This window comes from Shewanella seohaensis (assembly GCF_023283775.1).
Taxonomy (GTDB): Bacteria; Pseudomonadota; Gammaproteobacteria; order Enterobacterales; family Shewanellaceae; genus Shewanella; species Shewanella seohaensis.
In genome coordinates, this window is sequence record NZ_JAKILE010000003.1 from 1 (window position 1) to 57,671 (window position 57,671).

Below are 57,671 nucleotides of genomic sequence, written 5' to 3' on the forward strand. Positions count from 1 at the left end.
GCCTAATTTAAAGGCTAAGGTGTAATCTCGTTGTGTGCGCTTACGGCTTGAGTTAATTGATGTTGTCATAAAGAAATCCTCTTTATGTCAACGTATTTCAGGACGAGACAGAGATAACAAAAAAGCCTAGCGAATTCACTAGGCTTTTTGCGTTTAGGAATGAGGTGCTAATGCTCAGACTGACTGTTAATGCTTAACATCTGTAGATTGGGCCTAACCTAATTAAATATGAGTAATTAGCTGTAAGCGCATCGATTTTAAGCATTTTGTCCATATATCTTTACAGCTTATTTGACTGGTATTTAACACAAATGCGCCGCTAACCACTTCTAAGGAATAATTTTTTCCTGTTTCAGCACAGCTTTCGTAATGCTTTGACGCAACCCTAAGCCCTCAGCGGAAGGCATATCCATATTGGTCGCGAAGAACCACACATTGTCATCCAGTTCGACCCAGCCAACCCACCAACCGATTTTCGGTTCAATTCTGACCGAATAGCCAGTTTTCGCTCGGATAATATAATCGGCATTTGCCTCGGTCAGCATGGCTTGTTTGACGATGCGCTGACTACGCTCAGAAACGTGCAACTTGTTGTGGTAGAGCTTGCGTAAAAAAGCGATTTGCTGGGTAGCCGAAATGCGAATACCACCATCGAGCCAAAAACTGTCTAAATTGCCCGAGATATCCTCATTGCCATAATCGAAGGCGTGCAGCATTTTACTCATACGTGCCTCACCAATTTGGCGGGCAAATTCTTGATAAACAGGCACAACCGAGTACTTCATCGCGGTGATTAAATCATGGTCGCGATTCCATGCGGCGACATCTCGCGTCTGTCCATCCCATTTAAAGACTTGATGCTCATCCTTAACCACACCTAAGTCCAAGGCAATTAAACTGTTTGGGATCTTAAAGGTCGATGCAGGTAAAAATGCTTGGTTTGCCCGTTTAAGATCGTTAGTAAAACCCTGCTGTGTATTCTCGTTCCAAAGCACAACCACGCCTTGGGTTTTATGTTCGCTAAAGTGAGCATTCCAGCTCTTGTTCTCTTGCCACTCCTTCGCCACCGCAGGCATGCCAATCATCGTTGTCACCATCAACACAGCCGATAAGGCTAACGCACGCATAATGTCCCCTTGCCTAATGCAATAAATCCATAAAAATTAGGCGCTAAGAGTAGCACCGTCTTGGCGGGCTTTCCCTAGCAAACTGCTGACCAATTGTGGCAAAAATAAGGCAGGCACTTATCCCCGCGTTTCTAACTACTCAACACTGATTAGCGCCCGCGCACCGACCTCAATATGCAAAACAGGAATAAGATCCTCGAATCACTCTAGGTAAACTCTTATACTCAAAACAATCATTGTGACTTTTTGGCATAAGTTACCTCCTCTCTAGGATGAAGCAAACCCAAACGCCTTAGGAACATCGCCCTTTTCCAGCAAAATAAGTGATTAAAATAAAAAGGAAACGCCAATGTTAAAGCCCAGCCTCGTTTTTATCCTCGCCAGCACAGTGGCGCAAACCGCATCTGCCGTACAACTCCTTGGAGATGTGGAAGTTTCCCGCGTTCCCACTGCAGAAAAAACCATGGCAGAAGTGGTCAACCGCTATCAAGCCTTGGACGAAGGCTTGGCGACTCAGCTTTCCGCACAGAAGAATGAACGCGATGCAACCCAACTTGCAGCCCGCCAAGGGCATAGGCTGTGGCAACAGGCGGTGCGTGATGTGCAGTCAGGGCACTTTGACGACAGATCCCTCTACTGGGCTCGGCTCTCAATGTTAAATAGCATCAAGAGCAATAGCGCCAATTTCAAAATGGCCGATTGGCAACAGAACATTTTAGCCAGCGCCGTCGAAAAGGCATCACGCGGTTTTAGCGATATCCAATACGGCGACGATGTGCAGATAAAAATCTTCCTGACAGGATTCGACCCTTTCTTCCTCGATAAAGACATCAGCCAGAGCAATCCTTCAGGCTTGGTCGCCCTCGCCCTCGATGGCTTTAGGTTTGATATCAACGGCAAGAAAGCCCAAATCGAAACCGCAATGATCCCAGTGCGCTTCGAGGATTTTGACCAAGGCATTATCGAATCCTTACTCAGCCCCATTTACCGCGATCCTAAAACCCAGTTTGTCTTTACCGTCAGCATGGGCCGCAGTGACTTTGATATTGAACGCTTCCCCGGCCGTAACCGTAGCGCCGCCGCGCCGGATAACCAAAATCTGTACACAGGCGGAAGCAAAACCGCGCCTGTCGCCCCCAAACTCAATGGTAAAGACTTTATCGGCCCTGAGTTTGTTGAGTTTTCACTGCCCGTCGCCGCCATGCAGGTCAAAGACGGCCAATGGAAAGTCAACGACAACCATACAGTGACCACACTAGCTCGCGGCGAATTTAATGCCAGCTCCCTAAGCGAGCTGCAAAATGAAACCTCGGTCGAAGGTTCTGGCGGTGGCTATCTCTCAAACGAGATTTCTTATCGCGCCATTGTGTTACAGCAAAAGTTCAACAGCCCAGCCAAGGTCGGCCATATCCACACTCCAAGGGTGAAGGGCTACGACAATGCCACCGAACAAGCCATCGTCGAGCAAGTGCGTACTATGGTGATGCAGGCCGCCGCTAGCCTGTAACAGTCGCATTACTGGCATTGTCAGCAAGCGTTCGTTATGATGCGAACGCTTGCAAGTCGCCTTGAATGAGGGCTCTGAGCATGTGAGCTTTGAACTCAGCAAATCGTAATAGATGTCGTGCGATAGCTAGATGAGTTGTTTAATTGATGCTTTGCAAAATAAGAGTTAACGCCTAAGTCTATGTTTAACCCGAGATCCCTACTCAATAGCCTGCGCCGTAAAGCCACCTCATCCGCAAGTATCACCTCAGCAACGGCGGCTAACTCGACCACGCCACAACGCCAGCCCAAACCGCTGACACCCCTGCAGCAACAAATCTTGGTACGCATCGAAGACTGTTACCAGCAGGCGGAAATCTACTTTAAGCGCCCATTTGCGCGGCCGCTAACTCAATTTACCCTGCGGGGACGGAGTGCGGGCACGGCCCATTTGCAACAGAATCGCCTGCGCTTTAATCCCGTATTACTCAGGGAAAACAGCGAAGCCTTTTTAGCCGACGTGGTGCCCCACGAAATAAGCCATTTGCTCTGTTTCCAACTCTTTGGCAAAACCAAGCCCCATGGCCGCGAGTGGCAATCCATCATGCTCAAGCTGTTTAAGGTGAGCCCCAATACCACCCACAGTTTCGATACTCAGTCGGTTAAAGGGAAAGACTTTGAGTACCACTGCGCCTGCGGTCCGGTTAGGCTGAGCATCCGTCGCCATAATAAAGTGCTGCGTGGTGAAACCCGTTATTTATGCAAACGCTGCCATACCCACCTCACCTTTATCGAAGCCGCCGAATAATCCACCATACACCAAATCCTCCGCCAAAAGTACGAGCGATTTGCATAAGGCGCGGTATTTCCCTTACCATTCAGGCATAAGAGACGAGCCACAGGCTCGCGTAGTACAGATTACTTTTTGGGATAAATATTGAACAACTCCAAGATAGCCTTAAGGTCTCGGCAAGCCTTGCTGTGCCTATTCAGTTGGCTGGCGGTTTCGGCCTCAGTCCACGCCTCTCCTTCACACCCCAATAGTTTTAGTCAAGCCAAGGTCTTGTCCCAATCTTTATATCAAGGCAGTCGTCAGGGCACCTTGCCCGCGGTCAGTTTTTATTGTGGCTGTGATATCCAAATAAAGGGCAAATCCTGGAAGCCAGATCTCAACAGTTGCGGCTATCAAGTGCGTAAACAAGAGACCCGCGCCAACCGCATCGAGTGGGAACATATAGTCCCAGCATGGGAATTTGGTCACCAATTACAATGCTGGCAAAAGGGTGGCCGTAAAAACTGCGCCGATAACAGCCAAGAATTCAATAAAATGGAAGCGGACATGCACAATCTGGTGCCCGCGATTGGTGAAGTGAACGGCGATCGCAGCAACTTCCGTTTTAGCCAATGGAACGGTAAGGCCGACCAATATGGTCAATGCACTATGGTCATCGACTTTAAGAATCGCCAAGCACAGCCGCCCGTCAATGCGCGTGGCAAGATTGCCCGTACTTACCTGTATATGCAGCAAACCTACGGCCTTAAAATCGCCTCGCAACAATTAAAATTGTTCAAAGCATGGGATAAAAGCTATCCAGTTGATACTATTGAATGCAAACGCGATAACGCCATAGCGCAGATCCAAGGTAATCATAATCCCTTTGTGCAGAATGCCTGCAATGCGCCGCCACTGCGCCAACAATTAGCCGAATAAGGTCGACAATGAGAGTTCCAAGAATTTATCAACCTCAACCATTAGCCGTAAATCAACAGCTGAATTTAGATGAGGATGGCGCAGCCCATATTGGCAAAGTGTTGCGTATGGGCAGTGGCGAACACATTAGCCTGTTTAATGGCGATGGTAATGATTATCTTGCCGAAATTGTCGATGCGGGAAAAAAATCGGTCACGGTAAAAGTGCTCTCCAGTGAGGCTAATCCATCGGAATCGCCCCTCAACCTGCATTTAGGCCAAGTGATTTCCCGTGGCGATCGGATGGAGTTCACCATTCAAAAATCCGTTGAGCTAGGGGTGAATACCATTACACCACTGTTTTCTGACCGCTGCGGCGTCAAGCTCACGGGTGAGCGTCTCGAAAAGAAAATCCAGCAGTGGCAAAAGATTGTGATCAGCGCCTGTGAGCAATCTGGCCGTAGCCAAGTGCCCATCGTTCGCCCCGCCATGGAATTACAGGAATGGTGCAGCGAACCGACCAGCGCACTCAAACTCAACTTGCACCCAAGGGCGCCGCACGGTATCAATGGCTTAGACTTATCCCATACCCGTGTACGCCTGCTGATCGGCCCCGAAGGGGGATTATCGGCGGAAGAAATCGCCATGACGGAAACCTACCAGTTTACCGATGTGTTACTCGGCCCCCGAGTGCTGCGCACCGAAACCGCCTCGCTCACGGCGATTACCGCGCTGCAACTTAGATTCGGTGACTTAGGTTAAATCTAAAATGGTTAAACGCCAGCGGGTAACACACTGGCTGGCGAATCGATTACTGGCTAATCCATAAATGCTTTTTGCCTGCGACGGCAATCAATAAGGAACAGATTAATGATAAAACTCGGCATAGTGATGGACCCCATCAGTGAGATCAACATTAAGAAAGACTCCAGTTTTGCCATGCTAATGGCGGCGCAGGAAAGGGGTTACCAACTGTTTTATATGGAAATGGCCGACCTCGCTATGGTCAACGGTGTTGCCATGGGCAATATGCGTCCATTAAAGGTTATCAACGATGCCAATAAATGGTTCGAACTGGGCGACGCCCAAGATACGCCGCTGAGCGAGTTGAACGTGGTGTTAATGCGTAAAGACCCACCGTTCGATACCGAATTTATCTACGCCACTTACATGCTAGAGCGCGCCGAAGAGCAAGGCGTGCTGATTGTGAATAAACCGCAAAGCTTGCGCGATGCCAACGAGAAGCTATTCACCGCATGGTTTAGCGAATTTACGCCAGAGACCATAGTGACCCGCGATGCTAATCGCATCCGCGCGTTCCATCAAGCCAAGGGCGACATTATCCTCAAGCCATTAGACGGCATGGGCGGCACCTCGATTTTCCGCGTTAAGCAGGACGATCCTAACCTTGGGGTGATCATCGAAACCTTGACCCAATATGGCAACCAATACGCCATGGCGCAGGCCTTTATTCCTGAAATCACTAAGGGCGACAAGCGCATTCTGGTGGTGGACGGTGAGCCCGTGCCCTACGCCTTAGCGCGTATTCCGAAAAAAGGCGAAACCCGCGGTAACTTGGCCGCAGGCGGCAGCGGTGTTGCCCAGCCGTTATCGGACTCAGATTGGAAAATCGCCCGCGCCATTGGCCCAGAGCTGAAAAAACGCGGCCTGATATTTGTGGGTCTGGATGTGATTGGTGACAAGCTGACCGAGATTAACGTCACTAGCCCAACCTGTATCCGTGAAATCCAAGCGGCATTCGATGTGGACATTACTGGCATGCTGTTCGATGCCATCGAAGCCCGTCTTGCCCAGTAAGCTTGTACACCTACAAGATAATATTATTCATTGAAGGCGCCCACAGAGCGCCTACGACTTCTAGGGATCTGATATGAGTTTCACCAAAGCGCCACTGTTATTGCTTGGTATGAGTTTATGGCTCTCCACCTCCGCACTGGCAGTCGAAGCAGGAGCGAATGAGACTGGCCCAGTAAAAGCCCCCTCACGCCCGAAAAATATTGTGATCATGATTGGCGACGGCATGGGGCCTTCCTATACCAGTGCCTATCGTTATTACAAGGACAATCCAGATACCGAAGAAGTCGAACAAACCGTCTTCGACCGTTTATTGGTTGGCATGGCGAGCACTTATCCCGCCAGCGTCAGTGGTTATGTCACCGACTCGGCCGCCGCCGCGACTGCCCTCGCGACAGGAGTCAAATCCTATAACGGCGCCATTTCGGTCGATACCCAAAAACAACCACTGCCTACCATTTTTGAAAAAGCCAAAACCTTAGGCTTGAGCACGGGTGTGGCGGTCACGTCGCAAATCAACCATGCCACGCCAGCGGCCTTTTTATCCCATAACGAGAGCCGTAAAAACTACGACGCACTGGCATTAAGTTATCTCGAAACCAACGCCGATGTGTTTTTAGGTGGCGGGCAAAAGTACTTTCCTCCAGAGCTGTTAGCCCAGTTCACCGCCAAGGGTTATCAACATATTACCCGCTTTGACGATCTGGCCAGCATTACCCAGCCTAAAGTCTTGGGTCTGTTTGCCGAGGTGCAACTGCCTTGGGCTATTGATGAAAAAGATGCTAAAAAACTCAGCACCTTGACTCAAAAAGCCCTCAGTTTACTGTCGCAAAATGAGCAAGGTTTTGTGCTGCTGGTCGAAGGTAGCCTTATCGACTGGGCGGGACACAACAATGATATCGCCGCCGCCATGGGCGAAATGGATGAATTTGCCAATGCGATTGAAGTCGTCGAACAATTCGTACGCCAAAATCCCGATACCTTAATGGTGATCACCGCCGACCATAATACTGGCGGGTTATCGATTGGCGCCGATGGTAACTACAACTGGAATCCAGAGATCCTACGTAATATCTCGGCAAGCTCAGATACCTTAGCCCAAGCCGCTCTTGGTGGTGACACTTGGCAAGCCGACCTATCCCGTGGTTTAGGCTTTGAATTGACCGAAGAAGAAGTGACTAAGTTAAATGTTGCCAGAATGCAGGGCTTAGAAACCATGGCCGTTGCGATTCGCCATGTGATTGATAAACGTACCGATACGGGTTGGACTACCGGCGGCCACACGGGGACCGACGTGCAAGTCTTTGCCGCAGGCCCAGCCTCTGAGTTGTTTAACGGTCATCAAGACAACACAGATATCGCCAATAAGATTTTTAGCCTGTTACCTAAGCCTAAAAAGCCAAAAGCCACCGCACAGGTATCGACTCCAGCTCCAGCACCAGAACTAGCACCAGTGCAGTCTCAGGGCTAATTTGCAGCGATTAGCAAATAATCGCCCAAGCAAATATCGCGCTGGCTAACAGATAAAAGGCAACCGTGCTAACACAGTTGCCTTTTTTATTAGCTTTCATTCCGCACAGTTTCGAGTGAGGGCTGTTTTACGGCATCACTTCAGTCGGCGGCATGCAGGCTGGCTCGTAGCCGAATAAGGGGTATAATGCCCGCACTTATTTTTTACGGTAGCCATGCAGTGTTAACGAATCCATCGCAAGTCATTATCCGCAATCAGGAAACCCTGAGCCAACATAAAGTCTTAGTGCTAAACCATGAGGCAGACTCACTGCCCAAAGCACTGCTCGATGTCGCCCAGTCCGTCGATGCCCTCGCCTTGGATTATCACCATTACCTGCATTTAGCGCCGCAGGCTAATGCCAAACTGCGCTGCTATTTTGGCCATCAACTGCCCCACCAGGATAAGTACGACACTGTGATTGTGTACTTTCCTAAGGCTAAGCCGTTAGCGCCCTACTTGTTTAATCTGGCCGCTCAGCATTTAGTGGCAGATGGTCAACTCCTAGTCGTGGGTGAGAACAAAGGCGGGGTTAAATCCTTAGTCAAACTGTTGCCGAAATACTTTGCCACCGGCGTCAAACTCGATAACGCGCGCCATTGCCTACTCTTTGGCAGCAGCCTAATCGATACTGCGCCCGCGATTAAACTCAGCGATTGGACTAGCCAGTATCAACTCGCCACCCCGCAGGGCAATATCACTATCTGCAACTTAGTCGGTGTGTTCAGCGAGAAGCATTTAGACCAAGGCACAGAGCTATTGCTGTCGCATCTGCCAACGCTCTCTGGGCGAGTACTGGATTTTGGCTGCGGCGCTGGCGTCATTGCCGCTGCGCTGTTAAAGGCACAACCAACATTGTCGCTAGAATGTATTGATATCAATGCCATGGCGCTGGCCTCCTGCGAACTTACGCTGGCGGCAAACGGCATGACGGCCAAGATCTATCCCTCCGATGGATTAGCGCAAACCAGTGGAAAATTCGACGGTATTATCTCCAATCCCCCGTTCCACGATGGCCTTGCCAGCACGACCAGCATTGCCCAAAGTTTTGTAGCCGATAGCGCCAAGCAATTACAATCTAAAGGGATTTGGCAAATCGTCGCGAACCGCCACCTACCCTATTCGGACACCATCGCCGCCGAGTTCGGCCAATTAACCGTGCCAGCAGAGAATAACAAGTACAAACTCTATTCCTTCCAACAGGCCTAATCTTTCGCCCCGCTCGCTTGTGAGTGGGGCGCCCTTACTTAAATTCAGTGCCCATTGCCTCCGCGGCTAGGTTTAACACCCTCTTGGTTTGCCCTTGCGCGCACGCCTCTAACACAATCATATTATTTGGATTTTTGGATCGGCATCTATATGATGAAGCGCGAATATCTGTATGAATATGAGGTTAAAAGGTTTGAGCAGATTTAGCTGGTTTAACTCACTACGATACCGACTCACCTTCTTTTTCGGTGGGATCAGCCTTATTTTCTGCCTCGGTTTTACCAGTTATTTATCCTCCATCACCTCAGATAAACTACTCAATGCTTATGCCAATCAATTAACCATGATTGGCAGTTCAATCGAAACAAGTATCTCGAATAATATTGATGAGCGCGCCCGTGAGATTTCACTGTTAAGCAAACGCACGCTATTTTCAGGCACGCGTGCCGATTACCCACGGATCCGCCAAAACTTAGACCACATCAAAGCATCCTACGAATACTACTCTTGGCTCGGCTTTGCCGATATAAACGGCATCGTCCAATACGCTGCCGACGGCACACTCGAAGGCCACGACGTTTCCAAACGCCCATGGTTTATTAGCGGTAAGACGGGTGTGTTTATTGGCGATGTTCACGACGCCGTATTGCTCGCCAAGGTATTAAACATCGATAAAAATGACCCGCTGCGTTTAATTGATTTTGCCGCACCAGTGTTTGATACCGATAACAACTTGCTTGGCGTTGTTGCCACCCATTCAAACTGGAAATGGGTTAACAGTGTTATTGAATCGGCGCTAGCAAGGAGCGAGCAGCAAACAGGAATAGATGTGCAGATCCTAAGTCGTGACAATGGGATTTTATATCCGCAAGTATCGGCCAATCAGTCCATTCCTCAGGATTTGCTCCCCAAAGATAACAGCAGCCAATTGATCCTATGGCCAGATGGTCACGAGTATCTGACGGGCGTCACCCCCCTAAAATCTACCTTAATGGATCCGTTAGGTTGGCGCATTGTCGTTCGCATCCCGAAAAATATTGCCCTGCAAGAGACCACCGAACTACAACGCCAACTTCTCTGGGTGAGCGTCATTGCGGTCTTGCTGTGCCTGTGGTTTGTCTACCGCATGTCGATTTCAATGAGCTTACCGCTCGAGCGATTAATTACCGTCACCAGAGAGATCCAAGCGGGCAAAGAGCAAGTCAAATTCCCCAAATCGAATGGTTTGATTGAAATCTCATTCTTAATTGATGCCATTCAAAAGATGACCTTCTCGCTATTGAGCCATGAGAAGAGCTTAATGGAAATGAATCAGACCTTAGAAAATAAAGTCTTAGAGCGCACCAAAGAACTCGAATCGGCCAATCAAGAGCTTGAACGATTAAGCCGACGAGATCCCTTGACGGATCTTCACAATCGTCGTTCGGCCGCCGAACATATCGACAGCGAATTTACGAGACTTAAACGCTTTGGATTGGCTTATTCGATCCTGATGGTGGATATCGACCATTTCAAAAAGATTAACGATACCTATGGGCATGAGACGGGCGATATTGTGTTAGTCGAAGTCGCTAAGTTATTAGCGCAATCGGTACGTAAAGCCGACTTAGTCGCGCGCTACGGTGGTGAAGAGTTTTTAATCATACTGACAGGCACAGAAAGTGCAGACGCCCTAGTGATGGCCGAAAAAATCAGAGCCACAATCGAGATGACCGAACTGACCATGGTTAAACATGTCACAGCCAGTATTGGCGTATCCTGCGTCGAACAAACAGACCAAAGCGCCTATGACGTCGTCAGACGCGCCGATAGCGCCCTTTACCTAGCCAAAACCACTGGCAGAAATAAGGTTTGCACTTAATCAACGCAGTTAAAGCAGAAGGTAAAAGCTTATTGATTAGAATGCCGCGTTTATATGGATATAAAACGCGGCTATATTTCATGTTTCGGCTCGTTAGCTCAATCGAAAACTCCAGTTCCTGTTCCATAAAAATTCTCACCTATTTGCCTACGTTTGGCCCTGCTATAAATCGACTAACAATGTATGGGTATAGTCATATTTAAATTGAGGTATTTTTGAATAATTTGAAGACAATATCAGTGCGCATTAACTCCTACTGCAAAAAATAAAATTCTATAAAATCAACTAACTATAGAGACCGACATTTAGTTAATAGGTTTGAAAAACGCACATGCGCGTTTTTCCAGATGGATTACTTATATGAAAAGCGGCAGAAAGCTGATAAGTTCTTTGCATACAGATAGTTAACTGTACGCGTTTTCACTGATCCAACGAGGTAAACGCGCATGCGCATGAATAAAATGTTATGTGGGATCGCAGAGAAACGAGCATGGATGAATATTCCAAGATCGAAAAGTACATAGTAGCGAGTGATGTTGGTGCTGATAGGGATGGGTTCGGAATAGAGATTTATTCTGGCAACGAGATGCTTCTGGAGGTCTTTCGAGATGACACCAAAAAGACCAGAGAAGTTACCCTTTACAAAAAGGAACTCGATCTTGAGCTTGTAGAGCAAGCAATCGCATTATTCAAAAAGGAAATCCCGTGGGAATTTCAAGAATAACATCGGCTTGCAAGTCGCCACATAACAAAGCCCAGCAGTTTGCAGCCTTCGGCTGCCAGACTCGCTACGCTCGCCGCTGTGGGCGGCGTTAGGGATCCCAATTGGCTCAGGTGTATATGGACGTTAAAAAAGAGTTATCAAGAAAAGGATTTGTATTTATTCCAAAATGGAATGTAAATCAAACAATTAATGAGCTGGCAGGTAATCTTGGTAGCATTGTTAAGATTTCAGATTACTTAAATCATTCGATGATTTCAGACGCTCAACTAATAAGTCCAAAAGATAAGGATAATGCATTAAAGAATCAATATAGTGGTGAGTTTGGTTTAGATGCTTTTCCGTTACACACAGACCTTGCTCACTGGAGTCAGCCTCCTAATTATCTAATGTTAAGGTGTATTAAGGGAGATGAGAGAGTGGCAACTAAAATTCTTCCTCTTAACATTATTAAGGATATCTTGGAACAACACGGAATACGTAGGTCTGTTGTCAAGTCGAGAGGTAGAAATGGTTGTTTATTTCCGCTGCTGTTCAACGTTAATGGGGAATGTTTTATTCGTTGGGACTCTTATTTTTTAGAGCCAATTAATGAAAATGCTAGAGTAATACGTAAATTGATGTTGACTAGAGAAGTTTGGGAGCTAGCGATAGATGTGTACTTGGTAAATTTTGGTGATACTCTAATCCTTAATAATCACGCAATTCTTCATGGTCGATCGAATATTCCATCCAATTTCACTGAACGAAAAATAGAACGGATTTATTTTAATTAGAGTTATACACATGACAAATAAAACAATAGTTAATCCTTGGAGTTCTGAATCACTTTTTGCCAAATCATTAACTTATCTACAACAAATGGAAGCAAGCATCGCAGACGATTGGCAATATGGTTTGTGGTCCTCATTAAGTCTTGAATTATTAGCGAGAGCAGCGTTATCAAATATATCGCCAGTACTGCTTGCAGATTCGAAGAACTGGCGAAACATTAATTTTGCTTTAGGTAATGCACCAACAGCAAAAATGTTTAATCCAATATCGATCTCAACTAAAGAAGTTTTAGCTAGGTTAACAGAATTACTGCCAGAGTTTACTGAAGAAATGGCTGGCTTTTGTTCTAAGCATACTGATGATCGGAATGCTGAACTGCATTCAGGAGAGGTTATCTTTGGTCAAAATGGAACGTCGCGTTGGCTTCCTCGCTTTTACCAGTCTTGCGATATATTGCTTAAGTCAATGGGGAAAGCGTTGGAGGATTTCGTATCTGATGCTAACAATGCAAAATCGTTAATTAAGTCACTAACTGACGACGCATCAAAAAGTGTTAAGCAAGATATATCAGCCTACTCTAAGGTTTGGTCAAATAAATCAGATGACGAGAAACAAGCCTTGGTACTTCAGGCAACAGCTTGGGCAACAAGACAATCTGGTCACAGAGTTGAATGCCCGTCATGTAATTCTGTTGCGTTAATACATGGCTCACCTGTAGGCGCTGTATCAACTGAAATTCATGATGGGGATGATGAAGTAGTACAAAGACAGTCTATGTTGCCATCTAGTTTCGAATGCATTGCATGCGGTCTTAAGATTTCTGGTTATTCCAAGCTATCGGCATGCGGACTTGGAGATACTTTTTTAGCAAAGACGATATATACCCCTGCTGAATACTTTGGCTTATATACCGAGGACGAGTTGCAGCAAGCAAAAGATGAGGTTGAAGCATCTTATACATATGAGCCTGATTTTAACGAATATTAAGCCCTAACAAGGAAAGCACTCGGTTGTCAAAAGCTTCGCTTCTGCCACAGGTGTTTGCGGCGTTAACCTCTAGAGCAAGTATGAAGCACATTATGAGTAAAAATATCGGCATTGAAGAATTTAAAAATAGATTCTCAGAAATCAGAGAATCCTTTCTGGATTCATTAACAGCAGCTAGCGAAGGTTATGAGAACGTAAGATACCTTGCTTGTGATGAAGATGGAGCACCTATCAACTGGGTGTGGGACGACGAAACCTTCAGCCATAACAAGGAAGAAGGCTCGCTTGAAGAGGCAATTCAATTTGCCAATAACATGATAGATAGCGGCATGTGTTTCTCCTACATGGGGTGTTTATCAGGCTCCGGTGAGCTTGAAGTTTGGCTGACCACTTTTGAATCTCCCATAGAAAAGCCGACATGGCCAAGCAATAAAGCCCCCCTATTTGAACTGACTCATGGGGGGGTAACACAAGAATAGAAAGGGGTAATCAAATGTTAAACCATAGAATGTTGAATCCTGACCCTGCGATTTATGCCTAACCCCACGAATGGAAGCAAAGCACCTAGCCCACTTTACTTCTAAGTTAGATTACTCGAAGATTTTAACGCGCCGCCCCATCTGGATAGAAACCTTCCCCTTAAGAACACCACAATAAAGTCGCGCTCCCAAGCCGAGCACTAGCGGCTATCTAGGTAAGATTTTTATGGTTTTGTGAACGCTATCAAATGCAGTAAGCGCTAAATTATCGAGGGTTTTACCCCTGTGGTGTTGTCCCTAACATACGGGGCAGCGTTGTAAAGTTTAATTTTTTGTTACATGCAAACATTGCGCAGTTTTAGGCTCATGCTGGCACACAGGCAAAAAACCAAAGATAACACTAAGTTACCGCCTATAGCTCAGATAAAAATCTATTTAAAAATCAACACATAGACTATAAGCAACAAAACGCCAACATTTACATCTTTTCGTGCCGAAAAGGCTTCTTTGAGCAAAGTTTCTACTGTTATACTCAGGTTAGCTACTAAAACAAAAATAAAACAAATGGATAGGAAGTGCTCTATGTTGGCCCCTGAACTTCTTGAGCTAAGCAGCGATAAAACCAAGGCGGAATTACGCTTAATTCCGAATGAACACGGTCCCATTACCCGTGATGATGTGATGCGTTTATTGTCCGTGCCAGAGTTCGCCGCCCTATTCCCCCTCGAGCCTGCGATAGATAAAGTTATCGCGCAAACCAATTCCCTATGCCATCAAGAAGATGGTAAATACGAGCTATTTGCCGTATTGGCAGAGCGCCGCGATGGCAGCGTAAAAATTGAGCTCAGCCAAGATAAAATGCAAGCCACCATGATCTTAACCGCCCCTTGGGGAGGTAAAGCCGTCGATTTACCCGAAATCCTCACGCAGCTTAAAAAAGACAATGTTTGCATGGGCTTAAGCAAGCTTAAGATCCAAACCTTGCTGCAAAAAATGACCAAGTTAAAACCGGGTGAAAGCTGCCAGAGTGATATCGCTCAAGGTAAGGCCGCGATCAATGGTCAAAATGCGGTGCTGGAGCGTAAGGTTTCCCTCGCCCGTGAACGCCTATTGCAGCCGCAGGAGCGGGAAGACGGCACTGTGGATATGCGTAATCTCGGGGCGATGATCATGGTTAAGCCCAACGATCTGCTAATGATTAAGCATCCCGCGACCGAAGGGTCTCCCGGCTACAACATTAAAGGCGAAGTCCTTAAGCAAAAACCGGGGAAAGATCTGGTATTACAACCCGGTACTGGTACCGACTTCCACCCGAAAGACCCCAATAAACTCATCGCTACAGTGGCAGGCCAACCCGTTGAAACCCGCACGGGCATGAATGTCGACGATGTGTTGCAGCTTAAAGATGTGGATATCAGTACCGGCCATATCAACTTTAAAGGCAGTATTTTAATCACGGGCGATGTACACGAAGGCATGATGGTTAAAAGTTCAGGCGATATTACCGTGATGGGCTTTGTCGATTCGGCAACTCTCGAGGCCGATGGCGATATTACGGTGAGCAAGGGCGTGATTGGTCGCCAAGTCAGAGTGAATGAGTTCTCCACCAATATCACGGCTCAGGGGCAGATCAGCGCCCAGTTCGTGCAATATTCCCAGTTAACAGCAAAGGGTAATATTCTGATCACTAAGCAATTACTCCACAGTAATACCAAAACCGCAGGCACGCTCACAGTAAGCGATCAGAGCGGCCGCCGTGGTGACTTAGTGGGTGGTGTCGTGCATGCCGAAAAAGGCCTCACCGCCGTCGTGATTGGCGCAACAGCAGGCACCAAAACCGAAGTGTACTGCGCCATGGAACAGGGCGAACTCAAGCAGAATCTCAAGCAGCTGGAGGAGAGCGTGCATGCAATGGTGGTAGCGACGCTGGATATCGAGGCTCGCCTGAAAAAACTGCCGCCGAAATCCGAATGGCAGAGCGACCCTATCATGATCGAACAGATCAAGATGATGCTCGATGAGAAGAATCGCATCTTAGGTGAACGTTCCCGCGAAGAATTAGAGTTCGATAGCCTCAAGCAAGAAGTCGAAACCTACTACGACAAGTATCGTATCGATGTGATTAAGCACGTATTCCTCAATGCCGAGTTCCATATTGGTCAAGCCAATCACAGAACCACCCGCGAACATGGCACTTGCTCAATCACCAATCTTAATCAAGAGATTAACTTCGATTACAACGCTAAACCTAAGGCGCAAGCGGCAAGCCATTAACGGGGCAATCATCCCCCCCGCTAAGGGTTCATTCCATTGAGTGAACTCTTAGCGTGAATGCTTTGCCTGAATGCTTTGCTGCTCGCCGTGTGCCCCCATTTACGCAGACTTGCCAGAGAAAATCCCCCAACGCCTTTCATCTTCGCCTAGGTCGGTGGCATACTGACCTCAATACAGCCCTTTAGCGCAGACTCTGTCGGCTAAAAGGCTAAGCACATAACAAGCCTACGGGATTGCGCATGACTCAAGTGAAAATGGCAGACATTGAATGGCCTGCGGTAGTCAAACTCACTCAAAATGACGAACTACTCTACCTCGCCCATCAACGGGATTGGTTAGAACTTGCCTGCCTATATCAGCATCAATTTGTCGACACGGATCTGTTACTCGACAGTCTCGGTAACCAATATTTGATCCGCGCAACTCCAAGCACCATTCATGAAGATCCCATAGGCGAGCTGCCTAAACTCCTCAAACAAGAGCAAAAATTGCCACTTACTGACTTTATCAAATGGGTACAAAAGCACGCCAATGCCATAGGCCAGTGCTGCGTAGCTAAGTTAGCCTTCACCACCTTGGCCCAAGGGATGGAAATCGTTCGCAGCTTAGATGACTAACCCAGCTCAAAGAAATCGCGAGCGATCACAATAAAAATTAAGATGATCCTAAAAGCTAATATCCTCAGTCACATTTCACAGGCATAATTTGTCACACACGGCTCAGGCCGTTTTGCCCAAAGCGATTGATATTTATATGCCAAATTATCGCTGGGCATCATTCGGATACACATACAAACGGACCCTAAATTGGAACTACTTAAGATTGACTGCTTAGGCAAATCGCTGCGTTTGGAAGGCTCACTCGCAGGTTGGCAACAACTCTTTTGGGACAATACCTTAGTCTCACAAAAAGCCGCATCGGTCGAAAATGGCGGCCTCAAAGTCCATGAATTTGAACTCACCCAGCACCAGAGCCAATTGGCCAGCGATACCGGCGAAACACAGGTTTTAGAACACAAAATCCAAGTACGCCTCGAGACCGATGTGGTTTGGCAGCCGTTTCGATTCGATTACCGCCTGCTGGTCGATGAGGAAGTGATTGCCCAAGGCACTCGCACGGAGAAAGATATCGAGCGTCAAACCCCAGAAGTCCCCGTGACTAATCCACAAAAAATCAGTTTTGTCGGCTTAGCCTCCCTCGGCTTTAAGCTGCTCAAGAGTGCCAAAGTGATTAAAGTGGTGCTCGCAGGGGCGAGTGTAGCGGCCTATTCTTGGCTGTTTTCCTTCCAATTTGCCTTGGCGCTTATCGCCTGTTTGGTCTTCCACGAATACGGCCATATCCGCGCGATGAAGTATTTTGGGATGAAAACCAAAGGGATTTATCTCATCCCCTTTATGGGCGGACTCGCGCTGAGCGATGAAAAGATTAACACCCGCTGGCAGGATGTGGTCATCTCGATTATGGGGCCAACCTTCGGCCTGTTGATGTCGATAGGCTCGCTTATCGCTTACCACATGACGGACAATGTCTTCTTTGCGGGGCTTGCGGCCTTTAACGCGCTACTTAACCTGTTTAATTTATTGCCGATTTTACCCCTCGATGGCGGCCATATTTTAAAGAGCATTAGCTTCTCGATGAACAGCATCATGGGCTTAATCGCCTGTGTGATTGGCGCCGCCTTTGGGGTGTATATCAGCTATACCTTAGGCCTTGCCCTGCTCGGTTTCCTATTGCTTATCGGTAGCTTAGAGATAGTGTTCGAGTGGCGTACCCGCCATCAAAGCCACCTATTGCCGCTAGACAGATATGGGCAGATTTTCTCGACCATTTGGTATCTGGTCACCGTTGCCGCCTTGGTGGGCATTATCTGGCACTTAGCGGGCACGGGCGATGATATGTTAAGCCTGCCACTGCATATTCTGCGCAGCTAATCTGACTCGCATTAAGATAAAAGCGAGATAATAAAACCGCGATAGCCTTAGGCATCGCGGTTTTTTATTTATTAATGATTCAATTAGTTATCCGCTAACGGCGGCGCGATATCGCTCCCACCCAAGGCTTGGTAGAGCGTCGCTTGAGCCGTTAATTGGTTATAGCGATTCTCCAGCAATGCGGCTTCGGCGCTGCGGCGATTCTCCTGCGCATCTATCCAATTTTGAATGCCGATAGCACCATGGCGATATTGGCTCTCATAAATGGCTTCGGCCTGGGCGGCGGCGCTAAATTGCTGCTCAAGCTTCTCACCTTGGTAAGCGTATTGCTGCTTGGCCGAGATGGCGTTATCCACATCCTCGAAGGCGCTGTAAAGGGTTTTACGATAGCTCACTATGGCCGATTGATAGTCGATATCGGCAATATCATTGTTGATTTGCATTTGATTCCATTGCAAAAAAGGCAACACTAAGCCCGCGCCTAAACTCCCCACGGGATTGCGCAATAACTCTTTTAGCTCTGAGGTCGACTCCCCTACGCTGCCAGTCAAACTCAAGCTTGGGAAGTAACTGGCATAGGTCGCATCCTTACTGGCCAGCGCCGAGCGCAATTGATACAGGGCCGCCTTCACATCGGGACGACGGCCAACCAAGTCGGCGGGAATGCCGACGCCAACCTCAGGTACCGCACTGTCCGGCAATTGCTTGATCTCAACCGCCACTTGCCCCGGTGCGCGATTGAGTAAGATCGCCAGAGCATTTTCGGCCTCAACCAACTGTTGCAGCAGTTGGCTGTGGGAGGCCTCTTGCCCCGCTAAACTGCGTTGGGATTCGAGCACATTCAGCTCAGTCACGGCGCCCGAGGCAAATTGGCGCTGGGTTAACGCCAGCGTTTGCCGACTGTGTTCAATACTCTTATTGCTCAGTTCAATCCGTTGATGCAGATAGCCAATCTGCCAATAGAGCGACGCCGTCGTCGCAACGAGACTCTGCGCCGTGCTCTCCCGATCTTCGAGACTTGCCAGCGCCGTCCATTGAGCTTGGTCGATATTGGCCGACACTCTACCCCACAAATCCACCTCATAGCTTACCGACAGGTTCGCCTGAAATGCCTTGCTCGAACTGCCGCCATCCAGCGGTTTATTCACAGACGCCGTATTATTGGAGCTGAGCTGTGGATACAGATCATCCCGCGCTAACCCCGCCTGTAAACGCGCCTTTTGCAAGGTTAAGGTGGCGAGCGTCAGGTCATTATTGCTGCTGAGCACTTGGCTAATCAGCTGATCCAATTCGGGTTGATTAAACTTCTGCCACCAAGGGTCTAGGCTGACTTGACCATTCAATTGGGTATGCTGCCACTGCTCTGGCACCTGTAAAGCGGGCGGCTCAAAGTCGGAGCGCATCAGCGCGCCACAACCCGAGAGCAGCGCAATGCTGATGGCAATCACGCTGAGTTTGAGCGTTGAACCGACACGGCAGCTTAATTCGTTTTGATGCGTTAAAACTCGATTATTCATTCAGTTACTCTCTCGCTAGGGCATCAACAGGGTCTAAACGCGCCGCATTACGAGCGGGCAGGAAGCCAAACAACACCCCTATTAAGGTAGAGCAGGCGAAGGCGGCAACAATAGAAGTCGTCGAATAAATCATCTGGAAACTGCCTCCCGCTTGGGCAAACACCACGCCAATCAGATAGGCCAAGGCCACCCCAAGCGCGCCGCCACACAGGCAAACCAACACGGCCTCAATTAAAAACTGCCGCAGAATATCACTCTGGCGCGCCCCAACCGCCATGCGAACACCAATCTCGCGGGTGCGCTCGGTCACCGACACTAGCATGATATTCATCACCCCAATGCCACCCACGACGAGAGAAATCACCGCAATCGCCGAGATTAATAGCGTCATGGTCGCGGTGGTTTTCTCGATATTCTGGCGAATGGTATCCGTGTTAATGGTGAAGAAATCCTGCGTGCCGTGGCGCATCTTCAGCAGACTAATAATGCCCTGCTCCGCCGCATTACTCGGCACCGACTCATCTAGCCGCACGGTAATGCCATCTAAGTATTTTTTGCCTACCATACGGCCAGAAACCGTCGTGTATGGCACCCACACATTGAGGGCATCGCTGTTACCAAAGGCGCTTTCCTTAGGCTGAGTCACACCGATAATCCGCACTGGCAAATCCCCGAGGAAGATCACTTCCCCAATGGCAGAATTCATAGCGCCACTACTGTTAGGGAACAGCTGTTTACGGGTGTTCTCGTCGATCACCGCATCTTGGGCTAACGCATTAACACTGTCATCGTCCCAAAACTGTCCTTGGGCAAGCTCATAGCCTCGAACGCGGAAGAACTCTGGCCCCACGCCATTCACAGTCGCCGTGACCGCCTTATTGCCATAACGCACAGTCGCACTCGAGCCAATGCTCGGGGTGACGCTATCGACATAGGGCAAGTTTTTCAGTGCATTAGCATCGCTTGCGGTCAAAGTTCGCACCCTTGCCGAGCGCCTATCACCAAAGCCTGAGCCGGGGCGAATGTCTATGGTATTGGTGCCCATCGAACTAATGCTCTTTAAGATTTCCCGCTGCGAGCCTTCACCCAGCGCCACCACAGACACCACGGAGGCGATACCGATAATAATCCCGAGCATAGTTAAAAAGGTGCGCAATCTATGGGTCGACATCGCCAGCAGCGCCATTTTCAGGGCTTCGGCATATCTGTCCCATGCCGCCACGCGGGCGCGCGCCTTAGTCTTGGCGGGGATCGCTTCGGTCTTAGGCACAGGCGCAATATTTGAGGCGGGATTAGGCTCATCGCTGATAATCACCCCGTCCTTAATCTCGATAATACGGTCGGCATGCTGGGCCACATGCATATCGTGGGTCACGATAATGATGGTCTGGCCCTCGCGGTGCAGCTCCTGTAACAGCCGCATCATTTCTTCGCCGCTGTGACTATCTAAAGCGCCCGTCGGTTCGTCGGCGAGGATCACATCGCCACCATTCATCAGCGCCCGCGCCACACTCACCCTTTGCTGCTGGCCGCCACTGAGCTGATTCGGCTTATGGTCTAGGCGCTCACCTAAACCCAAGCGCGATAACAAGCTTTCCGCCCGCTCCCGACGCTCTAAGCGATCTTTACCCGCATACACGGCGGGCACTTCGACGTTACCCACGGCATTGAGATCGCCAAGCAAATGATATCGCTGGAAAATAAAGCCAAAATGCTCGCGCCTCAGCTTTGCCAGTTCATCCACATCCATCTGCGAGGTATCTTGGCCATCGATAAAGTACGAGCCCTTTGAGGGTTTATCTAAACAGCCCAAGATATTCATCAGGGTCGACTTACCCGAACCCGAGGCGCCGACAATCGCCACCATCTCACCACGGGCGATGGAAAGATTAATATCTTTGAGTACAGTCAGTTGTTGCTCACCCGCCTGAAAACTGCGGTAACAAGCTGAGACTTCCAGTAATGGCTTACTCACGCTTAAAACCTCATTGGTGGGCCACGGAACTTCATGGTCGAACCGTCGGCGGGCATTCCGAGCACCACTTGGTCGCCTTCGTTCAGGCCAGACAGGATTTCGGCATTGATTTTGTTATTAATACCAACAGTCACGTCCACATATTGCACTTGGTTATTTACCAGCACTGGCACTTGATACTGCGGCCCACGGGATTTGCGATCGCTTGCCGATGCCGCTTTATCCCGCGGTTTAGCTCGCAGCACCTGCGATGGCACTAACTGCGCATCATCGGCTTTGGCGAGCACAATCGAGATCTGCGCCGTCATGCCAATACGCAGGGTACGGTCGGGGTTTTCGACATCGAATAAGCCGTGGTAGTAGATGGCGTCTGAATCGCTGGAACTCATATTGCTATCGTCACCATCCATGGAAGTGGGACCGGGTTCAATCGCCCTTAGGGTGCCGCGATAAGGATGGTTGGGACGACCGAGAATCGTAAAGTACACCGCCTGCCCCGGATGCACATTGACGATATCCGCCTCGGAGATCTGCGCCTTGACCGTCATGGTATCGAGCTGCGCCATCTCGACTATGGTTGGCGTAGTTTGATTGGCGTTAACGGTTTGGCCCACTTCAACCGCAGAGTAAACGACTGTGCCATCCATCGGCGCGGTGATCTTGGTATAACCTAAATCAATTCTGGCACTGTCGACATTAATCTCAGCCTGTTGTTTTTGCGCCTGTAACTGCTCAAGCTCGGCTTGATAAACCGTCAGCGTGGCTTCGGCGGCTTCAAAGTCTGCGCGGGAGCTGGCTTTATCGGCGAGCATTTCCTGCTGACGGGTATATTCGAGTTTTGCCTGACGAATTTGCGCCTGTTTAGCGCGGTACTGGGCATTGATACTTTTAAGGGAGGCCAGCGCATTTTGCAGGTTGTTTTGCTGGGCAAGGCTGTCGATTTGCGCGATAAGGTCGCCCTTTTTCACCTCTTGCCCAAGATCCACAGGCAGACTCTGAATTTGCCCCGAGACTTGCGCGCCCACACTCACCAACTTGGAGGCCTGCAACATGCCATTAGCGAGCACCGAGTTTTCAATGTCGCCGCGCTTAACGGGTTCAGTCACATAGCTTGGGGCCGCCTCGGGTTTATGCAGCAGAAAATAAGCGCCGCCCCCGAGGAGGACTAAGCCACTTAAGAACAATATTAGTTTACGCTTTGAGGATTTTTTCATCTGAATCTGGGTGTCCATCAATGCCAATGGGCGCAAGCGTACATCTTGCGGGAGGAAAAATAGTGCAGTCAGTATATAGAGTTAGCTCGGCGCAGTAGACGAAGGAAATGTCGATATCGGGTAAAGATTTGCAAATATCTGTGTAGAAGTTTGAAACAGAGATCACGGCCGTAACAATTCCCGCAAACGAGTCCTGATTCGTTTGCGATGGGTTATTGCTCCAACCTTATTGGCATTCGCAACAGCGCACCAACCAGCGCAGGGCAGCATCAGGCTCTGGAACTAAAGTGCCATTGTCAGGCGCCGCAAAATTCAGCAAGTTCTCACTATCATGAACTTGGAAGCACTCCTATGCGCAAATTGACACTCATTGCCACTTGCCTCAGCGCACTGTTATTCTCCCCCGCCTATGCCCAGAGTGAGTATCAGGCATTTAGCGAATTTGGCGCCAATCCCGGTGAGTTAACCGCCTCCTATTTATCGCCCGAAGGCCCAAGCCAAGATGCGCTAGTAGTGCTACTGCACGGCTGTGTGCAGGATGGCGTGGAACTGGCCAACAATAGCGGTTTAACCGCCCTCGCCCAAGAGAAAAAGTTTAGCTTACTGGTACCACAACAGAGTTTTGAGAACAATGTAAAGCGTTGTTATAACTGGTTTTCAGCGCAGGATACTCAGGTGGATAGCGGCGAGATGCTATCGCTGAAAAACATGATAGCCAAAGCCCAATCCCAATCCGGCGCGAAGCGCGTCTATGTGATTGGCCTGTCCGCCGGTGGCGCTATGGCCAGCGCCGCACTGGTTAACTATCCCGATTTATTCACCGCAGGCGCGGTGATCGCAGGCCTGCCTTACCCCTGCGCCGACAACCTGACCAAAGCCATTTCATGCATGAAAAAGGGCCCAGCAGAGTCTGTTGAAGAACTGGTGAGTTTTGCCAAACAGGTGCATCCGAACCAACAACACTGGCCCGCCTTAACCGTGTGGACCGGGCAAAATGATGTGGTGGTGAATCCTGAAAATGCCAAACAACTCTCGGCCCAGTGGGTCGCACTGACCCAAGCGAATAAAACACCAAGAGTCGAACAATATGCCGACTATAGTGTTAGCACTTGGTCCGATACGAGTGGCAATAACCTTATTTCGTTAGTTGAAATAAATAATATGGGCCATGGCATTGCCGTTAATCCTGATATTAAAAACGGCGGAAAAACGGGAGACTTTTTACTAAAAGCACCTATCAGCAGCATGCCAGAAATAATCAATCTTTGGGGAATATAGGGTTTAATAATAAATAAACCCTGAGTATCGATATTCAACGTGTCGGTATAAAAATAAAAACAATAAGTTAAAAACACATACTACTATAGTACCGATTTAAATTTTAAATAATTACTATAGAGTCAATGTGAATCAGAAAAATAGTAGTAAGTACCAACCTTTAAAAAATAAATACTACAACGGGAAATCTGTATGAAACAGAATACTATCAAAATGAGTTGCATTGCTTTAGCTATCTCATCTGCATTGGCAGCACAATATGCTGTTGCCGAGGATGAAAATAGCACCGGGGAGAAGCAAGCCACCTTAGAACGCATTGAAGTCACCGCTCGTAAGTCCATTGAGAGCCTGCAAAACGTACCAGTTGCAGTGACCTCGGTCAGTGCTGACGATTTAGCGGAAAATGGCATCAGCGTGATGACTGAAATCCAGCAATTTTCACCCAACACCACGCTGCAATCCAGTCGTGGCACTAACTCTACCCTCACGGCCTTTATTCGCGGTGTCGGTCAAGAAGATCCGCTCTGGGGCTATGAGCCCGGCGTCGGTATCTATATCGATGATGTGTATATCGCCCGCCCACAGGGCGCGGTGCTCGATATCCTCGATGTGCAACGTATCGAAGTACTGCGTGGCCCACAGGGCACCCTCTATGGTAAAAATACCATCGGCGGCGCAGTCAAATACGTGACCAAAAAGATGAGCGGTGACGCTGAGTTAAACCTCAATGCCACCATCGGCAGCTACAACCAGCAAGACTACAAGATAGCAGGTCAATTACCTTTAATTGATAACAAGCTGTATATTGGTGGCGCCTTCGCAAGCTTAAATCGCGATGGTTATGGTGACTTCATCACCTCAGCATTACCAGATCAAGATACTGAAAACTATAACAAAGATGTTATGGCGGGCCGTGTGAGCTTAGAATACACGCCAACCGACGATCTTTTTATGCGCCTCAACTACGACAAAACCACAGATGAGTCGAATTCAAAGGGGGGCTACCGTATGCTCCCCAGTGTCCTGACCGATGCCCCAGTACCAGACAGCAAATACGACTCTTACACCAGTATGCCAACCTGGAACAAAGTAGAAACCGAAGGTTGGGGGCTGACCATTGAATACGGCCTGAACGATGATTGGACACTGAAATCCGTGACCTCATCCCGCGAGAGCTATTCGCCTACCAACATCGACTTTGACAACACCAGTCTGCGTATTTTGGACGTTCCAGCCATCTACGATGACGAGCAATTTAGTCAGGAATTCCAAGCTAACTACGACGGCGATAATTTGAAACTCGTCTCAGGCCTTTATTACTTTAAAGGCGATTCCTGCGGGATGTTCGATTCCATCCTGTATGAATATTACAAAGCTTACGGTGGTCTCACTCGTGAAGTTCGTGGTTGCAACAACAGTGAAAGCTATGCCGCCTACGCTCAGGGCTCTTACGACATCACAGATAAATTGTCGATGACCGCCGGTTTGCGTTATACCCGCGAAACGAAGGATGCCACTGTCTATAACGGCATCATGTTTACGACGCTTTATCCCGAAACTGGCTGGATCCCAGGATATGTTCGCGATGAAGATGCCATCAACGCCAGTATTCCTAAGGTGTTAGATGATGAAGAAACCTGGTCGAAACTCAATCCACGCTTAGGTTTAGAGTACCAACTCAGCGACGATATGATGCTCTTTACCAGCTATTCACAGGGCTTCAAGTCGGGCACCTTTAACCCAAGGGCAACAGGTCCAGAACCCGCAGTAGACCCAGAAGTCGTTGATTCCTATGAATTGGGTATGAAGAGTGAATGGTTTGACAGGCTGCGAGTTAACGCAACCGCCTTCTACTTAGACCATAAAGACAGACAGTTCGTGACCGTATTACCCGGTGAAAACGCGTCCGATCTTAACCAACGTCTAGGCAACATTGGTAAATCGACCGCCACGGGTCTAGAACTCGAAGTGGAATACGCTGCGACTGAGTCATTGAATCTGTTCGCGACTCTGGGCTTAATCGATGCAAGCTTCGAGGAAGTGATCTCCTACGATAGCGATGGAAACCGCATCGATATCAGCGACACTTACACTATCACCAACACCCCTGATACCACGGCAAACGTTGGATTTAGCTACAATATCGACACGGATATCGGCAGCTTTGTGGCCAATGGTAACTACTACTATCGCAGCGACTACGACTTAGCCGTAGTAAATAACCTGTTGAGCCAAGACGGCTATGGCCTGTTAAACCTCGGCTTGAACTGGTACAGCAACGACGGTCACTGGCAAGCGGGTCTGCATTGGAAAAACGTCACTAACGAAGAATATCTGGTCGGTAACTACGCCTTCGTCACCCCAGATGGTAATGGCGGATATATTCCAGGTTTAGGCGGTGACAATACATTAATTGGTTATTATGGCGATCCAGAGACTATCTCTCTCACTGTTGGCTATAATTTCTAGAATATAATGTTATTGACGCATAATAATAACCGACTCCCATGAGTCGGTTATTAATTTAACGGCTTTAAATATTATCTAGCATTAATTTCCAATAGGATTAAACTGGGTTAAAAAATAAAGGGAACGGATTATGTCTCAGATAAAAGTCGCCATTGCTGATGATCATCCATTATTTCGTACAGCCTTAACACAAGCTGTTCTCAAGAATGTGAATACAGCGGAAGTATTGGAAGCGGAAAACTTTCAAGAATTAATTACGCTCGTTGAGAATAATCCTGATATTGAACTGATCTTTCTCGATTTACATATGCCCGGCAATGAGGGCTTTACTGGCTTAACTCTACTACAGAATCATTTTCCCGATATCGCGGTGATCATGGTGTCCTCCGATGATCAGCCCGAGATTATCCGTAAGGCCATTAACTTTGGCGCCAGTGCGTTTATCCCCAAATCCGCCAGCTTAACCCAGATCTCCACCGCGATTGCTACTGTGCTCGAAGGGGAAGTCTGGCTACCGGAACACACGGATATCAATGTCGATCAGCAAACCGCTGCCGAGCATCAACGTTTAGCGAAGCAACTGGCGCAATTAACCCCACAGCAGTACACAGTGCTGGCCAGCATTGCCAATGGACGCTTAAACAAGCAGATCGCATATGATCTTGATATTAAAGAGACCACGGTAAAGAAACACGTGTCGGCGATACTGGTCAAACTCGAAGTCTACAACCGCACTCAGGCAGGCTTAGTCTTCCAACAGTTGATGATAACCAGCAACGATAAACCGCCGATCAGCGCCTAACTAACCTAGGCTCCAGAATTCAAACCTAAAGAAACAGTGGCACTAAGCCACTGTTTTTTATCCGTATTTATTAAACCAGAACCACGATAGTGCAGAGTTAAGACAATTGCTTAATCAATCGTTTTAAGGCGGTGGCTTTAACGGGTTTACGCACAAAACTGAACTGTGCACTGCTGGTGTGTTGTCGCACGGATTCAGACGGATCTGCCGAGCAGATAATGCAGGTCGGACGCTGGCTGCTAAACACAGGATGGGTGAGTAAGCTTTGCACCAGATCGACACCGTTTTGGTCATCATCCAAGTGGTAATCGGCAATGATAAGCTTCGGCAACACCTGCTGCGCAAGTTGCTGCTCGGCACTTGCTTTATCCCGTGCAGTGAGTACATGGCAACCCCAGCCTAACAACAATGAGGAGATGGCCTTTAGCATTAACTCATCGTTATCTATGACTAACACGCTGATATTAAAGCTATCGTTTGCGCCTTCCTCTTCGCTGCGTAGCTTAACCACATTACTGGGATTACTGGGTTTAGCCTGTGCGAATACGCGCGGCACTTCAACACTAAAACAGGTGCCCTTACCCACCTCGGAGTGCAAGGCAATCTTAAGCCCGAGTAACTTAGCGATGCGATCGCAAATCGCCAGTCCCAGCCCAAGCCCCGGGATCTCCCGCGTTTGTTCGAGGCGCTCAAACTCGCCGAAAATCGCCTGCTGTTTATCTTGAGGAATGCCAGGGCCATTGTCCCACACTTGGATAAGCAGGCTATGTTCGAGCCGCCTCACACCCAGCAGCACCTTAGGCACAAAATCGGCTTGTGATAGCTTAGGCAAAGCCGCGCTGGCATTGAGCGACAGCGGCGTTTGCCGATTCACCGCGCCAGCTGGGGAATAATGGAACGCATTGGAGAGGAAGTTTTGAATAATCCGTCGCAGCAAACGTTGGTCGCTCTGCACTAGGCAAGAGGAAAACTGATAGGAAAAATCGATGCCCTGCTCGGCAGAAAGCACTTTAAACTCATTCACTAAGGTCGAGAGTACATCGTCGAGTGCAAACTGGCTCTGTTCGGTTTTAAGGCTGCCGCCATCGAGGCGGGAGATTTCCACCAGATCGGATAGCAGACTCTCCACCACATTTAAGGAGGCTTCAATATGGGTGGCGAGATCCTTGAGTTCGGTCGACGTCACCCGCTGTTTAAGCATCTCGGTAAACAGGGTGAGCGCGTTAAAGGGCTGCATTAAATCATGGCTCGCCGCCGCTAAAAAACGCGTTTTACTGCTATTGGCCGCCTCGGCTTCGGCCTTAGCTTTCGCGAGTTCCCTTGTGCGACTTTCGACCCGTTTTTCGAGAGTTTCGTTAGCCAGTTGCAGGGCTTTTTCGGCCTGAATATGGGCGGTAATGTCGGTAAAGGTACTGACAAAGCCGCCACCCGGCATGGCTTGACCACGGATCTCCAGCACCTTGCCATCGAGCATAGTGCGTTGAAAATGGTGTGGGCTGCCGCTACGCATATGGGCGAGGCGTTTTTCCACCAGCTCATGGGCCTCATCACCCACAATAATGCCACGCTCGATATTAAACCTCAGCAGCGTCTCTATCGGTATACCAGCTTTAACGTAATCTTTAGGATAATCAAGCAATTCGATATAGCGTTTGTTCCATGCAACTAGGCGCATATCGGCATCGACCACGCTGATCCCCTGCTCGATGTTTTCGACCCCTGATTGCAGCAGCTCGCGGTTAAACTCGAAGATCTGGTTGGCCTCATCGACTATGCTAACCACATCCTCCAGCGGCACTTGCTGGGAGCGTGAGGCGGCATTCATCACCATCCGCGTCGAGGCAGACCCAAGCACCCCCGACAGCTTAAGGCGGGTGTAATCCACCAGCTCCTCGCGCCGTGTGGCTAATTGCAATTCAGAACCAAGTACTTTCGCCCTAGCCTGCAGGGCATCGGCTTCTTCCTTATTGATAAAGCGGTGTAGTAGGCTCGCCAGATCCTCAACCGAGAGGTGCCTTTCCAGCGCTACCTGTTTGCGATTGACGAACACATCGGCTTGAAGCACTTCCCCCACACTTTGCTCTTTCAGCAACGAAATCAGCACAAAACAACCGACATTCGCGAGCAAACTATACAGTAGACCGTGGCTGATATTATCCAGCCCCGTCAGGCCAAATAGCGCAGTCGGAGTTAGCCATGAAATATTCAACAAGCCTTGGGTGACCCAGAGTGCATCGGGAAAGGTCGCGGGCAGCAGCAAGGTATAGAGCCAGACTAAACTGCCCATCAACATGCCCCAAAAGGCCCCTTGGGTGGTGGCGCGGCGCCAATAGAGCGCGCCCACGGCGGCGGGAAAGAACTGCGACAACAGCACAAAGGATAATAAGCCAATGCTGGCCAAGTGATTCTGCTGATCGATATAACGTTCGAAGGCAAAGGCCGATAGCAGAATCGCCGCTATCGATATCCGCCGTAAATTGAGCAATATTCCCGCGAGCTGCGGCGTCTGCTGCGAGCTAAATTTCGGTAATCTCAGCAGCAGCGGGGTCAAAATCTCGGTCGAAATCATGGTGCTGAGTACAATCGCCGCCACAATGACCATGGCCGTTGCCGCCGCAAGGCCGCCAATATACACCAAGACCCCAAGCCAAGCTTGCTGATAGAAGAGTGGTAAGGTCAGCACGTAGGTGTCGGCATCGACACTGCCGCCGGGAAAGCTAATCTGCCCCGCAAGCGCGATAGGCAACACAAAGGCATTAATCAGCAGCAGATACAGTGGCACCATCCAACGGGCGGCTTTTAACTCTTTGGCATGATGATTTTCAATCATCATCATGTGGAATTCCTGAGGCAGCGCATAGATGGTAATGGCGCCCAGCAGAATTTGTGACAGCACAAAATAGAGTGAATTACCCTCAGAACTCGGCGGTAAATGCTGACCCCGAGCGAGCAAATCACTAAAACCATCAAATACATAAAAAGTCGCGAACAACCCAACCGTGGTGAGCGCCAACAGCTTTACGATAGAGCTAAAGGCAATCGCCAGAACCAAGCCTTGATTTTGTTTACTGGCCGAAAGCTGCCGAGTACCGAATAAGATACTAAAGATAATCAACACGATAGTAACGATAAACGCCGTGCTGATCCCAGATTGAAAGGTACCAGTTAAGAGGTCGAAGCTGGTGCTTATCGCCCTCAGTTGCAGCGCGATATAGGGAATAGTGCCAAAGAGGGACACCATGGCAACGCTGGCGGCAATTTTAGGCGAGCGGTCGAAGCGGCAGGCGATAAAGTCGGCAATCGAGGTCAGGTTTTGGCTTTTGATGATCTGCAATGTGCGCATCAACATAGGCCACGCCAGCACTAGGCAGATTATCGAACCTATGTAGATGGGCGCTAACCAAGCACCCGTGGTCGCCGCTTGCCCTACCGTGCCGTAAAACGCCCACGAAGTACAACACACCCCCAAGGATAAACTGTACACCCAAGGCCGTTTACGCCATTGATCAATCGCCTGATTTTGCCCCCACTGGGCGACAATAAACAGCACAGCCAAATAGGCAATCGATATAACGCTGATCCACCAAGTCTCAACAGACAACCACGCCAGCAAGATATTCCCCAATCAACCTGTATACACCCAGCCAAACTACACTAGACAAACAAATTGTTAAACACTTGATAACATCACGGTGCACTAAGGTAGTACTTATTTATCCCCCCCCATCGGCTAACCTACGGCCAATATTGACTCGAGGTTTTAAACAACTATGCCGATAAAAATTACCCATAAATATCTCGTAGAAGGCTTGGCTTTTACCAGTTACGTCTTATTTGCTATGGCATGGGTTGGCGGCACCGCGAGTATGAATAACATCATGGCCTCGATGCATATCGAGAGTTATGCCTCCGCCAGTTTACTGAGCGGTGCAGTCACCTTAGCCAAAATTGTCGGCACCTTTGCCGCGGCCTATCTCACCCTCAAATTTGGGGTGAAGTATGCGTTTTTTGTCGCGGCGTTATTGATAGTCACCGGCATCATGACACCCTTCGCCCCAAACTATGAGTTGCTGCTGGTGAGCCGCTTTTTAATGGGACTGGGCGGCGCCTTTATGATTGTCTATTTCAACCCGATTGTGATGCACTGGTTCGCCCCAGAAGAACGCCCAGTGATCAATGGATTAAACGCGGTGGCCTTTAATGTGGGCACGGCTATCGTGCTTTGGGGCATGCCGAGCATCAACGCCATTAGCGGCGGTTGGCAACAAAGTCTGTTGGTGTTTTCCATTGCCAGTCTGGTACTGGCGCTACTGTGGTTATTGGTGAAGTTTGAACAAGCCCCTAGCCATCAAGCCAATACACAACAAGATGCCATCAACTCATACTCCTATCTCGATGGCTTAAAAGACGGCTTTAACTGGGCCTATGCCCTCACCTACTCGGGATTATTATCCTTTTATATTTGCCTATTCACCTTTTATCCGCAGGCGGGCATCAGCCAGAGTAAGTGGGTGATTGGTTTTGGGATTGTCGGCACCATAGCGGGGATACTCTACAGCCGTAAACAGCCCCTGCGCCTGCCGATTATTCGCCTCAGCGGCCTGCTTATTTTCTTAACCGTGTTAGGGCTCTCCTTTGGCTCGGCGCCTTGGCTGCAAACCCTGTGCGCCATCGTCTTAGGCTTTTGCATCTTTTTACCCGTCACCGCTTTAGTCTCGATTCCCCACGAGCTACCTAAGATGACCAGTCAAAAAATCACGGTGATTTTTAGCCTGTTTTGGTCCATCAGCTATCTGATTTCGACCTTAGTGCTATGGCTGTTTGGCAAGCTCGTGGATATCAACCAAGGCAGTTACTTCGCCTCGTTTGTGCTGATCACCCTATTAAGCGCAACAGTGTTTATTGGCAGCTATTTTCTCCCCGAAACCGGACAAGCTAAGGAGTAAGCATGCAAGTTTCCCCACGCGGTACCGCTTCAGCAAAGCTGACGGATTTTCTTGAGTTAGCGAACCAGAATATCGCCCTCGCGAAACAGCAAAATATTCAATACAGCCCACAGCTGCTGCGGGAAAACTTGAACAAACTCGCCGCCCTGATGAGCGCTAAGCCTGAGGTGAGTTATATCGCCGATAAGGCATGGCAAGTTAAGGATGCGCAGCATGGCGACAGGGAAATTGGCTGCCGTGTTTATAGCCCTGCGCCCAGCACAGCACTGCCCGTGGTATTACATTTTCACGGCGGAGGCCATATGTGCGGCAGTGTGGAACTATACGACCCTATCTGTCGTCACCTTGCCAGTATCGCTCAATGTGTGGTGATCAGTGTTGAGTATCGCCTCGCGCCCGAACATCCCTATCCGGCGGGACTTGAAGACTGCGAATACGCCCTGCGCCACTATCAAAGCGTGCTGACTGAGGTGCAATACCAACAAGGTGTCAGCATCATGGGCGACAGTGCCGGTGGCGCGCTATGCACTAGCCTTAGCCAACGCAGCCTGAGCGACAGCACACTTAACATCGCCAAACAGATCTTGGTGTATCCCAGCGTGGATTACACTATGGCGAGCGCTTCCTATCAGAGTAATGGTGCAGGTTTCCTGCTCGAAACCCCTAGGGTGCAATGGTACTTCGAGCAATATTTTCAAGAGATGGCTAAGGATGCCGAGCGAGTCAAACAAGCTTCCCCCTTACATGGCAAGTTCAACGCCAAACTGCCTAGCACCTTGATATTTACCGCAGGCTGCGACCCTCTGCGGGATGAAGGCATTGCCTATGCCAACGCCTTAACGGCGGCTGGCGTGCAGGTGCAGCACCATCAATTTGAAGACATGATCCACGCCTATATGCTGCTGCAGGATTTGGTTTCGCAAGAATGCCTTACTACCTACCGCATGATTGCTGCATTTTTAGCAGAGCCCATAACCGCAGCTACTCGCTAGCTGGCCTATTCAAACTCTCCCTCGAAGCACCTACACCCAAGATATGCTTGTAGGTGCTTATTTTTTAAGTCGGTTATGATGAAAGAAGCGATTTAAAATAATGGAGTAACACAATAAAAAACGGGATGGGTATTGTTACCCATCCCGTTTTGTATTTCTCAGTCTTACGGCGTAAAGCTTATTGACTCAGCGGCGGTGTACGCGGCGGAATCATACGCTTATTGCCCGTCGACTCGAACGCGCCGGCAAACTTCAGCAGATTGTTATCATCGTAGGCACGGCCCGCGAAGGTTAATCCCACTGGCATGCCAATATCGGCCATTACGCCCATAGGCACAGTCACAGTCGGCACGCCTAAATGGCGAATCGCAAGGTTACCGTTTGCTACCCAAACCCCGTTGCTCCAAGCGATATCGGCTGAGGCCGGATTCACATGGGCATCGGCGGGGCCGACATCGGCCACGGTTGGGAACAGCACGGCATCAAGCTTAAGTCCGTCCATCCAGTCTTCGAGATCCAGCTTACGGGTCTTCTCTAAACCACGCAGACCATCGGGAATACTGTCGATCTGGTCATAGGATTTCAGGCCGCGTTTGGCCATGTTGACATACTCTTCCATGCCAGCCGCTAAGTCACCCTCACGGTTTGGCAAGGTGCCAAGGTCATGGGGGAATATCAAATGTCCCACCACATCTTCAAGCTTGTTGAGTTTAGGGTCGTTGTTCGCCCGTAGGAATTCATCGAACGCCCAACCCGACAGTTCCCATAATTCATCATGGAGGAATTGCGGCGTGACTATGCCACGGTTAAACACGGTCGGCGCGCCGGGGCGGTCGCCTTCGCAGTTAGACACCAGCGGAAAATCGACTTCAATCACTTCCGCACCAGCGGCTTCTAGGGCTTTACGCGCCGCTTCCCACAAATCGATAACCGATTGGCGAGTATGGATGCGTTGTCCCGTTGGTCCACCGATACCTGGGTTTTCGCTGGTTCCCGCGAGTTCATCTTTGTTGATGTACATGCGCGGTACGCCAAAACGCTTACCCTTCAGGGTGTCGGTGCTGGCGGCGAGCGCCAGATAGGATTCTGGGCGAACGCTAGAAGCTTTAGGGATTTGAACCCAAGGTTGCAGGCGCCAGAGGTCGCCACGGGTGATTGGATCATCGGCCACAATCACATCCAGCACTTCGAGCATATCCGCCATAGTGCGGGTATAAGGCACGACCACGTCCATGGTTGGGGTTAATGGCCAGTTGCCGCGTACCGAAATCACACCGCGAGACGGCGTATAGGCACACAAACCGTTGTTGGACGCAGGGCCACGGCCACTCGACCATGTCTCTTCAGCAAGACCGAACGCCGAGTAGCTTGCCGCCGTTCCGGTGCCCGCACCGTTGGAAGAACCCGAAGCAAAGGGCGCAGTCAGATAATTCGCATTGTAGGGGCTTTCGGCGCGGCCATAGTGACCACGCTGCATGCCGCCATTCGCCATGGGTGGCATATTGGTTTTGCCTAAGCAAATAGCACCCGCGGCGCGTAGGCGCTCGACGGCGAAGGCATCGTACTGGGCCACTAAATCTTTAAATGCTGGGCTGCCAGACGCCGCCGTCAGTCCCTTCACTAAATAGCTGTCCTTAGCGGTGTAAGGAATACCATCGAGCGGGCTTAAGGTTTCGCCACGGGCACGGCGCGCATCGGAAGCCTCGGCTTCTTTGAGCGCATCGGGATTGTGCACCACTAACGCATTCAACTTAGTCTCAGTGGCAGGGCCATCGTAAGCCGCCACTCGAGCCAAATAGGATTTCACCAACTCAACCGCAGTCGTGCGGCCGGATTCGAGTGCGTCACGCAGCTCGGCAATGGAAACTTCAGTTACTTCAAACATCTTACGCCCTCCCGCAGAAAACCAATTGTGGTGCAATAACAGTGACATCAAGCATCATACAGTTCTCCTTGGTGTACTTACTTTCCAGAAGGGATCTGCTGGGTAATACAGTGGATATTGCCGCCGCCTAATAAAATCTCCCGCGCGGGCACACCCACAATCTTGTGCTCTGGGAAAATGTCCTGCAGTTTTTGCGCAGCGATATCGTCAGTTGCAGGGTCAAGCAGTGGGAATACGATACGGTCGTTAGTGATTAAAAAGTTCACATAAGAGCCCGCTAAGCGCTCGCCAGCAGTGCGCGGTACGCCAGTGCCTTCTGTTACGCCTTTTGATTCTTCTTCGGTGCAATACAGCGGACCCGGTTGTGGCAGCAGGTGAATTTTTAACTTGCGACCTTGGGCGTCAACGGTATTTTGCAACACATCCAGCGCGGCTTTCGAGCGTGGGTATTGTGGATCGGTTTCATCGTCGGTCCAGTGCAGGATCACTTCACCTGGGCGGGCAAAACAGCACATGTTGTCGATATGGCCGTCGGTTTCGTCCATATAAACGCCCTCTTCCAACCAGATAAACTGCTTAACATTCAAGTAGTCACGCAGTAAGGCTTCGATCTGCTCTTTCGTCAGGTCAGGGTTACGGTTAGCGTTCAGTAAACATTCGGCCGTAGTCATACAGGTGCCTTCACCATCGACATGGATAGAGCCACCTTCGAGGATCAACGGTGCACTATAACGGGCAAAACCATGTTGCTTGAGCATTTGTGCGGCAACTTGTTCGTCCTTATCCCATGGGAAATACAGACCACCGTTGTGACCACCCCAAGCATTGAAACCCCAATCTACGCCACGGCATTCGCCCTCGGCATTAACTACCACAGTAGGTCCAGTATCGCGAGCCCAGCAGTCGTTGCTGTCGATTTCGACCAGAGTCACGTGGGAAGGCATCACTTTTTGAGCTTCGGCTAAAAAGGCCTGAGGTACACCCATATAAACGGGAGTTGCACCACCAATAGCATCGGCCACCTTAGCAAAGGTCGCTTGAGCATAAGCACCTGCAGAGCGCCAGTTATCAGGACGATATGGCCAAATCATCCATACGGCTTGCTGCGCCGCCCATTCGGCGGGCATATAAAAACCATCTTGTGATGGCTTAGTCGTTAACTGCGTGGCATCCACATTCGCGTTTGTCATGAGTTTTGTCTCCAGTAATGCTCAAATCTATAAGGGTGTACGCCCCATTTAGGACGACAGAATAGAAATACACCTAACATAATCAAATAAATAAATCGAATAACCGCATTCTTCACGCGGCGCGTTAGGTCAAAATTGCCACGTCTTCACTAGGTGAGTTTTCACCTCATAAAAATTCTGGCGCCTATCTTATCATTTAAGACGGCTTTCGCTGAATAGTGCTATGCAGGGCATTGGTGAGAATTTACAGGATAATGCGCTATTTGCTGTCAGTAGCCGCCCCCGCCATCCCACCCAAGCCAATGCAAAAAGGCGAACCATAAGGTTCGCCTTTGTTATTAACATCTTAACAAGCAAGTGAAAATGAATGTTGGACTGTCGCAGTCAATACCAAACCTATTGCGCGGTCCAGGCGCCGTCCATGGCCAGCGATGCGCCGGTAATACCCCGCGCCGCACTGCTACATAAAAACAGTACAAACTCACCAATCTGACGCGGGTCTAACATCTCTGGCAGGGGTTGTTTTGCCGTGACGAGTTGATACTTAGCCTCGTCGTAACTTAAGCCCTTATTGCTGGCGATAGCCTCAATCTGCTTGTTGATCAGCGGCGTATCCACCCAACCAGGGCAAATCGCATTGACGGTAATCCCCTGCTCGGCGTACTCGATAGCCACGACTTTGGTTAAACCGACAATCCCGTGTTTAGCCGCACAATAGGCCGCCTTATTGACCGAGGCCACTAAGCCATGCACCGAAGCGATATTGATAATGCGGCCCCAACGCTTTTCGGCCATCGCAGGCACGACTTGTTGAATGGTATGAAAGGCCGAGGACAGGTTAATGGCGATAATGTCATTCCATTTATCAATCGGGAAATGAGCAACATTTTCAGTGTGTTGAATACCGGCGTTATTCACCAAAATATCAATACTGCCCAAAGCCTTAACGCCTGCGTCCATAAAGGCATGAATGTTCTTGGGATCCCGCAGATCGGCGTTACTGAAGAAAGTGTGGATGTGATATTGCTCGGCAAACTCCGCTGCCAAGCGTTGCCCCTCGGCTTCGGGCATTAAGCCGTGCAGGATAAGATGGCAGCCTTGCTCCGCCAGCACATGGGCCGTTGCTAAACCAATTCCACTGGTGGAGCCGGTTATCAGCCCTACCTTGCCCTTTAAGCTTGAGTGTTCAACCGCCATATTGCTTGTCTCCCGATGCTTTAAAATCCAGTCACAGTCCTTTATCCATGCCTTGAACACAGGCATGGCGGGGCGCACATTCCCAATGCCCCAGACTCAATGCCATTAGAATATGGCAATTGGCCGCGGTTTTATTTGGCACCTTAGTACCATAGGAGCGCTCGAAAAATTGGGTAATAGTAAGCGCCACACTTTCAGCAAGCGTAAGAGAGCACTCCATGTCTGGATTGAATAAGGTGGTTACCAGCTACAGCGATGCGTTAGCAGGACTCGAAGATGGGATGACGGTGATTGCGGGCGGCTTTGGCCTTTGCGGTATTCCTGAAAATCTAATCAAAGAAATCAAACACAAAGGCACCAAAAACCTGACCGTCGTTTCCAATAACTGCGGCACTACGGAATACGGACTTGGGATCTTATTGCTCGATAAACAGATTAAAAAAATGATCGCCTCCTATGTGGGCGAAAATGCCAACTTCGAGGCGCAGATGATGTCTGGCGAACTGGAAGTCGAACTCACGCCGCAGGGCACGCTGGCGGAAAAAATGCGTGCGGCGGGCGCGGGCATTCCGGCTTTTTATACCGCAACTGGCTATGGGACTGACGTGGCAATAGGTAAAGAAGTCAAAGAATTCAATGGTCGCCATTACATTCTTGAAGAATCGATTACAGGCGACTTTGCCATAGTCAAAGCCTGGAAGGCCGACACCTTCGGCAATTTAGTCTTTCGCAAAACTGCCCGTAACTTCAATCCCCTTGCCGCCACCGCGGGCAAGATAACCGTGGTGGAGGTGGAGGAAATTGTCGAACCGGGTCAATTAGATCCCGATGAAATCCATACGCCCGGCATCTATGTCGATAGGCTTATCCAAGGCAGCTTCGAGAAACGTATCGAGCAACTGACTACCCGCCCCTCCAGCAAATAGGATTTGGTTATGGCACTTTCAAGAGAACAACTCGCCCAGCGCGTCGCCCAAGAACTCAAAGATGGCTATTACGTGAATCTTGGCATCGGTATCCCCACACTGGTGGCTAACTATATTCCCGAAGGCATTGAAGTGATGCTGCAATCCGAAAACGGTCTGTTAGGGATGGGGCCTTTTCCGACGATGGAAGAGGTCGATGCCGACTTAATCAATGCCGGCAAGCAGACTGTGACGATGGCAAGGGGCGCCGCCATCTTCGACTCGGCCGAGTCCTTTGCCATGATCCGCGGCGGCCATGTGGACCTCACCGTATTAGGCGCCTTTGAGGTCGATACTCAGGGCAATATCGCCTCCTATATGATCCCAGGAAAATTAATTAAGGGCATGGGCGGCGCCATGGATCTTGTCGCCGGCGCCGACAATATTATTGTGACCATGACCCACGCCTCAAAGCACGGTGAGTCTAAGCTATTAACCGAGTGCACTCTGCCGCTAACGGGCAAGGGCTGTATCAAAAAAGTACTGACAGACTTGGCCTTTATCGAAATCAAAGAAGGCAAGTTCCATCTGCTCGAACGCGCCCCCGGCGTGAGTGTCGAGGAGATTATTAAGCTCACTGCTGGTGAACTTGTAGTGCCAGAGCATGTCCCCGAGATGATGTTTAACGAATAAGCCCAATTCAGTGAATAAGTAGGTTCAAGCGCGCATTCAACTATGCCTTTTCAAATCGCCAATAAAAACAGGGATACCTAAGGTATCCCTGTTTTTTACGCTATGCCAAAGAGGCATAAATTGCAGATTTTACAGCGTTTAGCCGAGGCGGCGACGCAGTTCGCGGGTCGCATCCACCATGTTCTTCAGTGCGGGTTCTACCTCATCCCAAGTGCGGGTCTTAAGGCCGCAATCGGGGTTAACCCACAGTTGGCGCACAGGCACTTTTTGCGCCGCTTTTTCGATAAGGTGCACCATGGCCTCAACACTTGGGGTATTTGGCGAGTGGATATCGTAAACGCCTGGGCCAATTTCATTTGGATATTCAAAATCTTCAAAGGCGTTGAGCAGCTCCATGCGTGAACGCGAGGTCTCGATGGTGATCACGTCCGCATCCATGGCGGCAATGGCCGCAATCGTGTCGTTAAACTCGCTGTAGCACATATGGGTGTGGATTTGGGTTTCATTCACAACACCTGCCGCACTGAGTTTAAAAGCATTCACCGCCCAATCTAAGTAAGCTTGCCACTCGCTTTGCTTTAATGGCAGACCTTCGCGGAAGGCTGGCTCATCAATTTGGATAATGCCAATGCCTGCATTTTGTAAATCCACCACTTCATCACGAATCGCTAGCGCCAATTGGGTGGCAATGGTATCGCGGCTGATATCTTCACGGGCAAATGACCAATGTAGAATCGTCACTGGACCCGTTAGCATGCCTTTGACGGGTTTGTCCGTTAGGCTCTGGGCGAATTCGGCCCACTCAACCGTCATAGCCTTAGGGCGGCTCACATCACCATAAATCAACGGCGGCTTAACGCAGCGAGAACCATAACTCTGTACCCAACCATTTTTGGTAAAGCCCACGCCTTCGAGCTGCTCGCCGAAGTATTCCACCATGTCATTACGCTCGGCCTCACCATGAACTAGCACATCGATACCGAGTTTGAGCTGACGATCTATGGTATCGCGGGTCACTTGCTGCAACTGCTCGGTATATTGGGCATCGCTTAGCTCCCCTTTGCGCCAACGGCTACGTAAACCACGAATAGCAGGCGTTTGTGGGAATGAGCCAATCGTGGTCGTTGGCAGCAATGGCAAACGATACTTGCGCTGCTGCACCGCTTGGCGCTCAGTAAATTCGCTCACACGTTCATAGTCGGCTTGAGTCAGTGCAGCGACACGGGCGATCACTTTAGCATCCGCCGCCTGCGCCTTAGCCTCACGGCGTGCCAAACAAGTGTTAACTATCTCTTTGGCCGCGACGGACTCAGGCGCCAGCAGTAATTGGCGCACATTAGCCAGCTCCAACAGCTTTTGCTTAGCAAACGCGAGCTGCTGACGTAGCGCCGGCGTGAGCGTCGTCTCCACCTCTAAATCTACAGGGCTGTGAAGCAGTGAACAGGAAGTGCCAATCCAAAGGCGTGCGCCGTCTTGTGAGCATAAGTCTCGGGCAACACTACCGATACGCTCGACAATCAGGTCAACCTCTGCCGCCCACACGTTACGGCCATTAACTACACCAGCCGACAGAATTTGATCTGGTTTTAAGGCATTGGCAAACAAGGCCAATTGTTCAGGGGCGGTCACTAAATCGAGGTGCAGACCCGCCACAGGCAGTGCAGAAACCAGCGCCTGATGATGACTGATACTGCCATAGTAGCTGGTGAGTAAAATCTTCACTTGAGCCGTTTTAAGCGCTTGATAAGCTTCGCTAATCGCTACTTGCCAATCGGCGGCTAATTCGAGTGCCAGAATCGGCTCCTCAAGCTGCACCCAAGTCACGCCCTGCGCGGCAAAACGCGCCAGAATGTCAGCATAGGCCTTTAACAGATTTGGCAATAGGCTGAGTTTATCGAAATCCTGACCCACGGTTTTGGCCAGATACAAGTAACTCACAGGGCCTAACAGCACGGGCTTGGCTTGATAACCCAGCGCCTGCGCCTCGGCGACTTCATCAAAAAACTGCTCATAGGCGATAGAGAACACTTGGTCTTGCTTAAGCTCTGGCACTAAGTAGTGGTAGTTAGTGTTGAAATACTTAGTCATTTCCGAGGCTGGCGCATCGGTGCCAGTTGGCGCACGGCCACGGGCAACGCGGAATAAGGTATCAAGATCGATAGCGCCCTCGCCACGGTGACGATCTGGGATAGCGTTTAGGGTCGCACTCAGGGTTAACACTTGATCGTAAAAGGCAAAATCCCCCACGGGCACTTGCTCAATCCCAGCGGCTACTTGCCATTGCCAATGGGTACGACGTAACTCCTTGGCCACCTCATGCAGTTCAGCTTGAGTGCTCTCACCACGCCAGTATTTTTCGAGGGCAAATTTCAGTTCACGACGACGCCCGATACGGGGAAAACCAAGACTATTTAATTGCATACCATATCTTCCTTTATTTGAGATAAGCCATATTCGGCACTTGCACCCAGCTGATGGTGTTTTCTTGGCAATTTTTCGCATTTAAGCCTTGATAAATCACAATGGGCGTCTGGACGTCTAGAAGTTTATTGTGGTAGTCTCTATGCCAGCAACCGAATTGATTTCAAGCACAACATGAGCGAAATTCACTTGGAGTGATCATGATCGAACTAAGACATCTGCGAACCTTAATGGCACTGAAGGAAAGTGGCAGCTTGGCGGGCGCAGCCAAAAAACGTTTTGTCACTCAATCGGCTCTTTCCCATCAAATTAAGGAGTTAGAGCAACGAATTAATTCGCCCATTTTTGTGCGTAAAAGCAAACCCCTCTCCTTTACTCAAGAAGGCGCACGGCTACTGCACCTCGCCGAAGAGATCCTGCCTAAGGTGTTAGAAACGGAAACAGATCTGAAAAATGGTCTAGAGACAGAGACCAATCAACTCAGAGTGGGGATTGAATGCCACAGCTGTTTTCGCTGGTTAATGCCAGTGATGGAGCAATTTAGGCAAGATCATCCGCAGGCCGAGTTAGATCTATCGAGCCGTCATCTATTCGATTCGCTCAATGCCTTAGAGATGGGCGAACTCGATATAGTACTGACCTCAGATCCCGTACCGGGACACTCGCTCGCCTATCAGCATTTGTTTGATTTTGAAGTGAAGTTAGTGGTTGCCAAGGATCATCCCTTAGCGAAAGAAGCCTATGTTACGCCTAAGCAATTGGCCCGCTTACCCATTATCAGCTATCCAGTGCCACTGGCGCGTTTAGATATTTACCGCCACTTTTTAGAACCCGCCGGCGTTGAGGCGGGCGAGCAAAAGACCTGCGATTTGACCATGATGTTATTGCAACGCATCGCCTGTAAGGACGGTATCGCCGCCCTGCCCAACTGGTCAATCAATGAGGGACATGGCTTGAGTTTAGCTTCAGTCAAACTCGGCCAAGAAGGCTTAAAGCGCCCACTATTTGGGGCCTATCGCCGCCACAGCGCGAACTCGGCCTTAGTGCAAAACTGGCTGCAACTGGTGGCAAGCGAAGGCTTAGCGCGTCAGCAAAAATCCAATTAATGCCGTAAAAACAGCATAAAAACAAAGCCTGCAATTGCAGGCTTTGTTTTTATGAGCAGTGCTTAGAGCGGGTTGAGTAACATGCCGCGCATCGAGAGCACACGGCGCAGAATCAACCCGGGAGAATTTTGATTACGGGTCTGGCGCAGGTTATGGGCGATCATAAACTCTTGGCGCAGATCCTGATCGAGATCTAAGGCCTCAAAGGCTTCGATGGTTAAGGTCTGCTGCTGATTATCAATCAATGACTTAATCACGCTTAACGGGAAAGATTGCTCAGAGCTGGCATTTAAGTAAGCAAAGGCCGTTAAGGCAATGATTTGCCCGAACACGCTAAACAGCGCCAAGGTTTGTACTTCATCGGGGTCAACATCGACATCCGGCATATCGACTAGGCTGTCGACCGCATCGGTAGCGATATTTTCCGTGAGTTTCCAATAACCTTGTACCAACTTCTTATAGGGTTGGGGTAATTCATCGAGGCGTTCTTTCAAATAGAAGGTGAAGGCATAACGATAAATATTGACCTGGCCTAAACGGATTAGGGCGTCTTTTAAGGAGCGAGATTTAGGATTTACTACACCTGAAGCCTGCGCCGAATTACTGCGCATCAACATGTGGGCAGCTAATGCGGGATCGCTCGAAATAATATCGATCACATTACGAATGTCGCCTTCGGCAAGGATCGCTTTTTTGAGTGGAATTAAGATCCCACGGCGACCGATCACTTGCTCTTCATTCGCTATGATGGCTCTCACTTGAGTAAAAACCTGTTGCTCAAGATCTGTCATAAGACACTTTGCACCTGTTAATTAGCTATAAGATGATTCGAATACCGCTCACATCATACCCAAACTACTGAGAATTTCAGCCCTAAGTCGCAGAATAATTGTGACTATGCTTTAGATGAAGTGATCTATAGCACAAGCAACGACTTAGGCCATCTCAAAATAGGCTGAACTTATAAAGAATACACCGAGAAAATGGATTTTTCTCTGCGCATAGCCAAACAACAGAAATAATAAAGCCAGACTGAGTCTGGCTTTATTCGGTTAAGCATTTATTTCAAGCTTAGAAGCGGTAACCCACAGTCAAGCGAATATCACGGCCTCGGCCTGAGTAATAGCTATCACCCCAAATGCCACCGTAGTAACCCGAACTAACATACTCTTTATCAAACAGGTTATCGATACGCAGGCTCGCTAACCAAGCGTCACGGGTATAGTTAAGGGCTAGATTACCTAAGACATAGCTAGATAATTTATCGCCTTCGTTGCCGTTATCGCCTTCGATAAAACGGTCACCCGTGTAAATCGCCTCGGCAAACACTTGGAAATGCTCGGCAAAATCCATACTGACATAACCGCGTCCCGTATGCTCAGCCACCCAAGACAATTGCTTGCCATCATTCACCCCATCGGTAAATTCGGCATCAATATAGTTATATTCCAAGCCTAAGGTGAGGGCTTGAGTGACCTGCCAATCCCAATCGGCACTCGCGCCATAGCGGCGTGAAGCATCGGCATTGACGTTGGCACCTTGGAAGCTGCCGCCAACAGGTTTTTCAGCACTCGGGTCGAAGACAATTTCATCTTCTAAATCGAGGCGATATAGGCTAACGCGTAGGCTTTGGTTAGCCACAGTCCAATCCCAACCCGCCTCATAGGAACGGCCTGTCTGTGGCTTTAAGCCATAGACATCTTTCGGGGTGTAAGCTTGCTCATCGACCTTAGCAAAGCGGAAGTTTTCATCGCCACGCAGATAGAATCTGTGCTCGGCGCTCGGACGGTAATTTAAACCGAACTCGAATGCGGTCGCATCTTCATCTAAATCGATGCCGTTTGGATACACATTGCCATCGACCAGATCGTCGGTCACCCGCGCATAACGGCCACCCACCACATAGCTTAAGGTGTGGCTTAATGGCACAGTAGCTTGCAGGTAAGCACTTTGCATTTCCTGCACGTTGCTGCGCGCCATAGAGTCAAACTCGGCCTTACCGCGGCTGATGTCTAAACCAGTGACTAGGTTTAACTCACCTTGACGGGTGCTGTAATTAGCAAGCGCTTTAGGGCTAAACATCAGTAGCGAGCGAGTATTTTGGCTACCCGCCCCCCAGTTTAATGAGGTCACTAAGGTATCGCTGTAATCCAGATCCGCCGCTAAGGCCCAGTTTTGGTTAAGCTGATGCTGATAACCACTGCGTGCCGCTGTGGTCATCTCATGAACATATTCGCTGCTATTAGAAGACTGGCGTGGATTTTCTTTGAACTGCTCTACCGTCAACGAGCCAGGATTTTCACGGTCATCATCGTAATAACTGGTTTCAACGAAGAAAGAATCTGTGGCGGTTTTATATTGAATACGGCCAAGGATAGAACCCGTTTCATTGGCATTGTGCTTGCGATAGTTATCGCCTTGGTTGTAGCTGCCGGTCAGGAAATAATGCCAATCTTTATTGATGGCGCCCGACACATCGCCGCGACCTTCGTAGGTATTAAAGCTGCCGCCGGATAATTGCACGCTACCGCCCGTATTCTCAGGCGACTTAGTCACAATGTTGATCACCCCGCCTACCGCTTGGTCACCATAGAGCACGCCCGCACTGCCCGATAAAATTTCGACACGCTCAATTAAATTGAGTGGAATGGCATTCAGGCTAGGGGCGGCGATATCGATGTTATTTAAGCGACGACCATCGAGCAAAATCAAAGTGTTGTTAACGGCGGTGCTGGCGCTAAAGCCGCGCATCGCGAAGCTAGTACCAATGTTATTGTCGGACAGCTGAATACCACTTTGACCACGTAACACTTCGGTTAAGCTGGTTGCGCCACTCTGCTCAATCGCAGCGGCATCAATCACATTCACATTGGCGGCAATATTTAAGGGGGTCTTGTCTGAACGGCCAATTACGACGATATGCTCATCGACTTTGGCGACGCTGGCATCATCGGCCGCCACGGCGGGGGCGATAACAGAAAAGCTGCAAAGGCTGCCGATCAGCAGCGCGATTTTAGTTGGATGTGTTCCCATTTTACCTTTAACTCCTGCAAGGAAAACGGGGCATTGGCGCCACGATACCGTTGATTCAGTAACAAATACTGACAGTCACTATCGCATTTTGAGATCTGCCCACCGAAATCTCAAAAACACCTTTAGGGCCGGTCTCCGGACTTAGGCTATGTTAATCCAAGCAATAGAAGGACTAACGCGAAACTGACCTTTACACACTCAATTCTCTGGCTCACCTTGAGCTACCTTGCGAATGCGGTCGTCTCTCACCTTTTACCGTTGCGGGGGCAGTGCCAGAATTTCACTGGCTTCCCGATTATCTCGCGACGAATGCATCGCAAGCACCACAGAAGGTTGACTAAAAATAGGTTCAGAGGGCGAAAAACCAGTTAACGCCCAATAAGGCTCGTGGCATATCAAGCCTGAGCGCGCGCATTATAGACGTCTATACGGATGAAAGTCCATGCTCATCCGTCTCTCGACTGACAACTACTTTAATGAATAGGGCGCTAAGCCTGAAATAAAGTCGGCACTGTTAGCCGCCTGTAAGGGAGGTTTATCGGCAGAAAACACATCGCCACGCATCGATTTATGCAATAAATACAAGTCTTTGTTACCACTTACCACGGTATAGTAACCAATTTCGCCCTGGGGATGAGAAGTAAAAGCACTGGGATTAAACTGAGTCGCGCTATGGACATTCGGCATTGTGGTGCAACCGAGAATAGCTTGAAAACCTTCGTGACCGTCTACTTGGGTATCTCCTAGCTTTTGATACACCACTTCACCGTCACAGGCGGCTTGGTAAGTTTCAGCCATCGCATCTAAAAACTGCTCTGGGCTCACGCTTTCGGCCATGTCCTTAAAGCCTTGCACACAAAACAGTGCACTCCATTGATTGAGCGCTTCCTGCTCCGGCACAAATTCCGCCATAAACATGCCCGCACGTTCCTCATGGTAGGCTTGACGCCAACCCTTTGGCAGATTAAATCCTAATTGCTGACTAAAGACAGGCAACACATGGGTATGCGACGCGCCACTTTCGCTGCGAGGCATATCCAATTTCGCCTCGACGGATTCAGATCCGATTAGGCTGCACAGCATTAATACGCTCGCGCCCTGCCATAACCTCATCTGCATATGGGGTATACATTTCATTATTATCATCCTTGTATCGCATTGTTATGGGTTAATACGACATATGAAATTGCATAGAAAACATCCAGCATTCTAGCGAAGATGTAAATAAGATAACAGTTAAAAAGCTAAACAAAATGATACTTATACAGTCACAACAACTGTAAAACAGCAAATAGCAGCCAAAGATAGGGGCGATGATGGATTTAAAAAGCTGGTGAATGAACTTTCACCAGCTGAGAATGCCCTACATACCCAACAATGAGTTAGTCAAATGACCAATTGATTTTACGCTGCGGCCTTGCCTGACTCAAAATTGCCTGCCGTTGCTCTGGGGTCTCACATTGGGCAGCGGGGGTAAATTCCAGTGGCTTAATCACCAAGGAATCGGCAGGTTGTACCGGCGATTTATCAAACATTCCGAGATTCATCGACCAAGAGACCCATTCTCCCTTTTCACTGATCCCCGCAAAACCATCATTTGCCGGCGCTAGCCAAGTGAGGCGTGGAATGCGTTCAATCAGTTGCTCGACATTTTTAAGGTCTGCCCGATAACCGACTGGTACCACTTTGCCGTCGGGGCGCGTAAAGGCAAAGGAGGACTTACCTAGGGTAATTTTGCTGCCTTGCTGCCAATATTTGTCGAGGATCGCTTGAGCATGATGAAAGCCAAACAGATAGGCATAATCCGTATCGTCGGCGAGAATTTGCGGCGTGGCGTTGTCACGCAGTAGCAAGAATCCCGGGCCGACGCTGATAATCTCTTTCACGCCTGTGATATCGGTTTTCTTGATCCAATCGACGCCACAGTTAATGCCATCGCCCCAGAAATGGGCATCCCCCGTTGGACTTAACACCGCAAACGCGCAACTGTTTGCCGTGAGACTCGCCACATCCTCAAGGGCGCTGCGGATCGGATAAGCATCACTACGCCAGCCCCAACTCACCACTGAGCCATCTTTTTTCAAAGCGGCATAGGTATTTTGAAAATACTCGATATGTTTAATATCCGTCAGCTGCGACTGCAACTTCTTCATATTGGTCGAACTTTCAACCTCACCCCACACTACAGCGCTGGCGTCTTTTTTCAGGGCAATAAAACTGCGCCCTTTAGCAAAGATATCGACCACATCGACTAAGTCATTTTGCACCTGCAAACTATTGCCGCCGTAAGGCCCATAGCCCCAAGTATGCACCTTACCATTAGCGTCGAGCGCGGCTAGGGCCTCTCGGTTGGCAAATAGCTTAGTGATATTGGTCATGCGTGCTTGCAATGCCTTGTCCAGACTTAATTTTCCCGCATTGCCCCAATAGACCACAGTGCCATCTTGTCGCAGCGCGGCAAACCCGTCTTTAACCGGGACAATTTGCTTCACTTGCTTAAGTTGTTCTGTCACTTCACGGCTATCGCCACCAGCAAAACTGTCACCCCAAGTGATCACCTCACCCGACTGAGTTAATGCGGCAAAGGCTGTGCTGTTGGTCACCACAGTCTCAACTGCGGGTAAATCGCAGGGAATATGGCGATAATTCGGATTCGCCTTTTCCTGAAACTGGATAAGCTTGCCGTTATCAAATTGCAGCAAGGATTCCTTTTCATTTTCGACGACGGCTACGGGTTTAGGTTGGCTACAGGCGGTTAATTGTAACGCCACTAAGGCGGCCACCAATGCCAAGGGGCGTGAGATAGGATAAGACTGCATTACTTATTTCCCTGTATTTGCTGAAACTTTGGTTGCTGACAACGCGGGTTGCTGATTGGGTTGTGCTAATTTGCCTAATATCGACTCGAGTAGCGGCTTGAGTTGGTATTCAAAGCTCGGACGCGAATCGATACGGGTTAGGATAACTTGAATTTGTTTATCCAGCGCCTGCGCACTGTTTTGGCTTAGGGTGTCGAACGCCTTCGCCTGCGTTAAGGCTGTTAAGAGCAGCCGTTGAACTGGGCCGATAGCCTGCCCCGCTTGACGGTTCAGTGCGGTATTGTCGAGCACTAATGTCACCAAGCAGAGTAAATAATCGAGGTGCACCGCAAAATCGACGGGGCATTGCTTTTCATCTGCCAAGCCGAACCTTAGTACTTTGGCCTCGCACAGCGCCTTCAATGCCGCTAACTTTTCTGCGGTTAATTCCAATGCAAAGGGCAACTGCTTAGTGCGCGTCATCAACACAAAGCTGGCTAAGGTTTTAACCGACAATGCCTGTTTACTACGGGCGAGCATCGCCAGCGCTAAGTCGTGAAATCCTAATGAACTCAAACGATAAAAGCTTATCATCACAATAGATTCATCTACCGATTCCAGCTTTTTTTTGCTAGGTGAAGTTTGCATTTGCTCGAATAAATCGACCAAACGCGGATAGTGCTCAGGGCTATGACCTAAATGCTCTGCCGCCTCCCAGACCAAAATATTCGCGGCGGGGTGCTGCCGATAGGTTTCAAGCAAACGGATAACCCCAGTGTAATCCTGTTGCTGCCCTAAACGCTTGAGTATTGGCACATAACGAAACTCGGCCCAGCGGATCCTTAATAGCGTCAAACAGAAATAACCGACAAGCAAACAGCCTAATATGCCTGCGATGCCAAAGCCGAAGTCCAGTTTGGCGCGATCGCGGGTTAACTCAAGATCGGCACTCGCCCGTGTTGGTGCCTCGGGAAGATAATGCACAAAACTTTGCCCGTAGTTGGGCACTAATGCGCCAGGAGTGTCGCCCTGCGGCGGCCGTAATTGATAGGTCGCCTGGCAATTCACGCCATCGAGCTCCCACTGGCGAACCAGGTTGCCCTCAGCGGTGCGATACTCAACCAAGCAAATCAATCTTTGGTTATATACGCCCGTCGAACTGCGCTCACTACGATAGGCCGTCTCCACCACTCGACCCATGGCCACATCGCCACGCTCTAGCAACTGATTGACCAGAAACCACTTTTCCGCCCCTTCCCAGAGAAACAGCGCGGCAACACCAACCAAAAAGAGAGGGACACCGGTCAAGAGTATTTCTAACCAACCCCAAAAACGCGCGGGTGCACCCGAGGTTAATTGACTGCGATTCATCAACACGCCAGAACTTCCTTATCATTCCATGATCGGTAAGGCATTAGAGAACTTGATTCTGCCTAAAGCGGGGCGCTATTGTAGCAGCTTATTGATAGAAATCAGAAAAAGCTCACAGTTTGCCTTAAAGACTCGGCCACATCCTAGCCTGCAAACGTGGGCGTGCTATTCTTAGCCTCCATTCCCGCTGTTTAAAGGAGTAACAGTATGAGTCGCCCAATTATTTTGGATTGCGATCCCGGCCATGACGATGCCATCGCACTCATTTTAGCCCTCGCCCATCCCGAGCTAAATCCACTGGCCGTGACCACCAGCGCCGGCAACCAAACCCCAGATAAAACCCTCAATAATGCCCTGCGGATCTTAACCCTGCTCAATCGCAGCGATATTCCAGTCGCGGGCGGCGCGGTTAAACCCTTAAGCCGTGAGTTGATGATTGCCGATAACGTTCACGGTGAAACGGGACTCGATGGCCCAGCTCTGCCTGCACCGAGTTTTCTGCCTCAGGCCGTAAATGCGGTCGAGTTGATGGCCGAGAAAATCCGCCAAAGCGATAAGCCTGTAACCTTGGTGCCAACGGGGCCGCTCACCAATATCGCGCTGCTACTCGCCAGCCATGGCGAATTGCACGCCAATATTGAACGCATTGTGTTGATGGGCGGCGCTGCGGGTGTAGGTAACTGGACGCCCGCCGCCGAGTTTAATATTTTTGTCGACCCCGAGGCGGCCGATATCGTCTTTAAATCCGGCATTCCCATTACCATGTGCGGCCTAGATGTTACCCATCAGGCACAAATTATGGATGAAGATATCGAGCGCATTCGCGCCATTCCTAATCCCGTGGCTAAGTGCGTCGCCGAATTGCTAGATTTCTTTATGATTTACCATAGAGATCCCAAGTGGGGATTTGTCGGCGCGCCGCTGCACGACCCTTGCACTATCGCTTGGTTACTCAACCCCGCATTGTTTGATGCCCAAGACTGCTGGGTCGGCATTGAAACCCAAAGCGCACTCACACTGGGAATGACAGTCGTCGATCGCTATCAACTGACGGGTAAACCCGCGAATGCCACTGTGCTATTTGGTATTGATAGACAGGGCTTTGTTGACTTGTTAGTTGACAGTTTAGCGGTCTACACACCAACCTATCTCAATCGCAGATGAACTTAAGGTAACGCTTCCATGAGTCACATACTCGTTATAGGCAGTGCCAACGCCGATCACGTTATGAATTTTGAGTATTTGCCCGCACCGGGGCAGACCTTAGTGAGTCAAAGCTACCGACTAGAGCATGGTGGCAAAGGAGCGAATCAGGCGGTGGCCTGCGCCCGCTTATGTCAGGCCGATTCGCGAGTGGATTTTATTTGTCACTTAGGTCAAGACAGCGCTGGAAACGAGATGCGCGCCAATTGGCTCAAGGATGGGATAAAAGCCGATGGCATCACGCAAGTCGCCAATATGAGTACCGGCACGGCGATGATTTTTATCGCCGAGAATGGTGAAAACTCCATCGGCATTGCCGCTGGCGCCAATGCCGATCTCACGCCTTTAGAATTAGACAAGCATTATGCTCTGTTTGCCAATGCCCAGTTTATGCTTATCCAACAGGAAACCCCGATGGAGACGGTAAGCCATGCGTTGCAAACCGCCAAACGCCTAGGCATTACCACAGTGCTGAATCCCGCGCCCGCCGTGAGTTCACAACTGGATTACCTCAAGTGGGTCGACATTATTACCCCAAATGAAACCGAGGCCGAAGCGTTAACGGGCATTGAGGTCAATAGTGAAGAAGATGCCAACTTAGCCGCCCAACTGCTGCATCAACAAGGGGTAACGACTGTGGTAATTACCTTAGGCAGTAAAGGGGCGTTTATTAGTAGCGCAGGCTTTACCGGGTTAATTCCGGCACTTGAAGTACAAGCCATAGATACGGTTGCCGCTGGTGATACCTTCAATGGCGCCCTAGTGGTGGGCTTAAGTGAGGGCATGTCGATAGCCGCTGCCGTCGGCTTTGCCAATGCCGCATCCGCGATCACTGTGACCCGCGCGGGCGCTCAGCGTGCCATTCCCTACCGCCACGAACTGCCGCGTTAATGCCCCATGAGTGCGGCAAATTGTCGCACTCAGCCTATTTCACCCTAAAGTTGTATATACATAATTTACATATCGAATTCATTCCCATTTAATGAATTAAGCCTATGCTGGCAAGCGAATACTCGAGTCACATCGGCTCGATCCACCTTGTTCAGAATAAGGAAGTACCAGATGAAAGCGAAAAGCACCACTTTCCGTAATATGACTAGCGCTAGCTTACTTGGCCTAGGATTATTAGTCGCCAGTCAAGCGAGTGCTAACGAATGTGAACTCAAAATTGCTGCGACTGACGCTATGCAATTTGACACTAAAGAGCTGTCTGTTCCCGCTACTTGTAAAGAAGTGACTCTGACGCTAACGCACACTGGCACACTGCCAAAAGCGGCGATGGGCCACAACTGGGTGTTAACTAAAGCCGCTGATATGTCTGCCGTTGCGACCGATGGTATGAGCGCTGGCGCCGATGCAGCTTACGTTAAAGCCGGTGATACCCGTGTTATCGCTCACACTGCATTAGTGGGTGGCGGTGAATCAACTTCTGTAAAATTTAGCACTGCGGGCATGAGCGCGACTGAAGCTTACCAGTTCTTCTGCAGCTTCCCAGGTCACTGGGCGATTATGCAAGGTAGCTTTAAGATCCAAGGCTAATTCCATTGCCTAATGCTCACTTTAGGGAATACCTTAAGTGAGACAACAAAAAAGCGGACCTCGGGTCCGCTTTTTTGTTGAATGCTGATTGGCTCACAAGCCAGTTTGCCTTCGAGGATTTTGTTTCGAGATGTATTCTTCGAGCGAGTTATTCTTCGCCGAACTCGTCTTCATCATCAAAATCATCGGCATCGGTTGCCGCTTCAGCCGCTAAAGCCGCCGCTAATTTGGCCTTAGCCTGTTTCTCTGAGCGACGCTTGTTGCGCTCAGCCAGCGTGCCTAAAAACACTTGCAGCTCGGCTTGACCCCAAGCTTGTGCCTCGGCCTCGGTCGCAAAACCGTCATGGCTTTTCGACACTACCGTCTTAGTCGACGTCATACGACGGGTGATTTCCGTCTTCCAACCATTTTCAGCTTGAGTGACGCGAAAATCGTATTTTTTACCCTTGCTCATTCTGCTCTATTTCCTAAATGATGCTTGCCACGTTTGTCTTATCAAGCGATACAAACGCCATCATAAAACAAAAGGAGCGCAGTTTACTTGATTTCGGCAAAGAAAGATCGCTTACGAGAAAATTTTCATGCACTGCAGGCTCAGTGAGTCGAGGCATCCCAATATAACCCCGCCTGCCAGATGATTTTTCGCCCTAATCTTAGTCCTAAGCTCAGTATCAAGCTAGCGCAAAAGCGGCTGACGGACGGTATCTTTTCTTGTTTTGGTCATAAAAATAAGTAAATTTAGTCATATAGCAATTTTAGAGTGTGAGGGACCCTATTAATAAGTCATTCATAATTTAGGAAAGATGATGAATACCTCCTCAGTAACACTCTGCATGCTGCTCGCAAGCACGGCCCTGCTAGCAGGCTGTAACAGCGATAACAAAGATAGCGAGACTACACCGCCACCAGCGAAAATGGTGCCCGCCCAAGTCGGTGAGCGACCACTGTTTTTAGTGCGCCAAATGCAGGACAGCAGCTTAAAGACCCGCTTAGCCCAGTGCGAAACCGATCATTTCCACCGTAGTGATTTTTCTATTGGTCACCGCGGCGCGGCGATGCAATTCCCTGAACACACTAAAGAATCCTATCAAGCCGCCATCGACTCTGGCGCGGGTATCGTCGAGTGTGATGTGACTTTTACCGCCGATAAAGCCTTAGTCTGTCGCCACTCCCAGTGCGATCTCGCCAGTACAACCAATATTTTGGCCATTCCCGAACTTGCCAACAAATGCTCAGTCCCCTTTACCCCCGCCGATGCGGTCAATGGCGTCGCCGCCACTGCAACTTGCTGCACCAGCGATATCACCCTCGCCGAATTTAAAATGTTAAAGGGCAAGATGGAGGGCGAGAATCCTAAGGCGACCAATGTCGAGGAATTTATAAATGCCACGCCTAAGTGGCGCACCGATCTCTATGCGGGCAACGGTACCCTGATGACCCATGCAGAAAGTATTGAGATGTTTAAAAAGGCAGGCGTTAAAATGACGCCCGAGCTAAAAGCTGCCAGTGTCGCTATGCCCTTCGATGGTTTTACTCAGCAGGAGTACGCCCAAAAGATGCTCGATGAATATACCGCAGCGGGTGTCGATGCCTCGCAGGTATTCCCCCAATCCTTTAATTTAGAAGATGTAAAATACTGGATTGCTAACGCCCCCGAGTTTGGCAAACAAGCGGTATATCTTGATGATAGATATGATATTCACACGGGCTTTGACCCACAGGACTCCTCCAGCTGGTCGCCCTCAATGGCGGAACTTAAAGCCCAAGGCGTAGAGATTATCGCGCCGCCACTCTGGGTGCTGGTGACTTTAGATGCGGATAAAAAAATCATTCCATCGGAATATGCCAAAGCCGCGAAAGCAGCGGGGCTTAAGATCATCACTTGGAGCTTAGAGCGCTCAGGATTATTGAAAGATGGCGGCGGTTGGTATTATCAAAGCATCACAGATGCCATTGATAATGAAGGCGATACCTATGAGCTGCTCGATGTGCTCGCCAAAGATGTGGGCGTAATTGGCGTGTTTTCGGACTGGCCGGCGACTGTGACTTACTATGCCAACTGCATGGATTTATAGGCCAAACAAATAGGCTGTATTTCAAAACCAAGAAACAAAAAAGCGTTAGCAAAAACTGCTAACGCTTTTTATTAACAGATTCTTTTTACTTAAAAAGATGCTGAATATTTTTTAAATCGCCCTTACCTTCGGCAATTTCTTCCGGCGTTAAGCCTGTCACTTCGTGTGGGAACACTAACCAGTCGTCAGAGGCATGGATATAGTAATCAGGCTTTAAAGGCACAGCGGTATTCTTTGGCTTGTAATAAGGGCAAGCGATACGAATATCCTGCGGCATGTTTAAGCGCATCAGTTGGCTTAACTTTTCCTTCAACGCGTGGATGCTGCGGCCAGAGTCAAACACATCGTCCACAATCAGTAAGCTATCGCTAGCATTCGCATTTTCAACAATGTAATGCAGGCCATGGACTTTGATTTCTTTGCTTTGCTTGTCGGTACCAATACCGTAGTAAGACGAGGTACGCACGGCGATATGGTCGGTTTCAACCTTCTTAAAGTCGAAAAACTCTTGTACCGCGATCCCGATTGGAGCACCGCCACGCCAAATACCCACGATAAACTGCGGACGGAATCCACTCTCATAAACCTGTGAAGCTAATAGAAATGAATCTTCGAGCAGTTGCTGTGCGGTAACGAAATATTTTTCTGACATGACACCGATCCCCATCTTAATTATTGATTTTAGGTGTTAAAGCGAAAGCTTTTACCCTGTAAGGTCTGTTCGGCGTCCAAAACACGAGAACAGCATTCTCTTCATAAGAGTCCTAGCAAGTGTAGGCAGCCGCCGAATTTTGGGAGCGAATTTTATACCAAAAAAAACCGCCGTGCTGCAGTTATAGTCATAAGTTGCAGGTGAACGGCCGTTTATTTTGCATTTTTAGGACGGAACTAACAAAAAGCGAACAAAAAAGGCCACCCAAAGGTGACCAACAAGGAACGAGCACAGGCTCAAAGCAAAGTGTGACGCTTAAGTTTGACGCTTAAGTTAGCTCACAGGGTTGATAATAGGTTCACCGACCTTAGTCATGGCGCTGTAGCTGCGGCTACTCGACTCTTCAAACTCCTTCGCCAGAATAGTGCTGACATAATGCCAATCGCTACGCACGGCTTCTTTGGTGAAGGTTAAGGTCATAAAGCCGCGATCTTTGAGGTTGGTGTATTTAAGATCTGGCACCAAGTCGACGATCGCCGCCTCGGTCGCGGGGATCTGTTCCGCCGGTAGATTTAAGTAATATTCCAAACCAGGTGATGACACTGAGCTTGTGGCAAACTCGACCCCAACGGTATCGCCGTTGACATCTTTAAGCTCATTCGCCCAGGCATTATGGGTGTCACCGGCAATCACGACTAGGTTGTGGTTTTTCGATTTAGCCGTACCTAAAATCACTTCCCTTTCATAGGCATAACCATCCCATGCATCCAAGTTATAGGGAATAGATGGCAGTTGCAGCAGGGCAATCACCTCTGGCGTTAACAGGGCTTGATTAGCCTGCAAGTACTGTAATTCTGCCGCCGTTAGGGTTGGATCATTTGCCGCGGCGCGGGCGGCTAACTTCGCCAGCGCCCCAAGCATGGCATACTGTGGAATGCTCATTTGCTGGGTAGCAATCGCCGCAGGTAGAGACATCTTGCCCATGAGGATCTGTTGTCCTAATACCTGCCAAGTGCCGGTGGCTTGCAATAAGGTGCCCTGTAGCCAGAGTAACTGGGTCAGACCTAACATAGTGCGCGAGGTCGATGTCACATCGGCGCGGAAACGCTCGCCATCGAAGGCGCCCGTACTGGCATCCATATAATCGGCATAATCGAGCTGCTTATCGCGGGCTAACACGCGCGTATCCAGCATATGTAAGTCAACTAAGTTGCCGTAACTGAAGCTGCGATAAATCTCCTCATGGTTACCCTCGCGCCATGGACGGATTGGCAGCCACTCGAAGTAAGCCTGCAGTGCGGCTTCTTTACGAACCGCAAAATCCCCTTCGCCTTCGTTGTGGTTCTCGGCGCCATCACGCCAAGTATCGTTTGCCACTTCGTGGTCGTCCCAAACCGTAATAAAAGGCACTTTCGCGTGCAATTTTTGCAGGCTGGCATCGGTATGATATTGGGCGTAACGGGTACGGTAATCGCTGAGGGTCAGCAGTTCGTTGGCGGGTAACACTTCACGGCCAAGCTCTGCCGCATGTTCGCTGGCATAGCCGCCGCGAGCATATTCGTAGATATAGTCACCCAGATGCACCACGGCATCGAGGTCATCCTGCGCAGCAGCCAATTCATACACGTTAAAATAGCCGGCTGGAAAGTTAGCGCATGACATGACGGCAAGTTTTACCGAGCTCACATCACCCTCGGGTAGAGTGCGGGTCTTGCCCACCTCAGAGGTTTTTCCGCCCGTCATAAAGCGGTAAAAATAGGTTTGTCCCGCACGTAAACCGCGGGCATCAACTTTAACGGTGTAATCACGATTAGCATTAGTGACCATCTCCCCCGTGGTCACTAATTGGGAGAATGCTGCGTCACTGGCGACTTGCCAGCTGACTTTTACATCCCCCGCAGAATCCGGCGTCACGCGGGTCCAAAGGATCACCGCATCCTGCGCTGGGTCACCACTGGCAACCCCATGTAAAAACTGTGCGGGCACAGAGTTATCATCATTACTGTCACTACACCCCATTAGGCCGTAGGAGATCACTGCAGCACCAATGCCTTTGGCCGACATGGCTAAAAAATCACGACGAGTCACGGTTCGTTTCATTATTATTATTCCCTTATAAGATGAGGTTTCACTGGTATGAGGTCTAATGAGGCCCCGATTGTGAGACATCACTGTTACACATTTGTGACATCTTTGTCAGCCTTTTATGATTTCTTTTAATTCATAAGCTTATACTGGATGACGTACTTTATTTGTACAGCACTGGCACAAGCCATGAGTAAGCTGCTAACATCGGATCAGTGGCAAATCGCTCAGATTTTGGCTCGTCGAACGTCAAACCTGAGCCTTGTTAAAAAAAGGAATTTATAGGATGAAAGTCAGCGATATTATGAGCACTGAGGTCATCTGCATCAGCGATGGTGCTAGCCTGAAAGATGCCCACCATTTAATGCAAACCCGCGGCGTGCGCCATTTACCTGTGATATCTGAAACCGATGGCACTTTAGTCGGCGTACTCACCCATAAGAAGATGATCGCCAGCGTATTG

Annotated in this window: 46 protein-coding genes, 1 pseudogene and 1 riboswitch (1 of these 48 running past the window's edge); of the genes and pseudogenes, 28 read left to right on the plus strand and 19 right to left on the minus strand. The window is 49.4% G+C overall.

Going from position 1 to position 57,671, the window contains the following annotated elements; genetic code table 11:
* Nucleotides 1–69: pseudogene (locus L2713_RS03875) on the minus strand (valyl-tRNA synthetase); the annotation flags it as partial.
* Between the two features lie 260 nt (nt 70–329).
* Nucleotides 330–1,127 carry an OXA-48 family class D beta-lactamase gene (gene blaOXA, locus L2713_RS03880; protein WP_248967001.1) on the minus strand — a complete coding sequence of 266 codons (798 nt, stop codon included), beginning with the start codon at nt 1,125–1,127 and terminating at the stop codon, nt 330–332.
* A gap of 349 nt (nt 1,128–1,476) precedes the next feature.
* Between blaOXA and L2713_RS03885 the strand changes: the two genes are divergently transcribed.
* The 15 genes from L2713_RS03885 to L2713_RS03955 all read left to right on the plus strand — a co-directional run bounded on the left by L2713_RS03885 (nt 1,477) and on the right by L2713_RS03955 (nt 17,862).
* Nucleotides 1,477–2,634: a PA0049 C-terminal domain-containing protein gene (locus L2713_RS03885; RefSeq protein WP_248967002.1), complete on the plus strand. Its 1,158-nt coding sequence runs from the start codon at nt 1,477–1,479 to the stop codon at nt 2,632–2,634.
* A gap of 180 nt (nt 2,635–2,814) precedes the next feature.
* Nucleotides 2,815–3,420, plus strand: coding sequence for a SprT family zinc-dependent metalloprotease (locus L2713_RS03890; protein ID WP_248967003.1), 606 nt, complete (start codon nt 2,815–2,817; stop codon nt 3,418–3,420).
* Nucleotides 3,421–3,546: 126 nt separating this feature from the next.
* A complete protein-coding gene (gene endA, locus L2713_RS03895) occupies nt 3,547–4,323 on the plus strand; it encodes an endonuclease EndA (protein WP_248967211.1) in 777 nt (258 codons plus the stop codon).
* An 8-nt stretch (nt 4,324–4,331) separates the two neighbouring features.
* Nucleotides 4,332–5,063: a 16S rRNA (uracil(1498)-N(3))-methyltransferase gene (gene rsmE, locus L2713_RS03900; protein WP_248967004.1), complete on the plus strand. Its 732-nt coding sequence runs from the start codon at nt 4,332–4,334 to the stop codon at nt 5,061–5,063.
* Nucleotides 5,064–5,171: 108 nt separating this feature from the next.
* Nucleotides 5,172–6,119, plus strand: coding sequence for a glutathione synthase (gene gshB / locus L2713_RS03905; protein WP_023266854.1), 948 nt, complete (start codon nt 5,172–5,174; stop codon nt 6,117–6,119).
* 73 nt (nt 6,120–6,192) lie between these two features.
* The gene (locus tag L2713_RS03910; protein ID WP_011627190.1) at nt 6,193–7,587 is read left to right on the plus strand and encodes an alkaline phosphatase; all 1,395 of its coding nucleotides are present in this window, start codon (nt 6,193–6,195) and stop codon (nt 7,585–7,587) included.
* 219 nt (nt 7,588–7,806) lie between these two features.
* On the plus strand, nt 7,807–8,835 hold the full coding sequence (locus L2713_RS03915) for a methyltransferase (RefSeq protein ID WP_248967212.1): 1,029 nt from the start codon (nt 7,807–7,809) through the stop codon (nt 8,833–8,835).
* 193 nt (nt 8,836–9,028) lie between these two features.
* Nucleotides 9,029–10,696, plus strand: coding sequence for a sensor domain-containing diguanylate cyclase (locus L2713_RS03920; protein WP_248967005.1), 1,668 nt, complete (start codon nt 9,029–9,031; stop codon nt 10,694–10,696).
* A 490-nt stretch (nt 10,697–11,186) separates the two neighbouring features.
* Entirely contained in the window at nt 11,187–11,420 is a 234-nt protein-coding gene (locus L2713_RS03925) for a hypothetical protein (protein WP_248967006.1), read from the plus strand.
* Between the two features lie 101 nt (nt 11,421–11,521).
* Nucleotides 11,522–12,193: a TauD/TfdA family dioxygenase gene (locus L2713_RS03930; RefSeq protein ID WP_283105205.1), complete on the plus strand. Its 672-nt coding sequence runs from the start codon at nt 11,522–11,524 to the stop codon at nt 12,191–12,193.
* A 10-nt stretch (nt 12,194–12,203) separates the two neighbouring features.
* A complete protein-coding gene (locus tag L2713_RS03935) occupies nt 12,204–13,178 on the plus strand; it encodes a hypothetical protein (RefSeq protein ID WP_167373531.1) in 975 nt (324 codons plus the stop codon).
* A gap of 92 nt (nt 13,179–13,270) precedes the next feature.
* A complete protein-coding gene (locus tag L2713_RS03940) occupies nt 13,271–13,657 on the plus strand; it encodes a hypothetical protein (RefSeq protein WP_248967007.1) in 387 nt (128 codons plus the stop codon).
* 582 nt (nt 13,658–14,239) lie between these two features.
* Entirely contained in the window at nt 14,240–15,931 is a 1,692-nt protein-coding gene (locus L2713_RS03945) for a flagellar assembly protein A (protein ID WP_248967008.1), read from the plus strand.
* A 239-nt stretch (nt 15,932–16,170) separates the two neighbouring features.
* Nucleotides 16,171–16,548: a DUF4144 domain-containing protein gene (locus L2713_RS03950; protein WP_011718244.1), complete on the plus strand. Its 378-nt coding sequence runs from the start codon at nt 16,171–16,173 to the stop codon at nt 16,546–16,548.
* Between the two features lie 189 nt (nt 16,549–16,737).
* Complete coding sequence (locus L2713_RS03955) at nt 16,738–17,862, plus strand: site-2 protease family protein (RefSeq protein ID WP_011718245.1); 1,125 nt, start codon at nt 16,738–16,740, stop codon at nt 17,860–17,862.
* Nucleotides 17,863–17,945: 83 nt separating this feature from the next.
* Here the strand turns inward: L2713_RS03955 and L2713_RS03960 are convergent, their stop codons facing one another.
* Genes L2713_RS03960 through L2713_RS03970 form a run of 3 tightly spaced genes read right to left on the minus strand, consistent with a single transcriptional unit; the run spans nt 17,946 to nt 22,568 of the window.
* Nucleotides 17,946–19,379 (minus strand): efflux transporter outer membrane subunit, encoded by a 1,434-nt coding sequence (locus L2713_RS03960; RefSeq protein WP_248967009.1) that lies wholly within the window; start codon nt 19,377–19,379, stop codon nt 17,946–17,948.
* A 4-nt stretch (nt 19,380–19,383) separates the two neighbouring features.
* A complete protein-coding gene (locus tag L2713_RS03965; protein WP_248967010.1) occupies nt 19,384–21,354 on the minus strand; it encodes a MacB family efflux pump subunit in 1,971 nt (656 codons plus the stop codon).
* A gap of 2 nt (nt 21,355–21,356) precedes the next feature.
* Nucleotides 21,357–22,568 (minus strand): efflux RND transporter periplasmic adaptor subunit, encoded by a 1,212-nt coding sequence (locus tag L2713_RS03970; protein WP_248967011.1) that lies wholly within the window; start codon nt 22,566–22,568, stop codon nt 21,357–21,359.
* Between the two features lie 351 nt (nt 22,569–22,919).
* Between L2713_RS03970 and L2713_RS03975 the strand changes: the two genes are divergently transcribed.
* The 3 genes from L2713_RS03975 (at nt 22,920) to L2713_RS03985 (ending at nt 27,117) form a co-directional block, all read left to right on the plus strand.
* Complete coding sequence (locus L2713_RS03975) at nt 22,920–23,846, plus strand: extracellular catalytic domain type 1 short-chain-length polyhydroxyalkanoate depolymerase (protein ID WP_248967012.1); 927 nt, start codon at nt 22,920–22,922, stop codon at nt 23,844–23,846.
* Between the two features lie 192 nt (nt 23,847–24,038).
* Nucleotides 24,039–26,315, plus strand: coding sequence for a TonB-dependent receptor (locus tag L2713_RS03980; protein ID WP_011718250.1), 2,277 nt, complete (start codon nt 24,039–24,041; stop codon nt 26,313–26,315).
* Nucleotides 26,316–26,445: 130 nt separating this feature from the next.
* Complete coding sequence (locus L2713_RS03985) at nt 26,446–27,117, plus strand: response regulator transcription factor (RefSeq protein ID WP_011718251.1); 672 nt, start codon at nt 26,446–26,448, stop codon at nt 27,115–27,117.
* A gap of 97 nt (nt 27,118–27,214) precedes the next feature.
* On the opposite strand, the gene L2713_RS03990 is transcribed toward L2713_RS03985, so the two are convergent.
* Nucleotides 27,215–30,742: a hybrid sensor histidine kinase/response regulator gene (locus tag L2713_RS03990; RefSeq protein WP_248967013.1), complete on the minus strand. Its 3,528-nt coding sequence runs from the start codon at nt 30,740–30,742 to the stop codon at nt 27,215–27,217.
* A 145-nt stretch (nt 30,743–30,887) separates the two neighbouring features.
* Here L2713_RS03990 and L2713_RS03995 point away from each other — a divergent pair, with 145 nt between their 5' ends.
* The gene (locus L2713_RS03995) at nt 30,888–32,063 is read left to right on the plus strand and encodes an MFS transporter (protein WP_248967014.1); all 1,176 of its coding nucleotides are present in this window, start codon (nt 30,888–30,890) and stop codon (nt 32,061–32,063) included.
* Between the two features lie 2 nt (nt 32,064–32,065).
* The gene (locus tag L2713_RS04000) at nt 32,066–33,055 is read left to right on the plus strand and encodes an alpha/beta hydrolase (protein ID WP_248967015.1); all 990 of its coding nucleotides are present in this window, start codon (nt 32,066–32,068) and stop codon (nt 33,053–33,055) included.
* Nucleotides 33,056–33,233: 178 nt separating this feature from the next.
* On the opposite strand, the gene L2713_RS04005 is transcribed toward L2713_RS04000, so the two are convergent.
* The 4 genes from L2713_RS04005 to L2713_RS04020 all read right to left on the minus strand — a co-directional run bounded on the left by L2713_RS04005 (nt 33,234) and on the right by L2713_RS04020 (nt 37,517).
* Nucleotides 33,234–34,940 carry an amidase gene (locus L2713_RS04005; RefSeq protein ID WP_248967016.1) on the minus strand — a complete coding sequence of 569 codons (1,707 nt, stop codon included), beginning with the start codon at nt 34,938–34,940 and terminating at the stop codon, nt 33,234–33,236.
* A gap of 77 nt (nt 34,941–35,017) precedes the next feature.
* Complete coding sequence (aguA, locus tag L2713_RS04010) at nt 35,018–36,130, minus strand: agmatine deiminase (RefSeq protein WP_011624023.1); 1,113 nt, start codon at nt 36,128–36,130, stop codon at nt 35,018–35,020.
* A 396-nt stretch (nt 36,131–36,526) separates the two neighbouring features.
* Nucleotides 36,527–37,405: a 3-hydroxybutyrate dehydrogenase gene (locus L2713_RS04015; RefSeq protein WP_315973159.1), complete on the minus strand. Its 879-nt coding sequence runs from the start codon at nt 37,403–37,405 to the stop codon at nt 36,527–36,529.
* On the minus strand, nt 37,359–37,517 hold the full coding sequence (locus L2713_RS04020) for a hypothetical protein (RefSeq protein WP_248967018.1): 159 nt from the start codon (nt 37,515–37,517) through the stop codon (nt 37,359–37,361). The genes L2713_RS04015 and L2713_RS04020 overlap by 47 nt, the downstream gene beginning before the upstream one ends.
* Nucleotides 37,518–37,545: 28 nt before the next feature.
* Between L2713_RS04020 and L2713_RS04025 the strand changes: the two genes are divergently transcribed.
* Nucleotides 37,546–38,253, plus strand: a complete 708-nt coding sequence (locus L2713_RS04025; protein ID WP_011624026.1) for a CoA transferase subunit A — start codon at nt 37,546–37,548, stop codon at nt 38,251–38,253.
* Nucleotides 38,254–38,262: 9 nt separating this feature from the next.
* On the plus strand, nt 38,263–38,925 hold the full coding sequence (locus L2713_RS04030) for a 3-oxoacid CoA-transferase subunit B (RefSeq protein ID WP_011625148.1): 663 nt from the start codon (nt 38,263–38,265) through the stop codon (nt 38,923–38,925).
* 138 nt (nt 38,926–39,063) lie between these two features.
* Here L2713_RS04030 and metE read toward each other — a convergent pair whose 3' ends face one another.
* Nucleotides 39,064–41,346, minus strand: a complete 2,283-nt coding sequence (gene metE, locus L2713_RS04035; RefSeq protein ID WP_248967019.1) for a 5-methyltetrahydropteroyltriglutamate--homocysteine S-methyltransferase — start codon at nt 41,344–41,346, stop codon at nt 39,064–39,066.
* 200 nt (nt 41,347–41,546) lie between these two features.
* Here metE and L2713_RS04040 point away from each other — a divergent pair, with 200 nt between their 5' ends.
* Nucleotides 41,547–42,452 carry a LysR family transcriptional regulator gene (locus tag L2713_RS04040; protein ID WP_011624035.1) on the plus strand — a complete coding sequence of 302 codons (906 nt, stop codon included), beginning with the start codon at nt 41,547–41,549 and terminating at the stop codon, nt 42,450–42,452.
* 62 nt (nt 42,453–42,514) lie between these two features.
* Here L2713_RS04040 and L2713_RS04045 read toward each other — a convergent pair whose 3' ends face one another.
* The 5 genes from L2713_RS04045 to L2713_RS04065 form a co-directional block, all read right to left on the minus strand.
* The gene (locus L2713_RS04045; protein ID WP_011624036.1) at nt 42,515–43,243 is read right to left on the minus strand and encodes an HDOD domain-containing protein; all 729 of its coding nucleotides are present in this window, start codon (nt 43,241–43,243) and stop codon (nt 42,515–42,517) included.
* A 280-nt stretch (nt 43,244–43,523) separates the two neighbouring features.
* On the minus strand, nt 43,524–45,485 hold the full coding sequence (locus tag L2713_RS04050) for a TonB-dependent receptor (RefSeq protein ID WP_248967020.1): 1,962 nt from the start codon (nt 45,483–45,485) through the stop codon (nt 43,524–43,526).
* A gap of 109 nt (nt 45,486–45,594) precedes the next feature.
* Nucleotides 45,595–45,828: riboswitch (cobalamin riboswitch) on the minus strand.
* Nucleotides 45,829–45,953: 125 nt separating this feature from the next.
* Entirely contained in the window at nt 45,954–46,622 is a 669-nt protein-coding gene (locus L2713_RS04055; RefSeq protein WP_248967021.1) for a hypothetical protein, read from the minus strand.
* A 245-nt stretch (nt 46,623–46,867) separates the two neighbouring features.
* Complete coding sequence (locus tag L2713_RS04060) at nt 46,868–48,304, minus strand: RCC1 domain-containing protein (RefSeq protein ID WP_248967022.1); 1,437 nt, start codon at nt 48,302–48,304, stop codon at nt 46,868–46,870.
* A gap of 3 nt (nt 48,305–48,307) precedes the next feature.
* Complete coding sequence (locus L2713_RS04065) at nt 48,308–49,654, minus strand: hypothetical protein (RefSeq protein WP_248967214.1); 1,347 nt, start codon at nt 49,652–49,654, stop codon at nt 48,308–48,310.
* A 207-nt stretch (nt 49,655–49,861) separates the two neighbouring features.
* On the opposite strand from L2713_RS04065, the gene rihA reads away from it, so the two are divergent.
* The 3 genes from rihA (at nt 49,862) to azu (ending at nt 52,396) form a co-directional block, all read left to right on the plus strand.
* Nucleotides 49,862–50,818, plus strand: a complete 957-nt coding sequence (gene rihA, locus L2713_RS04070; RefSeq protein ID WP_248967023.1) for a pyrimidine-specific ribonucleoside hydrolase RihA — start codon at nt 49,862–49,864, stop codon at nt 50,816–50,818.
* A gap of 18 nt (nt 50,819–50,836) precedes the next feature.
* Nucleotides 50,837–51,748, plus strand: coding sequence for a ribokinase (gene rbsK / locus L2713_RS04075; protein ID WP_248967024.1), 912 nt, complete (start codon nt 50,837–50,839; stop codon nt 51,746–51,748).
* 171 nt (nt 51,749–51,919) lie between these two features.
* Nucleotides 51,920–52,396, plus strand: a complete 477-nt coding sequence (gene azu, locus L2713_RS04080) for an azurin (protein ID WP_126511915.1) — start codon at nt 51,920–51,922, stop codon at nt 52,394–52,396.
* Between the two features lie 148 nt (nt 52,397–52,544).
* Here azu and L2713_RS04085 read toward each other — a convergent pair whose 3' ends face one another.
* Nucleotides 52,545–52,850: a DUF3622 domain-containing protein gene (locus L2713_RS04085; protein ID WP_011625141.1), complete on the minus strand. Its 306-nt coding sequence runs from the start codon at nt 52,848–52,850 to the stop codon at nt 52,545–52,547.
* 352 nt (nt 52,851–53,202) lie between these two features.
* Here L2713_RS04085 and L2713_RS04090 point away from each other — a divergent pair, with 352 nt between their 5' ends.
* A complete protein-coding gene (locus tag L2713_RS04090) occupies nt 53,203–54,471 on the plus strand; it encodes a glycerophosphodiester phosphodiesterase family protein (RefSeq protein WP_248967025.1) in 1,269 nt (422 codons plus the stop codon).
* 85 nt (nt 54,472–54,556) lie between these two features.
* Here L2713_RS04090 and L2713_RS04095 read toward each other — a convergent pair whose 3' ends face one another.
* Nucleotides 54,557–55,123 carry a phosphoribosyltransferase gene (locus L2713_RS04095; protein WP_248967026.1) on the minus strand — a complete coding sequence of 189 codons (567 nt, stop codon included), beginning with the start codon at nt 55,121–55,123 and terminating at the stop codon, nt 54,557–54,559.
* Nucleotides 55,124–55,456: 333 nt separating this feature from the next.
* Nucleotides 55,457–57,223, minus strand: coding sequence for an alkaline phosphatase D family protein (locus L2713_RS04100; protein ID WP_248967027.1), 1,767 nt, complete (start codon nt 57,221–57,223; stop codon nt 55,457–55,459).
* Between the two features lie 271 nt (nt 57,224–57,494).
* Between L2713_RS04100 and L2713_RS04105 the strand changes: the two genes are divergently transcribed.
* Nucleotides 57,495–57,671, plus strand: the 5' end (the start) of a protein-coding gene (locus L2713_RS04105) for a CBS domain-containing protein (RefSeq protein ID WP_011624048.1). Its footprint extends 249 nt past the window's final position; 177 of the gene's 426 nt are visible here — the first part of the coding sequence; the start codon lies at nt 57,495–57,497; its stop codon lies off the right edge, out of view.

Bases quoted from the DNA above. Each gene is read 5' to 3' on its own strand.
- blaOXA (WP_248967001.1), bottom strand. From the start codon at position 1,127: ATGCGTGCGTTAGCCTTATCGGCTGTGTTGATGGTGACAACGATGATT.
- L2713_RS03885 (WP_248967002.1), top strand. From the start codon at position 1,477: ATGTTAAAGCCCAGCCTCGTTTTTATCCTCGCCAGCACAGTGGCGCAA.
- L2713_RS03890 (WP_248967003.1), top strand. From the start codon at position 2,815: ATGTTTAACCCGAGATCCCTACTCAATAGCCTGCGCCGTAAAGCCACC.
- rsmE (WP_248967004.1), top strand. From the start codon at position 4,332: ATGAGAGTTCCAAGAATTTATCAACCTCAACCATTAGCCGTAAATCAA.
- gshB (WP_023266854.1), top strand. From the start codon at position 5,172: ATGATAAAACTCGGCATAGTGATGGACCCCATCAGTGAGATCAACATT.
- L2713_RS03910 (WP_011627190.1), top strand. From the start codon at position 6,193: ATGAGTTTCACCAAAGCGCCACTGTTATTGCTTGGTATGAGTTTATGG.
- L2713_RS03925 (WP_248967006.1), top strand. From the start codon at position 11,187: ATGGATGAATATTCCAAGATCGAAAAGTACATAGTAGCGAGTGATGTT.
- L2713_RS03935 (WP_167373531.1), top strand. From the start codon at position 12,204: ATGACAAATAAAACAATAGTTAATCCTTGGAGTTCTGAATCACTTTTT.
- L2713_RS03940 (WP_248967007.1), top strand. From the start codon at position 13,271: ATGAGTAAAAATATCGGCATTGAAGAATTTAAAAATAGATTCTCAGAA.
- L2713_RS03945 (WP_248967008.1), top strand. From the start codon at position 14,240: ATGTTGGCCCCTGAACTTCTTGAGCTAAGCAGCGATAAAACCAAGGCG.
- L2713_RS03950 (WP_011718244.1), top strand. From the start codon at position 16,171: ATGACTCAAGTGAAAATGGCAGACATTGAATGGCCTGCGGTAGTCAAA.
- L2713_RS03960 (WP_248967009.1), bottom strand. From the start codon at position 19,379: ATGAATAATCGAGTTTTAACGCATCAAAACGAATTAAGCTGCCGTGTC.
- L2713_RS03970 (WP_248967011.1), bottom strand. From the start codon at position 22,568: ATGAAAAAATCCTCAAAGCGTAAACTAATATTGTTCTTAAGTGGCTTA.
- L2713_RS03975 (WP_248967012.1), top strand. From the start codon at position 22,920: ATGCGCAAATTGACACTCATTGCCACTTGCCTCAGCGCACTGTTATTC.
- L2713_RS03980 (WP_011718250.1), top strand. From the start codon at position 24,039: ATGAAACAGAATACTATCAAAATGAGTTGCATTGCTTTAGCTATCTCA.
- L2713_RS03985 (WP_011718251.1), top strand. From the start codon at position 26,446: ATGTCTCAGATAAAAGTCGCCATTGCTGATGATCATCCATTATTTCGT.
- L2713_RS03995 (WP_248967014.1), top strand. From the start codon at position 30,888: ATGCCGATAAAAATTACCCATAAATATCTCGTAGAAGGCTTGGCTTTT.
- L2713_RS04000 (WP_248967015.1), top strand. From the start codon at position 32,066: ATGCAAGTTTCCCCACGCGGTACCGCTTCAGCAAAGCTGACGGATTTT.
- L2713_RS04005 (WP_248967016.1), bottom strand. From the start codon at position 34,940: ATGTTTGAAGTAACTGAAGTTTCCATTGCCGAGCTGCGTGACGCACTC.
- aguA (WP_011624023.1), bottom strand. From the start codon at position 36,130: ATGACAAACGCGAATGTGGATGCCACGCAGTTAACGACTAAGCCATCA.
- L2713_RS04025 (WP_011624026.1), top strand. From the start codon at position 37,546: ATGTCTGGATTGAATAAGGTGGTTACCAGCTACAGCGATGCGTTAGCA.
- L2713_RS04030 (WP_011625148.1), top strand. From the start codon at position 38,263: ATGGCACTTTCAAGAGAACAACTCGCCCAGCGCGTCGCCCAAGAACTC.
- metE (WP_248967019.1), bottom strand. From the start codon at position 41,346: ATGCAATTAAATAGTCTTGGTTTTCCCCGTATCGGGCGTCGTCGTGAA.
- L2713_RS04040 (WP_011624035.1), top strand. From the start codon at position 41,547: ATGATCGAACTAAGACATCTGCGAACCTTAATGGCACTGAAGGAAAGT.
- L2713_RS04045 (WP_011624036.1), bottom strand. From the start codon at position 43,243: ATGACAGATCTTGAGCAACAGGTTTTTACTCAAGTGAGAGCCATCATA.
- L2713_RS04050 (WP_248967020.1), bottom strand. From the start codon at position 45,485: ATGGGAACACATCCAACTAAAATCGCGCTGCTGATCGGCAGCCTTTGC.
- L2713_RS04055 (WP_248967021.1), bottom strand. From the start codon at position 46,622: ATGAAATGTATACCCCATATGCAGATGAGGTTATGGCAGGGCGCGAGC.
- L2713_RS04060 (WP_248967022.1), bottom strand. From the start codon at position 48,304: ATGCAGTCTTATCCTATCTCACGCCCCTTGGCATTGGTGGCCGCCTTA.
- L2713_RS04065 (WP_248967214.1), bottom strand. From the start codon at position 49,654: ATGAATCGCAGTCAATTAACCTCGGGTGCACCCGCGCGTTTTTGGGGT.
- rihA (WP_248967023.1), top strand. From the start codon at position 49,862: ATGAGTCGCCCAATTATTTTGGATTGCGATCCCGGCCATGACGATGCC.
- rbsK (WP_248967024.1), top strand. From the start codon at position 50,837: ATGAGTCACATACTCGTTATAGGCAGTGCCAACGCCGATCACGTTATG.
- azu (WP_126511915.1), top strand. From the start codon at position 51,920: ATGAAAGCGAAAAGCACCACTTTCCGTAATATGACTAGCGCTAGCTTA.
- L2713_RS04085 (WP_011625141.1), bottom strand. From the start codon at position 52,850: ATGAGCAAGGGTAAAAAATACGATTTTCGCGTCACTCAAGCTGAAAAT.
- L2713_RS04090 (WP_248967025.1), top strand. From the start codon at position 53,203: ATGAATACCTCCTCAGTAACACTCTGCATGCTGCTCGCAAGCACGGCC.
- L2713_RS04095 (WP_248967026.1), bottom strand. From the start codon at position 55,123: ATGTCAGAAAAATATTTCGTTACCGCACAGCAACTGCTCGAAGATTCA.
- L2713_RS04100 (WP_248967027.1), bottom strand. From the start codon at position 57,223: ATGAAACGAACCGTGACTCGTCGTGATTTTTTAGCCATGTCGGCCAAA.